The organism is Microcoleus sp. bin48.metabat.b7b8b9.023, from assembly GCF_013299185.1.
Classification (GTDB): domain Bacteria; phylum Cyanobacteriota; class Cyanobacteriia; order Cyanobacteriales; family Microcoleaceae; genus Microcoleus.
In genome coordinates, this window is record NZ_JAAFKG010000003.1 from 173,014 (window position 1) to 230,684 (window position 57,671).

Genomic DNA, 57,671 nt, shown 5'->3' on the forward strand with positions numbered 1-57,671 from the left:
ATCTGGCAAGCAAGCAGTTGACGGATATTGTTGTGGTTTCGCCGGATGTTGGCGGAGTCGCTAGAGCGAGAGCTTTTGCCAAAAAGCTTGGCGATGCTCCCCTGGCAATTATTGACAAGCGCCGCCAAGCTCACAACGTCGCTGAAGTGATGAACGTCATCGGGGATGTCAAGGGCAAAACAGCCGTGTTGGTGGACGACATGATCGATACTGCGGGGACGATTACCGAAGGCGCCAGATTGTTGCGCCGCCAAGGTGCGAGACAGGTATATGCTTGTGCTACTCATGCAGTTTTTTCACCTCCGGCGATCGAGCGTTTGTCTAGCGGAGTTTTGGAAGAGGTAATTGTTACAAATACAATTCCCGTACCTGAAGAGAACCGATTCAAGCAGTTGACGGTGCTTTCGGTAGCGAATTTGCTGGGCGAAACTATTTGGCGGATTCACGAAGATAGTTCTGTTAGCAGTATGTTCCGCTAGCTAGAGAAAGCACGTTTTCAATATTTGTTTTAGGGTGCGTTACACGCTTGTTAACGCACCATTTTTTTTGTAGATTGCGCTCTTTCCCGCAATAAATATCGTTTCCACAGGCATCCGAATCATAATATGTTTCCTGTAGTGCGATCGTCCCCGCTCGCGATCGTAACAGCAGATGCGATCGCATTGCAGTATCATATCAAATCCGGTAGCATCGTCCTGTATTAATCTCTCTATTCTCTCTCTGTGCCCTCTGCGCCCTCTGCGGTTAAATCATTCCGATGCAACCGGAAACGATATCATCCGATCTAACCGGAGTCGATCGCGCTTGAGATCGCTGGAACAACAAATGGTAAAATTCTATCTTGTTGTCTTAAGACCGCGACTTTTTCATCTTCTAGAGATGTCTGACCAAAATAAGGGGTAAATAGGGAAAAACTATGAAACATTCACTGGTACGAGCAGCGGCCGCCTTTGTCGGTTCAGCAATTTTAACACTCGGGGCGATCGCTCCGGCGAAAGCATATAGTTTTGACGAAACCGAAATTAACCAAGATCGAGTAATTGCGATCGCCCAACCGGGCGGTTTGACCGGCTACCAATTACTCATAGTAGAACAAGTCACAGACAGACGGAAGTGCTGGAGCGAAAGCGGTTCTAATCCCGTGACAGTCGATCCGTTATTAGCTACTTTTGACTTCACCGGCATTTGCGGCCGCGCCACAGACAGCAACGGCTTTTCCATTCGCATGGCCGGCACCGATTTAGCATTAAAATACAGCCTAATCTTGCAAAGTGTTGATGGCAATGTGCTATTAATGGGAATTCCCAGCGATCCGAACGGTAAAGCGATAATTATCGGCCGCACCAACGGCAATACTAACGGCTTTATGAAAATCACTCTCGATCCGGCTTGGCGCTTTAGTAAAAGAACTTATCAAGGGAAAGTATTAGGTCACTTTTATTTCACTAGCAGTCAAGCCGCACCGGGAGAAATCGGAAATACTGGCGGAAATACTGGCGGAAATACCGGCGGAAATACCGGCGGAAATACCGGAGGCAATACTGGCTCTTCTACATTCAGAGATATTGCTACTGATATCTACGCTCCCGAAATTAAAGAAGCTGTGGGCCTTGGGTTTGTCGCCGGCTTTGCTCAAGATAATACATTTCGGCCGCAGCTTGCCGTTACGCGAGAGCAATTGGTATCTTTAGTATTGGAATCATTGAAAGGAATCCAAGGTGCTAACATCACATTTCCTAACAATGTTTCTACTCGGCCTTATAGCGACGTTGATAGCACGCGTTGGAGTGCCGGAAAAGTTCAATTTGCGCGGGACAATAAAATAGTTAGCGGCTATCAAGATGGAACTTTTAAACCTATGCAGTCAGTGACTCGCGCTGAATTGATGGCGGTGCTGCGGAGAGCATCAGAATTTGGTTTGTCGGCGCGGGGAATGCAGCCAAATTTAGTTGGAAAAGAGCCGCCTAAAACTTTTTCAGACACTCAAAATCATTGGGCGGCTGCGATTATTACTCAAATGTCTGCTTATTGTTCTGTTGCTTCCGCTGTTAACGAAGTTGGAACTCGTTTTGCTCCCGATGATGCGGCAAAGCGGAATTACGCGGCGGCAGCTACTTTGCGGATGCTGAAGTGCGTTAAAGCTCAGTAAACAGTTGACAGTTGACAGTTGACAGTTGACAGCGAAGTGATAAGAACGGAGATTTAAATTCCGTTCTTATCACAATCTGCCTAAAGGCAGGTGCTTCAAAGTATTTGTAGGGTGCGGATCCATCGACAATCTCTCGCATTCAATTAACAATCTAATGGCGACGCACCATAGTATTTGTAGGGTGCGGATCCATGGACAATCTCTCGCATTCAATTAACAATCTGATGGATCCGCACCTTATACAATAGTCAGTGATTATTGTAGGGTGCGTCAGTTAGAAAACCTAATTTTTGCATAGTAAATCTAAAACTGACGCACCCTACAAGATTGGGAGAGAATATGCGGACTGAAGTCCTCACTACGAACTGGTTTGTAGTGAGGACTTCAGTCCGCATCTTACTTGTTTTCTGACTGGTTTGTAGTGAGGACTTCAGTCCGCATCTTACTTGTTTTCTGACTCTATTTCCTTGCGTTTCTTCTTTGATGTCTGTTTGCGAGTTTTAGGAACCGGGATTGTTTCTGACTCGGGCTGTGCGATTTCTTCTGTTGATTTGCACAATTCATTCAATAACAATTTCTGCTGAGATTCGAGTTCATTTAGCCGATTCGATGCGGTTTCTAATATTTGCTTTCCTTGTCGGAGTTGAATCGTAGTTTTATTTTCGATCGCATCCTGCAACACAAAAACTGATACAATTTGCCAAATCTCCACATCATCGCCGATGACATCGCACTTAGAGACGATTTTGCCGTTTTCGGGGACGTGAATCCCTAAGTCGGAAGCTTGGATCAGCGGCTGGATTTCTGCTATGCTTAAGTCCGCAAGGTCGGTAATTTTATGTTCGAGAGATACGAAGTCTGCTAAATCTGGTAAGTTGATTGATTCTGCGGGTAAAGCGTCGAACTTGAAGGTGAGAGTTTGGTTTAACGGATCGGAAATGGCGTAAATTGATTGAATGTGCGATCGACTAACTGCACTTTTATCAAAAAAATCTTGGCCTAAAGGCGCGATCCTCTCCGAGGGCTTCGCTAACGCAATTTTACCATTTTCCGCCACCTCCAAAATCTCCAAATTAACCAAATTCGTCGCCGCAGTCTTCACAAAAACCCGATCCAACCCCAGCAAATCCGCCAACTCCTGCAAAGTCGGCGCGGGTTCAAACTCAACGCCCGCACGCAAAATAAACTCTTCCAATACATTAAACTCGCGGGGTTCGCTAATCGCCACCTCCAGCGGAGTTTGGCGAATTGCAAAGCGGAATTCACGTGCCGCCAACACCGACAAATCAGGGTTTTGTTGCTCAATTTGTGCAGCTAGCGAACTTAAATTCGCGTCAATTTGTTTAGCTGAGGATGCTAGCAACATCTACAAAACCTCCAAAATAACGCACAATTTTTGAAACTTCCTGATACATTTTTCCGACAGTACCTGTTTGTTGCGTAAATAAATCGTGACAGCCGACAACTACCAGCAATTCTTGAGCGCGAGAAAAAGCCACATTCACCCGTTCCGGTTCCTTAGCAAATCCAATATCCCCTCTAATATTATTGCACACTGTGCTGACCACAATCACAGGTCTTTCCATTCCTTGAAATATGTCAACCGTACCTGTGCGGATACTCAGAGATGGAAATTTTTCTGGTTCTATTTTATCTTGAATTAACCTCAATTGAGCGCCATAAAAAGTTATGATTCCGATTTCTTTCGGCGGTTCACCGTCAACAACCTTGGGATGCCAAGCTGTTTCCATTTGCTGACACAAACGTTCAATTGCATCAACTTCCTTGACATTCAAGCGCGAGGTTCCATTTTTTTCTTCTTCAAACCCTTGTCCGATTGGTGTCTTTACCCACAGGATGTGATTGGTATCTTGAATGATTTTACCTGCGAGATGGTGCGCGCGCCTTGTGTCTGCTTCCAAAATCCCGCAGTTGAGCTTTTGCTGGTAAAACTGATTGATTGCGCCCATGATTTGCGGGTGCATTCGGTACTGAGTTGTCAGCATTTTTTTTATACCGTCGTCAGCCTTTTCAAACAATATTTTAAACAGCGATTCTTTGATAAAGCTAAGTTCATCTCCGGTACAACCGATGTCTTCGGCGATGTCGTCGATTGTACTTTGATTAAACATCGGTGGCAATTGTCTGTGATCGCCCACTAATACTAATTTTCTGCCCTTCAAAGCTGGAATTAATAACTCTGGCGGAGTGCATTTACTTACTTCGTCAATGATAACTGCATCAAAGCTGGGAAAGTTTTTGCTAAAATCAAAGCTGGCAGCTTGCACGCAGGTAATGCCGATGACGTTCGCGTTGTCAATATAAATTTGTTTTAAATCATTGCGGTCTTTTTCAGATGGATTGCGGAGTTTTTCTATCCAATCTGTGACAAAGTTTTTAGAACGATTTAGGGCTGTTTCTTCTCGTTCTAATTCCCGCTGCCAATGTTTGAACAATCGCTTGATTTTGCTTAAAAAATCTACGCTGAACAATCCGGTACTGGGAACTTCTATTTGGTATTTAGTTGGGATATTTTGCCATGCTGATTTCCACCAAGTTCTCTCTACGATTAATTCTGCTGTGGGCTGCTTTTGTTGCAGTTGAGCCGTAATCTCGCTCAATTCTGTTTGAAGTGTCGCGAGTTCCTCCTGGGCAGTTGTAGCGGCAATTTGCAGCGGGGATAATTGTTCGTCAAGAGTAGTTTTGATAACTTCCAAAATCCCGAACGGATCTAAGTCGGTGATTGATTTTTCAAGCTGAATAACGCTGGCTTTCCAAGTCTCAACTTGCTTGAAAAACTGCTGCGGTTGTTCCCAAATATTCGACTTTTGCGCGAGATATTGTTGGGCGAGAATTCGCAACTTGTCTGGAACCTTTGACTGTTCGACAATTGCTTGCAATTGATTCGTAACTTCGCTAATTTTTAAGTTCGCCTCTTGCTGCGCGGCTTCTACTTGAAGTTGGGCGGCGGATATTTGTTGTTGGCTGACACTTTGACCGATTTTATCTAATAACTGTTGCTGTTTAATTAGTTGTTGTTCGGTTTCGGTTTTCAGGGGAACTATGCACTGACGGGCGTTGCCGAGAATAGTATGCAGCAATTCTTTGACTAGCCGATCGAAAGTTTCTTGAATCTGATTGGGCTGCAATGATTGACTGTAAAATTGTTGGATGTTAGCTAAGAAAGTGTCAGCTTTTTCGAGGATGAATTTGCGCTGGCTTTGACTAACTTGGGCGTAGCTGGCGAAGTCTTTGGCTAGTTGTTGCCATTGCGCCCGATCGCCCGCAGCGAGCACGATCGGCATTTGAATCAAATTTAGGTGCAAAAAGTCGCTAAACCGGAACTGCTGTCCTTGAATGTCCTTAAAACCCGCGCTGGCTTCATGGGCGATCGCCTTTTGCAGCCGTTCCAAATCGGGCAAACTGACTTTACACTTCGGCGGGACGATCGGCAATTTGAGCGATCGGGCAATTTTCAAAAGTCCTGCGGGCAATTCTACCATATCATCTGTCAGCATCGCGCCCGTTTCCCAGCAAGATTGCACAACAGTATAAAGTCGCGTATCCGCCGTCTCAATCCACTCTGCAACGGCGACAACAACGGCGGCAATTTCCGCTTTTCGCAGTTCCAAATTACTGATTTTCTGTTCGAGATTGTGGCGGTGTGTCTGATTTTGTTTGTCGCCCAACTCGAGTTGATTCACCACATCCGACATCTGGCGCGACGCCCGCAGCGACTCCACAACCGCTGACATCGCGTGACAAACTTCCTGGGCGCGATCGCCCGCCGTCTTAAATTCGGATAATTGCCCTGCTACAGTTTCCCGCAACCAAACCGCAATCCCAAACGCGCCGCAACTAGGGCGATCCAATCCTATTTGAATAGTATGGCTGACGCAAATCCGCACATTTGCCATAAAGTTTTCGACTAAAACATTGCCTTCAGAATAAGGTTTTAGTTTCGGCATAAACTCGGAAACTTCCGAAGACTCCCAGTTAATCTCCGGCGCAGCCAGTAAATTTGCCAGCCCGTCAACCAAAGATGCAATCTCGCTTTTAGCAGTTAAACTTAATTGATACGCTGCTGATTGCGCGGTCAACTTTTCCTCAACCTCCGCCTTCCCATCGTGCAGGTGTTTTTGTTCCTTAAAAAAAGCTCTCTCGGCGGCCGAGTAGGCGTTAAATCTGTCGAAATCTGCCAGCAACCGCTGTAAAGATGTGACATTAATCTGGCGCTGCGACAGTTGTTGTTCGCAATCAGTCGCCGTATTTTGCAGCCAATTGCCGATCGCATTTTCCTCTAAAAACGGCTGGCCTTCCTCCTGCACCTTATGGGCTTTTCCCTTCCGCAAAGCCCGAATTGCCGGATTGTGCACCAACCGACTCAAAGCATTATCAACGGCTAAATTAGCTTGGGAAGCAATCAAAGTTTTCCCGCCTTGACGCGCAATTTGATAGCAAATTTCCGCAATCACCGTCGTTTTTCCGGTTCCCGGCGGCCCTTGAATTAAAATTAAATCCCGCGCCGACAGCACCATTTCTACAGCGGCGAGTTGGTCGTCGTTAGCATTCCGATTTAATAAGTCTTCCCGATCCAATTTTACCAGCTTGTCGGGAATTCTCGCCTCGGAAGAGTCAAATAAAAACTCGCTTAAATAGGGATTTTGAGCGCGGCCATCCGCCAGCATTTTTAAAGCTTTCTTTTTGCGATCGATCTGACTGATATCGCCCGCCGCCTCGAAATACAAAAATCCTTGTTTGGGAAGTTGATATCTGCCGCCCGCCATGCGATCGCCCAAATCAACATCCAACTTAATCCGTAACTTACCACGTTCAAAGTCAATTTCGGCAATACTACCCAAAGTCTCGCCATCGCGACTGCTTCTGCTTCCAGGCGGCGAATCAAACAAAATAATGTCTTCATTTCTGGCTTGTTTCAGCCTTTCGCGAAAGTCGCCGACTTGTAAGGGATTCTCCTCGTAGCCGTCAAGAGTTGCCGAATTGCGATCGATTTCAAAAGTAACGATTTTGAAGCCGGAACCGTAGTTGTGCGCGCGGAAAGGTACGCAAAATTGACGCGCTTCCGCGATGCGTTTTTCGACATTTAAGAAAGTGTGCCAAACTTTTAATTGTTCGGTTGTTGGTATGTGTCTGTCGTCCCAAAAAGGCATTTGTTGGACGCGGGCGATCGACTTTGCGGGAATTGGCGAGCGACTTTTCGACACAAGTCGCAATTGCAACGGCAAAGAATAGCCATCTTTTCTACCTCTAGGAATCGCTACCAAACCAGCATCCAGGAATTTCAACCCGCCGATTCCATCTTCTGTGCGTACAGTTGCTAGCAGGCGCAAAGTGCGATTCCCTTCGGGATAGCTTCGCTTCACGGCTTTTTGCAGCAATTCGGGTAATTTAAAATCATCTCCATCGGTAGCAAGAATCAATTCCCAGATTTCCTCTTCCGAAAATCTCTCATTTACCTTTTGGCGGCGCACGTAGAAAAGACTGGGGGATTTACCGGCTATTTCCGACATCAGAAGTTCCGCCCTATCTCTGCATTCCCAATCGCAATATTTCGCTAAAGCTGCTTCTCCTTCAACTTGGCCAATAAATTTACTAATCGTGCGATCGCCACTAAATTTATATCCCCAATCTTCTGCTACTAAAGATGGCATATTTTGATTTTAGATTTTGGATTTTAGATTTGAGATTGGATTTAAGATTAGCATATTGGAAGACTGGGCGGTTAGAAACCGCGTCTATACAGGCGAAACCCAAGGTGGTTTTACAGTCATCAGAGAATTAGGTACGTTGTTGGGCTTGAGCCTCCTTTATATATACGCCTAAAGAGGGCTGAAGCCCAACAACGTACCTTTGTTAATTCTGCACAATAAAATCAAAAGGGCGAATGATGGGAATTGAACCCACGAATGGTGGTACCACAAACCACTGCCTTAACCACTTGGCTACACTCGCCATAACGTTTTTAACTATAACATAACATCTCAGCACAAGTCTAGGGGTAAAGCAAAAAAATTTCAAAATATTTTTCAGCCTCCCTAAACCGATCGCATCAATTGTGCCTGAAATTCAGCGCACAGCCAGAGTTTAGCACAATTTTCGATTTGGGCGATCGCGCAATAAAATTGGTTCGTAGTGCGGGCTTGAGCCCGCATAATGCGGACTGAAGTCCGCACTACGAACCGCACTACGAACTTTCATTACCCGACAGCATCTAAGTCCTGGACGCAAGTGTCACAATACTTAAAGATTTTTTGAGGTATGTTGTGGCGCCAAGAGTGAAGACAGCGCAACCGCATACCTTTTGTTAATGTGACAGTTGCGTCTCGGAATGTAAATGAAACGCCCGCGCAGCAAGCTGTCGCGCGCCCGGATCTGTGTCAGCTTGGGGCGCCGTGCACATTGTATAACATCGCGATCGGGCCCAGCGGAATAGAATAGCCTTATATCCATGTGTGCGTCTATTGTCAACTAATTTTCTTCTCTTATCTCTCTTCCTTCGCCCCGCGAAGCAAGGAGACTATGAAAGCGGTGCATTTAAAAAACTTCTTCACAATCCAAAATCTCAAATATAAAATCTCAAATCCCTATGAGCTACTGTATTAACCCAGAATGTCAAAATCCCGAAAATTCACCCACAGAAAAACTTTGCTTGAACTGCGGCTTTAACCTATTGTTGAGACAGCGGTATCGCCCGATTAAACTCTTAGGAAGAGGTGGATTTGGCAAAACTTTCCTCGCCATTGATGAAGACATCCCCTCGCAACCGCGCTGTGCCCTCAAGCAATTTTATTTTCGCGATCGCGATCCAGTAATTTTCAACAAAGCCCTTGAATTATTCCACCAAGAAGCCGTCCGTTTAGACGAACTGGGAAAACACGAGCAAATTCCCACTTTATTAGCTGCATTTGAACAAGAAGGTCATATTTATTTAGTTCAAGAGTTTATAGACGGGCCGACTCTCAAAGAAGAATTAGACCAAAGTGTCTGCGATGAAAATCAAATTTGGCAAGTCCTGCAAGACTTATTGCCCGTGTTGCAATTCATCCACGACAAGCGCGTCATTCACCGCGACATCAAACCTGAAAATATTATCCGCCGCCAGTCGGACAACAAACTCGTATTGATCGATTTCGGCATTGCCAAACTGCTGACTGATTCAGCTATACTCCGTTCAGCAACGCTGATCGGGAGTCAAGATTATATAGCTCCCGAACAAATGCGCGGTAAAGTATTTCCTGCTAGCGACCTTTACAGTTTAGGTGTTACTTGCATTCGCCTGATGACGCAAGTTCCGCCGTTGGATATGTACGACTGTAAAACCGAGCGCTGGTGGTGGCGCGAGTTTCTCCCCAAAGGCACGAGTATTAGCGCCGAGTTAGGTGAGATTTTGGATAAATTGCTGGAAACTCATCTTTGTGGGCGCTACAGTTTTGCGGCGGAAGTTTTGCAAGATATCAATGCAGTTTTAGAGATTCGCCAGCAAAATTTGGTTATGCCGAAAAAGCCGATCGCCCAAACTGTGATTAATACCGATAACTCACCTGATTTCAAAGCCCTGCCAACTCCTGAGCCTACGATTTTACCGACCAAAACCACCGCCAATTCCGCAGAAACTTTGTCCTTATCAAGGATTTCAAATCTCGAACTGACCCTACTTTCTGTCAGGGGAGTTGATTATACCAAACTGCGGAATTTTTTGTCAAGTAAAAAGTGGAAAGAAGCCGATCGCGAAACTTGGGCCGTGATGTGTCAATCTCTGTCGCTGACACCGGGAATTCAGCTAGAAATCAGCCAAATTTACAAGTTACCATGCGAAGATTTGCAAATAGTCGATCGCCTGTGGCTGCACTACAGTCAAGGTCGGTTTGGCTTCAGCGTCCAAAAGGAAATCTACGAAAGCGTTAAGGGAGATTATGTCAGATTTTGCGATCGGGTAAACTGGCCAACCTACAATTCAACTACCAGTCCAGGAAAACTTAAATTTACTCAGCAAGCACCAATTGGACACCTCCCATCTCGCAGTTGGGTAGGCGGCATTCAGTGGCTGCGACATCTCGATGCCCTGTCAGCAAAATTAACCGAGTGCGACAACAATTGATATTTGACAGTTGACAGTTGACAGTTGACAGTTGACAGTTGACTAATAACTAGCAACTAATAACTAGCAACTAATGACTAATGACTAATGACCAATGACCAATGACTTCTACTTAACTCTACCTGAAAGCAGAGAAATTGGTTCCCCTAGATGTATCCAGCGACCGAGGTTCAGTGCGATCGCTTGTCGCACAATGGATGCTGAAGGTAAACACAGATACAGTCGGAAATCTGACGACTGTAACAACCGAACTAAAGAGAGGTATCGATCGATGTTTTTTCACAAAAAGCAACTAATGTCTGCGGTAACAGTAGACGAAGCCAACCCCCGTTTTGCCCAACTGCTGCTAGAACAGTTTGGCGGAGCAACCGGAGAACTGACAGCAGCTTTGCAATACTGGGTGCAGTCCTTTCACTGTGAAAATGCAGAGATTAAGGATATGCTTCAAGATATTGCGATCGAAGAATTCAGCCACTTAGAAATGGTGGGCAAACTGATCGAAGCTCACACCAAAAACGTTGACCAAACAGAAGCTTACAAAAGCACTTTGTTTGCAGTCAGAGGTGTAGGCCCGCACTTGTTAGATAGCCAAGGTCAAGCTTGGACGGGGGCTTACGTCAACGAAGGCGGCGATGTTGTCCGCGATTTGCGCGCTAATATCGGTGCGGAAGCAGGAGCTCGCCAAACCTACGAAGCATTGATTGAACTAGCGCCGGATGCGGGAACGAAAAAGACGCTGCACTTCTTGTTGACTCGGGAAATTTCCCACACTCAAATGTTCATGAATGCCCTACAATCTATGGGCAAACTTACCGATCCGTTCTTCGGAAATATCCAGCCAGATTCAACAGTAGATTTGTTCTTTAACTTGTCCGGCGATGCCAAAGACCAACCAAATGCTTTGAACTCTGAACCTAATTTCAAGTATATCGCCGAGCCGGCTCCCCAAGGTTAATTAGAATATCCGGAAACCTATATCCCAATACGCTTCAGATAAGACCGATCCCCCCTTAGCTTGCCCCCTACTCCCCCTTAAAAAAGGGGGAACAAGAAGTCGCTCAAAGTCCCCCGACTATTCGGGGGATTTAGGGGGATCTCCGGGGAATTAACAGTGTTAACTGAGCCGTATTGACTTATATCCCCGACTTCTCTAAGAAGTCGGGGATATCACTGTTATGTTTTTTAGGAATTTAGGCTCCCAGATGTTAAAATTATTCAACATCATCGAACATTAAGCTCAAATCCATATTGAAATTGCGATCGACTTACCTATTAGTTTCTCACGGCAGCCGCGACCCCAGACCGCAAGTAGCTTTGGAAAACCTGGCTCAACTGCTGTCTGATAATTTGGCCCACTCCTTTCCCGCAGTCGCCACCGCCACCCTAGAACTCGGCCCCGCGCCACTCCACGAACAAATTTGCAGTTTTGGCGATCGTACCATGTCCCTAGGATTTACTCAATTGCAAATCCTGCCCGTATTTTTATTACCGGGAGTGCACGTCGCCGAAGACATCCCCGCAGAGGTGGAAATTGCCCAGAAAACTTTTGGTTCCCGGTTAAAAATTGAAGTGCGCCCGCATTTAGGTTCCCAAGTAGCAGGATTAACAAACTTGCTACAAACTCAGATGCAAGAGCTAGCTTTTGTCCCCAATTTGCTATCCCCAAAATGGATTGTACTATCTCACGGCAGCCGCCGCCCAGGAGGTAACTCGACATTTGAACAAATCGCCAGCCAACTCGGTGCCGAGACTGCTTATTGGTCGGTAAAGCCGAGTTTGGAAGAACGAATTGACAGTTTAGTTCGTGATGGACAGCAGCAAATAGGAATTGTGCCATACTTCTTATTTAATGGAGGAATTACAGATGCGATCGCCAAAAATGTCGAGCAGCTACAGCAGCAATTTCCCACGGCAGAACTTCATCTCGCAAATCCTCTAGGCGCCAGTGTAGAATTAGCAGACTTAATTCGGGATTTAATTCACAAATGAATCGCAAAGACACAGAAGAGGTCAAGGAAGCAAGAAAAATGTCTTTAGGTAAAGTGTATTTAGTAGGTGCAGGCCCCGGAGATCCGGGTTTAATGACTTTGAAGGGAAAAGCGCTGTTAGAGTGCGCGGATGTGGTGATTTACGATGCTTTAGTCAGCCCTCAAATTTTGGCAGTCATCAACCCCCAAGCAGAACGAATTGATGCCGGGAAACGCAAAGGCCGCCACTCGTTAATGCAGGACGAAACTACTCAGTTAATGATAGACAAAGCTCAAGATAATGCGATCGTAGTTCGTCTCAAAGGCGGCGATCCGTTTATTTTTGGGCGCGGCGGCGAAGAAATGGAAGATTTGGTGAAAGCTAGAGTTGCGGTGGAAGTTGTACCCGGTGTCACTTCTGGAATTGCGGCCGCAGCCTATGCGGGAATTCCTCTGACGCATCGATCGTACAGTTCGTCAGTCACTTTTGTCACCGGCCACGAATCAGCCGGAAAATATCGCCCGGAGGTTAACTGGCAGGCGATCGCCCGCGGCTCCGAAACCATTGTAGTATACATGGGAATCCACAATTTGCCTCACATTATCGGCGAGCTCACAGCAGCCGAATTGAGCGCAGAAACGCCCGTAGCCTTGGTGCGCTGGGGAACGCGGCCGGAACAAGAAGAATTGATCGGCACTTTGAGTACAATTGTAGAGCAAGTTGAGGCGACTGGATTTGCAGCCCCGGCGATCGCGGTAATCGGAAATGTCGTCAATTTGCACTCTATATTGTCTGGCTGTCGGCCATCTCAGACGGCGGTTGAAACCGCACCTACACAAACGATTTCTGCCTCCGCAGACTGAAAAAAATAAATTAAATCTAACCATCTTTGTCTTGAACCCGCGGAGGCGGGTTTTGTCTGTGTAGACGCGGTTTCTAACCGCCGTGTTTTCGTATATACCCGGTGAGGACTTAGGATAAGAAGGACTAAAGTCCTCACTACAAACCTATTTTCAACGCGCCACCTGCCGCATATATTCCCCCCACAACTGAGCCGCATTTGCACTACCTCCGCCAGTCGGAGAATTATCGTCATTTCCCAACCAAACTCCTGTCACCAGTTGCTGGCTGGGAATATAACCGACAAACCACAAATCTTTATTGTCATTAGTCGTGCCTGTTTTTCCAGCTTCTCCCAAGCCCAAAGCAGCACTGCTGCCCGTACCTCCTCGGACAACTCCTTGCAGCATATCAGTCATCGTATCCGCGACGCCTTCAGAAACTAATTGTCGGTTGGCAATCCCATCTTTTTGATAGTCATAAATCACCCGACAACTTTTAAAATCATTGCGATTTTTGCAATCGCTGCTATCAATAATTCGCTTGATTACGTGGGGGCGATTACCCAAACCTCGGTTAGCTAAAACCCCGAATGCACCAGTCAATTGTAATACATTGACTTCACTTTCACCTAATACTAAACCAGGGGAAGAACGCAGGGGAGATGTAATTCCCAAACGTCTCGCCATTCCTACTACATTGTCTAAGCCGACATCTTGCGCGACTCTCAAAGCAATGGGATTTTCCGACTGTGCTAAACCCCGATACATATCAGCACTACCGCTGGTTCTGGCGCAGCCGTTATAACTTTGTCCGCCCCAAGAAAGCGGCTCACAAGAATAAGTCTTACTGGGTGGGATTCCGCTTTCTAGGGCGGCTGCATAGGTGAAAATCTTAAATGTAGAACCGGGCTGTCTCAATGCTTGCGTTGCCCGATTAAACTGACTTTGCAAGTAATCTACGCCCCCAACTAATGCTAAGACTTCCCCGGTTGTAGAATTGAGAGTTACTACAGCTCCTTGAGAAAAACCTGCATTCGCTCCGGCATTTTCTACGGCATTTTTGAGGGAAGATTCAGCTACTTTTTGCAGGCCGGGATTTAAGCCTGTTTCTACAATAAAATTGCCTTCTCTGGCTAACTGCTCCCCCAGCAAAAACTCCAATTCGTCAAATACATAATTGTAGAAATAAGGCGCGATCGTACTTTGCAGGTATTGGCGGGCTTTGGGATTGATGTCAATTCGCGATCGCCTCGCGCGATCGGCTTCTTCCTGAGAAACCGTCCCCATGGCGCGCATTCGTTCGATTACTCGATCGCGATACTGCACCGCCAACTGATAATTTTGAATCGGATTAAAACTGTTTGGCCCGGGCAAAATCCCCGCCAAAGTCGCCGCCTCCGATAAAGTCAAATCCTTCGCCGACTTGGCAAAATAAAATCGAGACGCATCCTCAAAACCGTAGAGGTCAATTCCCAAAAACACGCGATTTAAATAAGTCAGCAACAGCTCATCTTTGCTGTAATAACTCTCCAGTTTCAAAGCAACTACTGCTTCCCGGAATTTGCGTCCGCCCGAATCTTGAGTACCTACATAATCTCGAAACAAACTCCGGGCTAACTGCTGCGTCAGAGTGCTGCCGCCTTCGCGAATTCCTCCCCCGCGAACGTTGGTTAAAAGTGCTCGCAAAACACCGATCGGATCTACGCCCAAATGCCAATTGTAGCGGCTGTCTTCCGAAGCAAGTACCGCCTTGGATAAATAAGGCGAAAAATCCTGCAATTGCTTCAATTCTAAGTGAGCGTTATTCTGAGGGGGACGCAGCGGAGTTTGTCCGTCGCGGGCGTAAACAATCACGGGGCCGTTGATACTTCTGGGTAGAGGCCGCACTTGAAACTTGGTCGATTCAACACCAACCAAAATAGCTATCAGAGTTGTGATTCCGCTGACACCGTAAAAGCTGTAACGCAAAAATTCTAAATACCAAGGTGGCGGATCTACATACTGAACTCTGACGGCGGCGGCGAGTTCGGGCGGCCCTAATGTGAACACGTCTCCGTGACGGAGGGACATACTTTTAATTCGTCTTTTCCCTCTGTAAATGCCGTTGGTAGAGTCTTCGTCTTTAATTACAAAAGGTGTTCGCCGTCGAGTATCCCGCGACAGGGATAGGTGTACGTGGCTGACAACGGGATTGCGAACTACAATATCTGAAGCTTTGGACGATCGACCTAGCAAATATCGATCGCCCAATAGCGGATAAACCTCAGCTTTAGCCGCACCTGCATCCTGCACCCACAGTTCGGGTACTTTGGCATTCGGTTTCAGGGCTAGCTGGTTAAAATTAACCTTGGCAATTGTCTGGACTGCTTGGGTAATCGCACCCAAGACGGTTTGAGGTTTGCGGGGCGGCTGCGGTGGGGTCATATTTCGCGATGGACTACGATCGAGCGATCGGCTCTTGCACCATTCTACTCGCAACTTTTGGCTATTTTCAGGATCTGTCCCATACTTTGGGCGATCGACCGTCGATGTTAGATTTTAGATTTTAGATTTTAGATTTTAGATTTATACCGTGTCCTGTCAATTACCTAAAATTAAAAAGGTTCGATCGTTCGGACTTTAGTCCTACTAGCGATTCCCAGCAAAATATTATAAATTTCCTAAACAATGAACTGTTTATCTAACATTTATCCTCGATTTATATCATTTATCAAAACTTTTGCTACAAAACAATTGTTCGGATTGTTTGATCGACCTCGATCGAGGCTAATTCTTAGGTACGTAGTTGCGCTTAAGCGCTCCGATCTTAATATATATAGCCATCCTAAATCATTATCACGGGCGGCGAACATAAATGTGATTTCGCCTAAATCAATCAGGGACACGGCTTGACCTAAGTCCCTACAGGTACTCATGAAAATCCTGCGAGGATTGCGATAAGAGCGCTTAAGCGCAACTACGTACCTTTATTTAGTGTGACAGTTGCGTCTAAGACTGAATTAATTAAAACCCCCCTTTTTCAAGGGAGGTTTTAGGCGTAAAATACGCAATCTTGTCCTTACATCGAAGAACCCAAACCGGCATAAGCACCGTAGAAGAAAAGGCTCACAATGCTCAGAGCACCGAGACCTGCGACTGTAGCTACCAGCCACAAAGGAATTCTGCCACTTTCACTAAACATAGCGATCACCTCACTAATTCACAGCTAAACAAATTGGATTGAATCACAGAGATTCAACTGAACCACCAGTTAGTTAAAGAAATAACTGGAGAACAAAATACCCAGGGTAAAAATCAGCAATAAACCCAAATAAAGAGAAGTCCGGTTTAACTCTACCGGCTGCTCGTTGGGATTAGGGGCGCGTTCAGGCATTATAAACTCCTATCGTTGAATAAATTGCATTGCTGCGATCGCGCCCAAAAAGAAAATCGTTGGGACACCTAAAGTATGAACTGCCAACCAGCGTACCGTAAAAATTGGATACGAAATTGGCTCATTGTTTGGCGTTCTGCTCGTCATTTTTCCAAATCCTTGTAAAATTACTTGCCAATGAACTGATCTACTTGTTTCTTAGCTTCAAAGCGATCCGAGATAATCGGAACTTCTTCGCGCTGCTCTGTGAAATACTGGTTAGGGCGAGGAGTTCCGAAAGCATCGTAAGCCAAACCAGTTTGCACAAACAGCCATCCAGCAATAAACAAAGCTGGAATGGTGAGGCTGTGAATTACCCAATAACGGATGCTTGTAATAATGTCCCCAAACGGACGTTCTCCAGTTGTACCGGCCATTTAGAATCCTCCTTTCAACAACAAATCGACAGACAATCTCTATTACTATTCTACTATCAAGCAGCTTGCGCTGAACCTTGATATTTAAGTAGAGTACCGCTCGCACCAATCACGAATCCGCGATCGGGGCCCATAAAGACAATCCTGTAAAAATTAGCAGGAACGTCCTCAACTTCGCGGTCTTTTTGCCAAGTTTTCCCGCCATCCAAACTGCACAGCAAATTGCCGCCGCCGCCGGCTACCCAAACTTCATTATCAGTCCGGTAAGCCATGTCTAGCAAACCCCAACTCGCTTTGCGATCGGGAAAAAACGGTTTTCCCCAACCTTCAGCCTCGGAGGCATCACTAAACTGAATCTGACCGCCCCGGGCGATCATCCACAAACGCCCGTCTTTGGTAAAGCCCATGTTTTGCAAGCGGCGAGAACTGTTGCGGTTGTGGGGTTCCCAAGCTTGTTGTCCTGGTTTCCACACTGAGTAGAAATTACCTTTCGAGGATACCGCAACATACTGCCCGTCTTCCGAGCGGTTGATATTGCGAACTACCCCAAAAGAGTCCTGCACGATCGCTTTCCAATTTTTGCCACCGTCAGAAGTGCGGTAAATCGCGCCTACATCCGTCGTCATATCAGCCGTATTTGGGCCAATAGCGGCGATCGTACTCGGAGAACCTGGTAACTGAGAGCTTAAAGCAATCCGCGTCCAAGACTTGCCCTCATCCTCTGTGTGGAGCAAAATCGAAGGCTGACCGACAATCCAGCCTTCGGAACCGGAAAAACTCACCGACGCAAAACGCGATCTCGGCTCATCTATATCCAGTGCTACTGGCTTCCAGTTAGTCCCGCCGTCGATCGTTTCAAATAGAGTCGCCTCAGAACCAACAACCCAGCCGTGCTGGGCATTTCCCGTAAAGGCAATATCCTGTAAATTAGCTTCCGTCGGCAAGGAAATCACTTGCCAAGGGTTGTAACTCACAGAACCGATCGTGCTGCAACTCGTACAGATGAGTGCAGCCGCCAATAACATTACAATTCGTTGCCAAAATCTCACAATCGTCTTACTGCAAACCATACATACTAAGTAACAACAAGAAACCAACGACCAAGCCGCCAAAAATCAGCAAACTTTTTTGACCTTCAGTCATGCCGTTGACGCCGACACCGTAACGCTGATTTGCCTTAAATCCCGATACCCCTTCCATCTGGCCGAGATTTTGAAACATCGACTTGCGCGCAGCGCAAACTGGACATACCCAAGTCATAGGCAAATCTTCAAAAGCCGTACCCGGGGCAATGTCAATTTTAGGATTGCCCTTTTTCGGATCGTAGACGTAGCCGCAGGCGCGGCACTCGTGCCGATCGAGGGTTTTAGTCTCAGTGGCCGGATCGCTCATAAATCCAAAATTATGGGTCAGCTAACCGTGAAGTACCTCAGCTAAACTTTGCAGCAGTTGGGGCTTCCAACTAAAACTCAGGTTAGGACGGTCTTATTCGTCTTCGAGGTTTCCCGTCTCAACCGCCGATGCCACCGCACATCACAGGGATGTTCGACACAAAGGGTCGGTGGTGGTCTTAATCAGCGTCCACAGGCAGCCACCCGTCTTCCACAGGCAGTTAGAATATCGTTTACCCAATCCTGAGATTGCGGTTTTATTAAAATATACATTAAAAATTATTGCAGAAGATGGACAATTAATCTCGATCGACTCGTAATTTTAGCTACCCAAAATCTATATAATGTGAAGACAAGTTACAAAACCCTTTCACAGAGGCAGTAATTATTCACCGTGTTTGCACTTAGCGGCTACGAGTATTTTTTAGGCTTCCTGTTAATTTCGAGCCTAGTCCCTATCCTCGCCCTCACGGCGTCTAAGGTACTGCGGCCCAAAAGTCGTCCCTACGACCGACGCACTACCTACGAATCTGGCGTCGAGCCGATCGGCGGAGCCTGGATTCAGTTCAACATCCGATATTATATGTTCGCCCTGGTCTTCGTCATCTTCGACGTAGAGACCGTCTTCCTCTACCCTTGGGCGGTAGCTTTCAACCAGCTAGGACTCTTGGCTTTTATCGAAGCCTTGTTTTTTATCACGATCCTCGTTATTGCTCTTGTCTATGCATGGCGCAAAGGAGCCTTAGAATGGTCTTAAGTTCTGACAAATCACAAAAATCGCTAATTGTCAATCCGGCAGAGCGGCCGCAAGTCACATCCGAATTATCCGAGAACGTCATCCTAACCACGGTTGACGACATCTATAACTGGGCGAGACTTTCGAGCCTGTGGCCGCTGCTGTACGGCACGGCTTGCTGCTTCATCGAATTTGCAGCTTTGATCGGATCGCGCTTCGACTTCGACAGATTTGGTCTAGTACCGCGATCGAGTCCCAGACAAGCTGACCTGTTAATCACCGCAGGTACAATTAGCATGAAGTACGCCCCCATCTTGGTGCGGCTGTACGAACAAATGCCCGAACCCAAATACGTGATTGCGATGGGCGCTTGCACGATCACCGGCGGAATGTTCAGCGTAGACTCCCCGACAGCAGTCAGAGGCGTTGACAAACTGATTCCCGTAGATGTGTACATCCCCGGCTGCCCTCCGCGTCCCGAAGCGATTATTGACGCAATTATCAAACTGCGGAAAAAAATCGCCAATGACTCAATGCAAGAACGGGCTAACTTGCTGCCAACTCACCGCTACTACACCAGACCCCACAAAATGAAAGTAGTAGATGACATTTTGGACGGCAAATATTTGTCAGTTCCCGGCCGGATGGCCCCACCGAAGGAATTGACGGAAGCAATGGGAATGCCGGTACCGCCCGCCCTGCTAGCAGGACAAAAACAGGAGGTACAACGTGGCTGAGACAGAAACTTCAATTGTTGAAGCTGGGAAGGTTTCTCAGTGGTTGACTCAGAATGGCTTCGAGCACGAAGCTTTAGCGGCCGATAATTTGGGTGTGGAGATATTAAAGGTCGATCGCGAATTCCTAATTCCGATGTCAACAGCACTGTACGCCTACGGGTTCAATTATATGCAGTACCAGTGCGCCTACGACCAAGGCCCTGGACAAGATTTAGTCAGCGTCTACCACTTGGCTAAATTGACAGATAATGCTTCCCATCCCGAAGAAGTCCGCGTCAAAGTATTCATTCCCCGCGAAGATCCGAGAGTGCCATCAGTCTACTGGATTTGGAAAGCAGCCGACTTCCAAGAACGGGAATCCTACGATATGTACGGCATCGTCTACGAAGGACATCCGAATCTGAAACGGATTTTGATGAACGAAGATTGGGTAGGCTGGCCGTTGCGGAAAGATTATATTTCCCCTGATTTTTACGAACTGCAAGACGCTTATTAAGTGACTTTTGAGTTTTTAGCTCAAAATACAGTTCGTCGTTTTACAAGCACCTACTTCTTTGAGGAGTGGGTGCGTTGTTTTGTGCGTTGTTTTTCGGAAAGGTCGATTCCCTACGGGATAGCTTCGCTTCACGAAACTTTTTGGGATATGATGAAAGTGCGATCGTCAGCTTGCCGCATTTTTAATGTCTGCTTATGCCAAAAAAGATTAGAGAACTCAAAAGCCTGCTGCTCAAAGCTGGGTTTACTTATCGTTCGGCAAAAGGCAGTCATACAAGATGGGTTCATCCTTTACTACCAAATGAACCAATTACCATTGCTGGAAATGATGGCGATGATGCGAAACTGTATTTAGAGAGAGAAGTTAATCGAAAACTTGGAATATTGAAAGCAATTGAAGAAGAGGAATCAGAATCATGAAATTACCTTATATAATTGTTATTCAATGGTCGGAAGAAGATAACTGCTATCTAGTTCACTTACCTGATTTTCCATCTCAGCAGTTCCACACTCACGGAGATACCTACGAAGAAGCTTTGCATAATGCAGTAGAGGTATTAGAGCTTTTAGTTGAAGAATATCAGGCAGATGGTAAATCTCTCCCAGCACCTAAAACTCTAGTAGGAAACTTGCTGTTTGCTTGAATGTAGATTTTGAAGAGCCGGACGCACTTATGAACCTGTTTACCGACTTTGAAGCTCTACAAACTTCTGAAATAGCGGTACTTGAAAACGATAACCTGCTTCAGTCACTTCCAGCACTTCTTTATCCACAAGTCTCTGCCATGAACGACTTTCTGCTACCGATAAAACAGGTTCATAGAGCAATTTATGCAAAAACTCTCGTTCTGATTCCGCGAACTCTTGATAGCGTTCTCGAAATACAACCCCGCCTCGTTCCAAACTTTTGATAATCACAGCCTGCACGTCCTCTGCTGTTAATTGGCTTTGTTTTTCCAGATCTAACCTGGTATTTTCTCTGTTGATTGCATTCAGGCGATCGACAAGCATACAACACATCAATTGTACATAATAAGGCTGACATCGGGTTAAGTAAATAATTTCATCGATCGCACTTTCTGTATAAATTTCGGGAAAATTAGGAACAGGATTCCGAATTAAATCCCGCGCCTCTGATTCCTGCAAATACGTCATCCGTAAAGATTGCGTGTTGATCAAATAATCGCTCCAATACGGATTTAGTTCGTCCAAAGTATGGGAACCGCTGAACAGCAAAATCCAGTTATCGCGGTGCTGTACAATGTAGCGCAAAAAGTTCAAGGGCGATCGGCTTCCGGTATCTGTGACTACTTCCTGCAACCGCTCAAATTCATCCAGACACAACAAAAATCGCTGTCCCGGTGCATTTTTTTCAATTTGCACAAACCATTTTTGGAGAGTCATAAATGGTTCTTTTTTTAGCGATTCTCGGTCAATGGCAGATAATTTCAAATTGCGGTTGCGTCGCGCCTCTTCGATGATGGCATCAGCGATAAACTCGGCTAAACCACTCAAAGTTGTTGCCATTGCTGCCCCCTGAAAGTCGATTAGCAGCGGCACTAATTCTGAGCCAACTTTCTGAGGTAAAAACTTGAGAGTGGAGGTTTTGCCGGTGCGACGACCTCCATACAGCAACAATACAGGTGGTTGAGAGGAAACAGCCAAAGACTCGATTTCTCGAAATACGTCCAAACGCCCTTTGAAGCGACTGTTAGAATTTTCTGGGTTGAGGGCTGGCCCAGCAACATAAACTTGCCGGATTTCTGCTGAATCTAAAGCTGCTTCCTCTAGAGTTTTTCGGGATATTTCTAAGATATCCAGCCACCGCTGCACAATACTTCCAAAGCTAGTTGCTAAAGCTGGATTTTTGTCGAAAACCAGACTGTTTCGTAAACCATTGAGTTTAGTCACAGGTGTGGCCAGCGTTTCATATTGAAGGTAGGCAGAACTAGCATTTTCAGCGGCGCGGACATCTTGGCTGATTGCCAAAAATTCAGGTAGTACGGAACCGATTTCCGCTGGTGGTGGTGAGGGTATCCAGGCAAGTTGTTCGGTAATGGCAACGATATCTTGAGAGTTTTGACAGCGGTTGAGGGTATCAATGGCAATTCCCACCATTGCCTTTAATGCGACTTTCTGTTGGTTAGTTGAGTTAATTAGATAATCGATGGTTTGTTGGGCTGCAACTGGGCTCTGACGATAAGCTTTGACAATAAAAGAGTCTATCAAAGGTATCGGTAAGTGAATTATTTGGTCGAAGTACGGTGGCAGATGCAGCAGCCATTTTGCCTCGTCTCCCTCTGGCACGAAACGTAACAGGAAAAACATCCACAGTAATTCTGGAATCCAGAAATAAACCCGCAAAGTGCCGAGAATGAACGCCACACCCAACGCCACACCCAACCCCACACCCAACCCCACACCTAACCCCACACCGCTCGCCACACCCAACGCCACACCCAACGCCACACCCAACGCCACACCGCTCGCCACACCAATCGCCACACCAATCGCCACACCAATCGCCACACCAAATGCCACACCAAATGTCACACTGGTCGCCACACCGCTCGCCACACCAATCGCCACACTGCTCGCCACACCGAACGCCACACCAATCGCCACACTACTCGCCACACCGCTCGCCACACCGCTCACCACACTGCTTGCCACACCCAACGCCACAACAGAAAACTGAGATTGAAGTAAAGATTGTAGGGGGATGACTTGTAGAATCGATGGCGTTAGTGCAGGTGCGAATCGCAGACCGACACTCATCAAAAACGTGATACTAACAACAATATATAGAAGTTGGGTCAACCTCTTTTGCAAACTGCTATTATTGCTTCGTGCTAACCAGTTTCCCAGGAACCAGCCCATCAAAAAAAGACTGCTCCTCGACCAATTAAATGGTTCAACTGACAGCGAATAAATGATGCCAACTAGCAGTGCAGCTACTACAGGCACTGCTACTGTCAACCACCAAACTTGTCCCGCATACCGCCGCAGCTTAGGATTACCCCTAAACTCCGCCTGCATAGTAAAAGGATTAGTATTGAAACTCAAATCCGGGTGAATTTCCCGCACCCACTCTGCCAAAGTGAAAGGTTTGAAGTAAATCCAGTAGAGCAGCCGAACACATTCAGCTAGATAATTCAAATTCATATTGCTACTAACCATCACACCACTTGCCTAACACCGGACTCAAACTGCCACACAAAAACTTTTTGAACAACTCAAAAAGATTATTTTCAGGAACAATACGGGCGACACACATAATCGCCACAAAGATCAGACTCAGACCCATTATCCAACTAAATATATCACCCAATTTCAACCCAAAGTTTTTAGTTAAATTACCAATCCAAATTGGCATATCCCAGACTAGCCAACGCAGTGACTCCAACAACTTCTGAGGGCGCTTTGGTCGAGCTTGCAATTGTAGAACTGCCCTAACTTGGGATTGAAAATTCTGCTTAGCCCACTTCACACTTTTACGATCTTGTTGTGCTTCCCAGAGATATTTTGCAGCTAATTGCAAACGTACAGGATGCCGTTCTCCCCACTGCAAAGCTAGTTGCTGATTTGCTTCATTTAAAGCGGGTCTAACCCCTGCCATGCCTCTTTGAGGCAGCTTAACCAATGCCTTCGATTCTACTTCGGAAAATTTTTTCAATAAGCACTCTGAACCCACATTAAAAAAAGAAGAAGTAAGTTTATTTTGAGTCCGGTAAAAATCAAGAGGCTCTATAGAAATCAATACCAACATCATTGAACTATTATTGATTAAGGAATGAAGATTATCAAAAAAACCTTCATCAAATTCTTCGCGATAACTCTCTTGAAACACCGCTTCAAATTTATCTATACATAAAACTGGTAATATTTTTTCTTGGTGGCAAAGCTTAATTGCCCGAGCAAAGCTACCGCGATCCCAATCGGGCGCTTGAAAAGCTGTAACTAAATTTTGCTTTGTTTGAATAGCTGGCACCTGGCTCAACTCTCTAGCAACTGTTTGATATAAACTTTTTTCTGTTTGGCATTCACCATCTTGAAATGATAAATAAATAACAGCGTAAGGGCTAGAATTATTTGTAGGAGGATTCTGAATTTGATAAAAACGCCAAAGTAGGGATGACTTGCCAATTTTATGCGGGCCGACAATATTAACGCTGGTTGGCTGCGGGCCTGTCATTTGAGATTGAATAAATCTTAGTTCCTCTTCGCGCCCGACAAAGCAATCGGGGTTTTTCAGCATCGAGGGTGCAGAAAACGGACAAGGAGATGGCGAACGAGGAGCCATAGAGTTATTTGACTAGAGGAGAAGCGGACTCATATATTTATGATACACTAATTTAGTTTGGTGGCACAAACAATAATGGCATTATCGCAGTTTATTCTGTTGGCGGATGCCAGCCAGCACTAACCCACTGACGCCTAACGGTGACAGCAATATGATTATTTAATTGTAGTGCTGTGACTGTCGCGCGACCGCAGTCTGTAACTCCTTTAATTTCTGTGCCTTCTTCACTCCAAGCAAAATGTTCTGACCATTGCTGAGTGCGCGGGTTAAACAACGTAACGCGCGTTTGTGTGACTGGATCTAATGCGTCTGTTTGGATTCCTTTGTAATTATTGCACAGACTACAGGCCAGCCAAAGATTTTCTTCATCGTCAGTGCCACCAACTGCTTTGGGAATAATATGGTCAATTTCCAATATTCCCAGGACATACATTTGTAAACTACGGCAATAACCGCATCGGTTTTGAGCTTGTGCGCGAATTAAGGCTTTAACTTGTTCGGAAACAGCCATTCTAATTATCCTTGTAATGGTTCGAGCAAGCCGCGTCGCACAGATTCATTCAAGGCTTGAGCTTGTCTCAGCAGCCTATCTTCATAAATATGAATTAATGCCTGCAATTCTTCACGTTCAAAATCAGTAATTGTACCGGATTGTTGGTTTTCTAGTAATTCACTCAATCGTTGTTCTTGGACTGGTTGCAGCCGGAGTTGAGTTAAAGCGATTACTTCCCTATCGGACAATGCTGATACTGGTTTAGCAGTTGGTAAGAGAAAATTTTCCAGAGTTTCTACTAAAATTTCACTGACGCTGCGGTGGCATTGCTGCGCTAGTAATTCTGCTTGATGATAGACTTCATCGGACAAGTTTAGGGTGATTTGGGCAGTCATAGGTGGGATGCTATGAAATGAATATCTATACTATGCCATATTTTACTTGCTGGCAGTCTTTATATATGAGTTAGGTAATATTCCAGTTGATTGATTTTTTTATTTTTTAACCGCTGATGTAGGCGCTTCGCCTTCTTATTTGGTTTTTAATATATAGCCTTTCTCAAAAAAATGAGGTATGACTGACAGCTTACAAAACTTCCCCGGCTAAGAGGGCCCAAGCCCAACAACGTACCTCATCTTTGTTATAACTGCTATAAATTGGGAATTTTTAACCGCAGAGGGCGCAGAGAACGCAGAGTTAGAGAAGAGAGAGGTTCATCATTTAGGCTACTATTTTTGACCGAATACGTAAAAAGTGGTGATATCGTTCCAAATTCCTTGCTGGGTTTGCAATGCTTCGATTTCTGCTTCAAATTCTGCTTTGGCTTGCGCTAATTGCTGGGTTGAAAGTGTTGATAATGGGGGTGGATATTGTCCGGGGGCGGGATGGGAATTGCCAGCCCACATTGCTTTTGCTTTTTCCACAGTTATATAGCTACCGTCTTGCTCAATCTTAATTTCTATTTCTTTAAATCCGGCTTGTGCGAGCAGGTTTCGACATTTTTCAACAGTGCCTGTGGGTTTGCTCATGTTGAAGGAAATGCCGTATTTTTCCGCTACTTTTTGCGTCACAACTCCGCCGACAAATGCGGTGTCGGCGAAGGCATGAATGCCGATGATTCCTCCTGGTTTGAGAAATCTGTGCCAATGCCTGAGGGCGACGTGCAGATCCGACATCCAAATGAAGGCAGAAGAGCAAAAAAGGCGTGAAGCGAAGCTATCCCGTAGGGAATCGCAAGTATTACCCGGAAATTCAAGATTTTCGGCATCCGCCAGCACAAATTCTGTATTGTTGAGATTTAATTTTTGAGCTTTGTTTCTGGCTACATCCAGCATTCCAGGCGAAATATCTACGCCAATAACTCGACCTTCAGATCCTACAATTTGAGCGGCTGCGATCGCCACATGACCTGTTCCCGTTGCAATGTCTAAAACCTGCTGACCATAACTAACTCGCCCGTATTCTACCAGACGGCGAGCAATTTGTAAATGCCAATCGCTATTGTCATAGGTTTGACTTCTGCGGGTGTACAAATCTGCGATTTCTTGCTTGTATTTGTCTAACATTGCGATCGCCTATAGCCTTTCTCAAAAAGATGAGGTATGAATGACAGCTCATATAACTACTAAACTCAGAGGGCCCAAGCCCAACAACATACCTCATTTTTCTGATAACCGCCTACTTAACTTCAATCATTTCGCAAAGCTGCGATCGGATCTAAGCGCGCCGCATTCCGAGCAGGCAACACTCCAGCCAATAAGCCCACAGTAAAGGATAGTCCAAAACCGGCTGCGATCGACCATACTGAAATTACAAAGGGAAAACTAAATGCTGTCGCAGCCCCAAAGGCGATCGCAATTCCCAAGCCAATACCCGCCGTACCGCCCACCGTCGAAACTAAAACTGATTCAGCCATGAATTGAATCAAAATAGCTGCATTAGTAGCACCTACCGCTTTCCGAATCCCGATTTCCTTAGTGCGCTCCACAACTGACACCAACATAATATTAGCAATACCAATGCCGCCAACTACCAGCGAAATTCCGGCGATCGCTACTACCATCACCGTAAACAAACCTACCACATTGCTGAAAGTATTCACAATATCAACTTGATTGATTACTCGAAAATCATCCGGTTGTGGCGGATAAAGATTGTGGCGCAAACGCATGATATTTTCAACTTGAAATTGAGCATCAGCCAAATCCGATTCCCCCGTAGTTTGCAACCAAAAACCAGAGATCGCAATTCCAGCCAAAGAATTTCTACCCACAATCCGAGCCGACATATTTTTGAGGGGAATATACACGCGATCGTCCTGATCTGTACCCCCTACCGACCCCTTGGGTTCCATCACTCCAATGACTTTGTAACGCCCTCCCTGAATGCGAATATCAGCCGATAGTGCATTAGCACCGACTCCAAAAAGGTCGTCTCGCACCTTAGAACCGAGAACAACAACTGGTTCAGCAGCATTCAATTCATCCTCATTAAAAAACCGTCCTGCTTGAGGTTGAATGTTTTTGACATCGGGATAATTTAAATCAGTTCCTAATATAGAAGTAAATGAATTTTGCCCGCCATAAACAACTTGCACTTGGCGCTGCAAAAACGCCGAAATTGCCTTAACAGCGGGAGCTTGTTTGCCGATCGCCCTAGCGTCATCCCATGTCACAGTAGAAGCAGAACCACCACCCTGACTAACACCGCCCGATCGCGAAGCACCGGATAAAACCAGTAAAACATTAGTCCCCAAAGCCTTCAACTGTTCCTCAGTAGACTTCTGTACCCCCTGCCCCACCGAAGTAATCGCAATTACCGAAGATATGCCAATAATCACACCCAGCATCGTTAAACTGGTACGCAATTTATTATTCCATAGCGCCTCAGTCGCCATGAATACAATTTGAACGTTCGAGATTTTGTTAATAACTGGGGGAGTCTTTAATTTCATTTGGTAATGGGTAATAGCTAATTGGTGAGGATTAAGATTTTTTTTAACCGCAGAGAGCGCAGAGAGCGCAGAGGGAGAGAAGAGAGATAGGTAATAGCTAATTGGTGAGGATTAAGATTTTTTTAACCGCAGAGAGCGCAGAGAGCGCAGAGGGAGAGAAGAAAGAGCTCGATCTTAATTTTTCTCATTAACGCAAGCGACTGCCACCACCTGGCTGCAAACCTGGAATTCCACCCGACGATGGATTTTGAGATTTCGGCCGCAAGCCAGGGGGGAAACTAATAAACACTTTTTCATTTCCTTTCAAGCCCGATCGCACTTCCGTCTTATCATCAACCGTCATCCCCGTCTTAATCGGCACAAACAAAGGCTTTCCATCCTCACCACCAGTCACAAACACTCCCGTTTCCTTTTTTTGACGAACAATGGCCGCAGTCGGCACAACTAAAACATCCTTCAACTCACCCGCCTTAAACTCGACATTCACATTCATGCCCGATCGCAATAGTTTTTTAGCATCATCAAGAATTGAAGCTTTTACCTCAAAACTGGTAACATTTTGCTGGACAATTGACTGAGGTGAAATTTGATTAACTTTCCCAGTAAAAGTCTTTCCCGTATAAGCATCAGCTTGAATAGACGCATTTTGCCCGAGGCGGATTTGGGAAATATTACTTTCTGCCACATTTGCCACTACTTGATTTTTGGAAGCGAGAGACAAAATCGAAGAAGAAGTCGCCGAAGAAACCGAACTACCAGCCGTTGTCGGAGTCACAAAAGCCCCCGGATCGGCATATTTGCGAGTAACAATACCGCTAAAAGGAGCGCGAATTCTCGTATCGTTAATTAAGGCTTGGACTGTTTGGAGACTACCTTTGGCGGAGAGAACTTGAGCACGGGCGATCGCAATTTCTTCTGGGCGAGCACCAGCTTCAATTAATGCCAAAGCTTGCTGTTTTTGCTCCACTGCGGCCTCAGAAGCGGCGATATCTTCCGATCGCGCCCCCGATCGCACTCCGGCCAAAGCTTGCCGTTTTTGCTCAACAGCCGCCCGCCCCGCAGCGATATCTTCGGGCCGAGCACCAGCCTGAATTAGCGCCAAAGCTTGCTGTTTTTGGTCAACGGCGGCCCGCGCAGCAGCAATCTCTTCCGGGCGCGAACCCTGGCGCAACAAAGCCAAAGCTTGTTGGGCTTGTCTGACTTGAGTTTGAGCGCGATCGCGCGCTGTGCGAGAATTATTTAATATTTGAAGTGCGATCGCCCCATCTGTGTAGAGTTCCTGATTGCGTTGAAAGTCTTCTTCTGCTTGCTGTTTGGCATATTCCGCATCCCTGAGTTTAGCTTCAGCTTGGGCAATATCTTCGGGGCGATTGCCCTTAAGCAATTTTTGGAGAGTGGCTTGTTGTTCCGCTAATTGTGCCTTTGCTGCTGCAATATCCTGACTGCGATTCCCGTTGAGCAATTTTTGGAGAGTTGCTTGTTGTTCGATTACTTGGGCTTGGGCGACAGCAATATCCTGAGTTCGATTACCGTTGAGCAATTTTTCGAGACTGGCTTGTTGTTCAGCTAATTGCGCCTTGGCTGCGGCAATATCTTCAGCCCGATTACCGTTGAGTAATTTTTGCAAATTGGCTTCGGCGGAGGCGAGTTGTCCGCGATTTTGGGTCAATTGCCCTTGAAGGTTGGAGTCATCCATTTGGGCGAGAATTTGCCCTGTTTTAACGGTGTCTCCTTCCTTGACGAGTAAACTTTTGAGCACTCCTGAAGTTTTGGGGCTGACGTTAACGCTCCTTTCGGGTACTATTGTGCCATTTGCTGAAATTGCGATCGGCAAATTCACCCTTTCTACAGCAACGGTTTTTTCCTTGCGTCTGCTTTCACGTTTCGATTTGACTGCGAGTTGGCTGTAAGCTGTATAGCCGACTCCGGCGATTAGGGAGGCAGCGAGGAGTCCGCTTAACCAGGGAGTCAGCCCTTTTTTAATCTGAAACTGCTTTAGGAAGTACATATAAGTTAGACCGATCGGGCGTCTGCTTCATTTTGACCGATCGGGAACCGAAAAGGTTCAATTTAAGTGGGATTTGAGTGCGATCGGATTTTTGCGGTTTTTTGAATGCTGGCGGGCGATCGACTTTAGCTGACAAAATCGATCTCCAGCACGGCAGAAAACCAGTTCAGCAAAATGCGCGATAATCAAGGAAGATAGTTTAATCTCGCATATCCTAATCCTTGGTTTGGAATCGGTTTTCTCGGTTCTGGAATAGCGGTGGTAGTCTGGACAGAACGTCAAAACAATGTAATCCGAATCATTTCAGCGCAAACAGCTAACCGTCATGAGCAGAAACGATTTGAACAGTACCTCTGGTACTAACTGGGAAGCCTTAGAATCAAGATCGGAAGAGAATATCGACTACTCAGATATTCCACCGCTGACAGATGAATTTTTTGAACGATCGACTTTACGTATTCCAGCAGATAAAGCTGACAATTTAGTTCATATCGATCCAGGCGTGAAGCAGTGGTTTCAGTTTCAATACTCACAGTATAAAGCTCTAATTAATAGGGTTTTACGCCAATATATAGATAACAATAAAACCCAACACTCAGGCAAACGTAAATAATAGAACTTTAGATGAGGTGTTTATGAGTGAAGACAATAATCAAGAGCAAATAAAACAGCAGTCCACGATCGGCGGTTCCATTAAGAAAGACAAAAATTTCCGAAATTGGTGGATCGAAATTATTTCATTGATAGGAATGGGTTATCTGATATTTAGCCTAATTAGCCCAATATACTTTGAAGAAAAACGACAACCTCGAAAGATAGAAGCTCCTGATATTATACTTATTGCTCTTGTCTTTTTCTTCAACTCTGGATTACTTGACAGATTAGAGGATTTTGGTGTTTCTAAGGATGGCGGCGTTACAGCTAAATTTCAGCAACTAAAGCAAGAAGTCAATCAGCAGAAAAAACAAATTGATGAGCTTCAAGCGCAACAATTAGAACAACTAGAAAAACAACAAAAAAGTTTAGAAGAAACGCAAGCTTTTATGTATAATTTCTTGCTTGGGGATAAGGATTATGAAAAAATTGACCAGCTTGACAGGCATTCTGAAACAAAGACTAATTATGACTTTTATGTTTCAGAGCGAGTTGGTGATGAGTTAAGGCGTTTACGAGATTTGAAATTGATCGCGATGAAATCTGGTTATATCAGTGATATAGTTCGAGCGAGTGATTATGGAAAACGATCGATCAATTTGACCAAATATCTTGATGTTACAGATTTAGGCAAAAAATTTTTGGTGACACGTGAAACGTTACAATCTAAAAATCAACAAGAAATGAAAAAGCCTGAGAAAAATCCAAAAGTTGAATAAGACACTTCTTTCGATTGTTGTGTCAGGATAAAAACCCAGTTGGAGCGAACTCGCATATTTGGTTGGTAGGGAGGAATATGAATTAATTTGAAATTTATGAGTTTCCGAAATCAAGAGTTGCCACATTTGATGTGAGAAAACTTAGCCGAAAAAAGCATCATATAATTGCACTCTTGTAAATTGATGTAACAGCAGCCAAAGCAAAAATGAAAGACCAGCTTAAATCAGGCAGAGATATAGGTTTAACTGCTTGGCTACTTAAATTTATTGGCACGACAGCAGTTGATAGTTGACAGTTTGAGATCTGCTTTGTAGTGAGGACTTTAGTCCTTGACCGCTTCGGACTAAAGTCCTCACTACAAACTTTTTTCTAACAAACAGCAGCCACACCCAATTCCTGAATCGCCGCCTCCGGGCCCACCAAAGAAATATACGGTTCGATGAAGTATTTATGAGCAGCTTCCCTAGCTTCCGCAGTTGTAACTGCCGCAATTTCTGCTTGAAACTGCTCGTCAAATTTAATTCCCAATTCCAGGATTTCGTACCAACCTAAAACTTGGGCAATTTGCGAATTAGTTTGTTTTCCTAAAGCATATTGACCGAGCATTTTATTCTTACAAGCTTGCAATTCTTCTTCGCTTAGTTGGGTGTTGGCGAGTCGATCGACTTCTGTACGCAATCCTTCAAAAGCAGTCACCGTATTTTCGGGTGCTGTACCCATGTACGCTACAAACTGAGCCGTGTCCAGGCGCGTCGCGTAGAGTGCGGAAACATCGTAAGCTAAGCCCCGCTTTTCCCGCAATTCCACAAACAACCGACTCGACAAACCGTTACCCAAATAGGTATTCAGTAACTTAATCGCTGCATAGTCGGGATTTTTGACCGAGGGCGCGAGGTAGCCCAGCATAATCACTGATTGCTGGGTATCTTGCGCCTTAGCCACGGATTTCGGGGAGGCTGTGAGGGGGGGGATGGTTAAAGTTGGGAGGGGTGTTAAAGGCGCTTTCCAGTCACCAAATGTACGATCGACCAGGGCGATCGCATCTTCGGTAGATATTCTGCCGGCTACCGAAATAACCACGTTGTCGGGACGGAAATAGGTTTTGTGGAACTGTTCGAGCTCGTTTCTGGTGAGCTTTGACATCGTAGCTTCTGTGCCCAAGGTGGAGAAAGCATAGGGATGTTCCTGATACATGGCGTGTCGCAATTGCTCGAAGGCGATCGCAAATGGTTGTTCTTGTTGCGATCGAATTGCCGATATCGCAATGCGGCGTTCGAGTTCGACTTCAGATTCGGGGAAAGTGGGCGATCGCAGCAATTCCCCCGCCAACTCCAAAATGTCCTGAAAATCGGCTGTTACCGTCTTCAAACTCACTAAAAAGTAATCGGTAGTCGAGTCCGTACTCAACCTCGCTCCTACCGATTCTACACGTTCGGCAATTTCTAGCGAAGACAGGCGATCGGTTCCCTTAGTCATTACCGCCGACAGCAAGTGACACAATCCTGCTTGTTCCGGCTGTACGCAGCGGCTGCCGGCGCGCAGGAATATCCTAGCTGCAATAATATCTGCTGCTGGATTTTCTGATGCTAAGACAACCATACCGTTGTCTAAAACCGTGCGCTGAATTTCATTTTTCATCATTAATTTAGTTGGTAATGGGAATCGGGAATGCGTAATATCATGTCCGGTAGATTGACCGCAATAACTAAGGTTTGTAGTGCGGACTTTAGTCCGCTCTTATGCGGACTAAAGTCCGCACTACGAACCGTTTTTGTTATAGTAATTTACCGGACACGATCTAATTAGGAAAAAGGTAATTGATAATTACTCGATCGCCATTTTGCTATTTTCCATTTGCATTTTGTATGCTGTCAGACCAAACAGAGCTGAAGGCACGATTATACTAAATGTAACAAAATCTATCCCGTAGGGTGCGGGCCAAACAGAGAAAACACCGGACAAACCAAGATTTATCCGGTACCAAAGATATTGATATTAACTCCCTTAGCCATCAGACTGGTTTGATCGCTACAGCCGCGTAGCGTCGGGGTGAGAGATATTGTTGAGCTAGGCGCTGGAGATCTGATGGCTTAAATGACTGAATCCTGGTAGGATAGCTGAGCGCTAATTCGGCAGTCGCGATCGTACTGTAATATCCGTAAAGACCCGCTAACTGTCCCGGCGTTTCGAGGGAAAAAGCAAAGTCGTTGCACAGCAAACGCTTGCAGCGCATCAGTTCTGCCTCCGAAACCGGCTCGGATTGCAATTCCCAAAGCCGATCGCAAATTCGAGATTCCACCTCTTCTAGATGCTTGGCTTCCAAGACAGCACTAATCGTAAACAAACTCGATTCCTGCTGTAGCGAAAAAGAGCTTTCGATCGCCTGTACCAATTGTAATTCTTCCCGCAGTTCCCGGACTAAACGCGAACTCCGCCCATCTGCGAGCAACACAGAGATCAAATCCAAGCCGCAAGCACTTTGCAAGTGTTCAACTCCCGGCCCAGTCCACGCCATCATCAGTCGCGCTTGTTCCAATCGGGGAAGACAGAGTTCCTGACGGCGAATTTCTACTAACGGCGGTTCGGCTTCGGCGACATATTTAGGACAATCCCACCTGTCAGAAAACCGATCGAATGCTTTGGCTGTGATATCTCTGGCTTCTTCTTCCTCAATTCCCCCGACTATCACCACAGTCATATTTTCCGGCTGATAGTGCGATCGATGAAAACACCGCATTTCGTCGGGAGTTCGCGACATCAGCAACTCTTCCGTACCGAGTACCGATCGCCTGTAGGGATGTCGCTGGTAGACTGTTTCCATCATCGCTTGGAAACCCAGCCAATCTGGATCGTCTTGAGCTTGGCGGATTTCTTCAAGCACCACATCTCGTTCGCGATCGAATTCCGCATCCGGGATAGAAGCACGCAGCAGCAATTCTGCCAGCGGCTGCGCCGTTTCTGCTAGATAATCTGCCCCTGCGTTGACGTAAAAATGGGCGTAGTCGTGACTTGTAGCTGCATTAGCGACACCGCCGCGATTTTCAATTACTTGGTCAAATTCTCCAGGGGCGATCGCATCCGTCCCTTTAAATATCATGTGTTCTAGAAAATGAGCCATTCCCGACCAAGAATCCGGCTCCTTCGTAGCGCCAGCCTTCACCCACACGTCTAGCGCAACCACAGGTGTGGCCGAAATCCGCTGGTGAATGACTGTTAACCCATTGTGCAGCTTCCAGACCTTGGCTGGGAACTCTAAAGCAGTGAGCAGTTGAGACAAGCTAGTTATTCTTAAACTTCAGTTAACTTCGGCTTCAACTATAGTAGCGCTTTACTGATGTGCGATCGGAATTAATTGATACAAAAGTCAGTTGTCAGTTGTCTGTGGGCTGTTGTCTGTGGGTTGTGGTCATTCAGCAAGTAATTTTTGCTTTTTTTTAAACAACCTTGAGCCTTAATTTATTACCATTTTTTCGTTCAAAAGTCAATAGGTTGCGCGGGATATTAATGAATCAGTCGGGAGAAAGAGGGAGTTATCAGAATATTTCCATAAATTAAAAGATGTAAGAACACAAAAGACATCGAGAGGAGAAACGACAGATGGTAGCTACCCTTGAAGATACCAAGCGCCAAGCGATCGGCATGAAATTAGCAGACATGAAAGCACTGCAAAACCTGCTGATTGCAAACGAGCAATTGTTCATCAATTCCTGCAACGACTCCGAACTGTGCGATCGCTTCCGGGATATGCTGGAGGACGATCGCAAAAACCTAGGCGTTTTAGAAACCGTAATCATTCAATACGGCGTTCAATCCGAACCTAAAGAAACCTTCACAAAAATGATCGAAGAAGTTCAGAAACTAATGGAAGGTTCTGAACTCACCCTGTTTGAAAAAGTATCCCAGCACGAACTGCTCAAACACAAACAAACAATGGCCGGCTTGTTAGTTCACAAAGCCGCTCAAGTAGTGGGTGCAGACATCGAAGCTGCCATTGTTCCCCTCAACACAGTTAACTTTGAAAACCGCGCCCACCAAGAGCAACTCAAAGGAGTTATGGAAATCTTGGGAGTGCGCGAACTTACCGGAAAAGACCCCGATCAAGGCGTTTGGGCCCGCGTCCAAGATGCGATGGCGGCCATGAGTGGTATTATCGGCGGTGCAGTTACTCGCACCAAAGAAGAGATGAACATTACCGAAATCATCTCCATGGATCACCGCAAAGTCGATACCATATTCATGGAAATCGAAAAAACCGACGATCCTCAAAAACTGCAAGAATTCTTCGGTCAACTTTACAAAGACTTAAGCGTTCATGCAGAAGCCGAAGAACAAATTGTGTATCCCGCAGTTCGCAGCTACTACAGCGATACCCAAGAACTGTACGACGAGCAAGCAGCAATGAAGCAGATGCTCGCCCAAATCAAGGCTCTCAACCCCAGTTCTTCTGATTTCAAAGCTCAAATCCAACAGCTCAAAAAAGCGGTTCAGGATCACGTTAAGGAAGAAGAAAACGATATGTTCCCTCAAATTCGCCGCAACCTCAGCGAAGCACAAATGGAACAAATGGCTACTCAATTCAAAGAAGCCAAGAGCACTATCCAGCAAGAAATGGCTGGCATTAGCTAATTGAGCAGCGAGCTAATTTCAATTCTAGCTAAAGCTAGAAAACAGCTAAACTGCAACCTATCAATCCTGCCACCAAGATGGCGGGATTACTATTTTAAAAAGCAGGAAAAAAGAAATATGAGGACTAAAGTCCTCAGTACAAACTTAAAAACAAGGTTTGTAGTGAGGACTTTAGTCCTTCTTAAAAACAAGGTTTGTAGTAAGGAATTTAGTCCTTCCTAAGCATTAACTACAGATCCGCCGTTGGGATGCAAAATTTTACCTGTGATATAAATAAAGGTTTTGTGGCGGCGGGGAATCCTTCTTTTTGCCGATCGCAGTCTACTATAGCAATCCTAAATCATTTGTGTAATTCTTGTAGGGGCAATCCGACCCCTACTCCCCGTGGTTGCCCAATCTCAGAGGGCGGGCACTCTTGGCACCGCCCCTACATATCTGTATTAATCATTTAGGATTGCTATACTAAAGACAGTTTGTGCGATCGGCACAAAAGTAAACTGCACCCCAAAACAATGTTTGACGTGCAGTTTAAACTAGCTAATTACTAATAGTTGAGTTTCAAACTAGAAACCCAACTTCAGATTAGAACACTTGGATTGGAGCAGGAGCAGCCAACAGCCAATCCTCAGACTTATCTTGTGTAGTTGCAAAAGTCAGCGAACTTGCTGTTTTCAAGGCTTCAAGATCGTCAAAGTTGGTAACAACTCCACTCGATGCGACGAATTCAGCGATACTGCTGGCTGTCACTGTAGCATCGGCACTGCCACCGTTAGTCAAAGGATCGTTGCTAACTGTAGCATCCATATCCGTACCGCCGGTCACTAGATCCAAGCTAGAAGCAGTTCTTGCTGGAGTCGCTACTGGCGCCGAAGGCGTAGTATTTGGGCCCGGCACGTTAAAGGTAACAGGATTAGGCCCTGTCCGGATCGGGAACGGGTTGGGAACGTTCGGATCGTCGAAAACTTCCAAAACCGAGTAAGTGGCCGGGATCAAATTCGGGAATAGAGCAATCCCTTGTGCGTTCGTTCTCACCAAAGGCTCAGTAGCGGCATCGTAACGATTGTTCCGGTTCAAATCCAAAGTAAATGGAACATTAGCCAGACGAGGTTCGGTTCCGTCTTGTACGCCGTTGCGGTTGTCGTCTCGGAATTTGGGAACTAACAAATCATAGCGGCGAGAGTTACCAATCAAAGCGCAAGTAAAGGTTTGATTGGGGCCCAAAACGATATTGAGCGGTTGAGTCGTCTGGAAGAAACCAGGAGGAGGTACTTCTCGCAGGTTGTAAGTACCGGGACGCAAATTTCTGAAAGCAAAAGTACCAAACTGATCGCTAGTGGTAGTTGCTTCCCCTGCATCCAGGGCACCGTTGTTATTGGTATCGAGAAAAACAGTAACGCCGCTAATCGCCGGTTCGTTTCCGTCTCGGTAGCCATTCAAGTTAAAGTCCTCGAATTTGCAACCAGTGATGTTGCTATTGGGCGTGTTTGCAAAAGTAACGTTAGCGTCCTGAAGGTTGAGAGTTACCGGAACACCAGCAGTTGTCGAAGGCGAAAAACCAGCCGGTACGACTTCCCGCACCGTGTAATTGCCCGGTTGCAAGTTGGTAAATGCTCCTCTTCCTTGAGCATTCGTCTGTATTTGTTGTTCTCCGGCGTCAGGAGTGCCATTATTGTTGGTGTCTAGGAAGACAGTGACACCGCTAATTGGTGCTTCACCCTGAATAGGCTCGAAGCGACCGTTTCCGTTCAGGTCATTGTATTTGAATACAGTGATGTTAGGTAGAGTGTTTCCCACACCAGAATTACTTCCATTCCCAGTATTAGCTCCCACAGGAGTAAAGATAACTGCTGGTGAGGGGTTAGTCGCTGGGAAAGGTAAAGGGGTGTTGGCAAAAATCGGCCGCTCGCCTGTGGCGGCGATCGATCTTTCCCCAGCCTGTTGAACGCCGTCGCGGTTGGTATCTACGAATTTAGGGTCGTTTGGTTTCAGTGTATAGGTTGAATCTGTTACTAAGATCGGTTGCTCTCTGCTGATCGTACCCTGGAACCGTGCTTGCGGGCCTGGTGCCGAAACCAGAGCGGGGTTAGGAGTAGTTGCCACTGGAGCATTGAGGTTGCCTGGGACACCGCCACCGGGGAGTGTCGCTGGAAAAATTTCCAAGACAGAGTAATTGGCAGCTCTCAAATCCCTGAAGGTAGCAACTCCGTTTACATCGGTGATAGCGATGGGTTCTGAGGCTTGATCCCAGCGACCGTTCCCGTTCAAATCTAAAATGAAGGGTACGTTAGCAATGGGGGGTTCAAAAACTCCATTGACCACATTTCGCGTGCCACTGCGGTCATTGTCCCGAAATTTGTTAATTTCAATTTGATAAAGAGGAGTGTCGCCAACTTGAGCGCAGGCAAAGGTTTGACCGGGGGCTACCGTTACGTCCAGTACAGGGATGTTGTTGGGTGGGGTGCTTTGGGGGAAATCTCTTTCTAGGGGTTCTCCGTTGATACCGTTGACTCGTTCTTCCCGAACTCTGTATGTTCCAGGTGTTACATTAAACGACCACCCACCATTTTTGTCTGTTAATGTGTTAAGTTCCCCTGCATCTAATCGGCCGTTGGGGACGCTGCCGTTGCTGCCATCAAGATATATCCTGACATTTTTAATCCCCGGTTCATTCCCGTCTCGAAAGCCGTCGGCATCTATGTCTAAGTATTTGCATCCAACAATCCGGCTACCCACAAGCTGGGTGTTGCCAAAGAAAACGTTGGTGTTTGTGTTTCCAACAGTGACAGCGAGGGGATTCGGAGTCGTGGTACGGAAACCAGCCGGTACTGTTGTTTCTGTGACTACGTAGTTGCCGGGAACCAGATTTATGAACGAGAACCCTCCGTTAGCGTCTGTAAGGACGGAGACATCGCCTGTATCTAATCGGCCGTTGCTGCCGATCGCAGGTTCGAGGAGAATGGGGATATTTGCCAGACCTGGTTCATTTGCCTGTCTGATCCCATCCGCGTTCAAGTCATTGAACTTGATACCTAAAATTGCCGGGCCTGTATTCCCAACCTGTAATTGCTGGGCAATCCGCTCTTCGCTAGTTAAATTTGCCATGATTTCTCTCCTTCACACCTAAATCCACGTAAATTACAGACTACTGTATGGGTTTGTCAATAGCTGAGTAGTTTTTGCTAGTCGCTGACAATTGCCACTCGATTTTACATACGTCTGTGCTTGAGGTAATGTTCCCCATCTCACATAACAATGCCTCAAGCTTTGTCGCTGGCCAGTATATCAGGTTTTGAAGAGCCCTGGCAATTTGAGGGCAACATCTTTAAGATTTGCACGCCTTCTCTCTCCGTACATACTTGCTGGTTTGAGCTCTAAAAAGGACTTGATTGAGTGCTTGCCCCGATCGCAAGTCGGGCGGCATTGTTCGGGTTTGTCAGGGTTTGCTGTCAAGATGCGATCGCAGGCTCTGGGATTGCCTCTTCACAACAAGCTCTTCACAACAAGCTTTAGACCGATCGAGCTACCGCACTGGATATGATTTGCTTTGCCTGAAAATATGCCGATCGGGGTTAGGGGAACTGTCTGATAGTTTCTGACTTACGCTCAATTCTACAGCCTCTGAAATATTCCACCCAATATACAACAAGCCAGCTTCGGGGTTCCCGGAACTTATGCTTGAGTCTTGGACGCTGCCAAGAATAGGGTATCACGCGATCGCCCTTTAACCTCTTCTTGATTTTTATTTGCAGTTTGGCATTCCGGGCGATTAATCACCCGATAGCTGCGCCCCGCGTCCTCGATCGAAACCTCCATCACCCACCCGAACGAGTTTCGAGATTCCAATTAATTAATTCATTTCTATTGACAAACCCGCCGATTTGTGTACTAGGTTCCCAAAGTGGATTCTGTTGCCCAAAGTTAGGAAGATTGCCTAAATTCGCGACAGGTCGATCGAGCAAAAGATCGCTAATTTGATAATTATCGCGACTCGCGATCGCCAGCGAGGTATCCGCCCCCATATTGCCGGCAGGTTCGCCCCCATAGCCAGCATCCGTCAGCGGGTCGCCTTTCAAGGATGTAGCCAATCGACTTTCAGCCTCTCCAGTCAACAAATCGATACTGCTAGCCCGAACATCTGCGGAGACAACTACCAGGGCAGGCGGAGTTGTTTGAATGAAACCGGGTGGCGGAACTTCCCGAATGATGTAACCACCTACCGGAACATTGCGGAAACTGTAATTGCCCTGACTGTCGCTAAAAGCACTGGCTTCGCCCGGATCTAAACGGCTGTTGTTATTGAGGTCAATGTAAATTTGGGTATTGGCGATCGGCGGTTCCCCGGGGTCTAGGCGACCGTTGGCGTTAAAATCGTTAAATTTGACACCGCTAATCGTACCAGTTACCAACACGTTACCAAAGCTGAGATTGGTGGCATTTGTGCCGTTACCCACAGTAATCGGAGTCGGATTTGGCGTAGTTTGTCGGAAACCGGGCTGCGGGACTTCTCTCACCGAATAAATGCCTTGGGGCAAGTTGATAAAAGAGAAATTACCTTGGGGATTTGTTAAAGTCGAAGGTTCGTTGGGATCTCGGGCGTTGTTGTTGTTGGTGTCGAGGTAAATCGGCCAGTTGGCAACTCTCGGTTCCGTTGGTTCGTTGACACCGTTAGCGTTGAGGTCGTTGAACTTAAAGCCGCTGATGCTGCCGGTGGGGAAATTGTTGCCAAAATTGACCCCGACAGCGTTAGTATTGCCCGTAATGTCGATCGACCCTGGATTTGGCGTAGTCTGAATCCATCCCGGTTGCTGAACTTCCCTCACCAAATAGCGGCCCGGCGAAACATTGCCAAAAGTGTAATTTCCTTCCGGGTTGGTGATGGTATTGGGCTCTCCCGGATCAAACCTGTTGTTGGCGTTTAGATCGAGGTAAATTTGCCAGTTAACCAGAGGCGGATCTGTCGCGTCTCGGACACTGTTGGCATTGAGGTCATTGTATTTGAGACCGCTGATGCTGCCGACAAAAAACACATTACCAAAATTGACGTTGCCGATCGCGGCGTTGGAAGTAACGTTAATCGGGCCCGGGTCAGGCGTGGTTTGGCGAAAACCCGGTTGCTGGACTTCTCTGACCAAATATGTATTTGCCGGAATATTGACAAAAGCGTAATTCCCTTGAAGGTTTGTAATAGTAGAAGGTTCGCCACCGTCTAGCCGATTGTTGCGGTTGAGGTCGAGGTAAATCTGCCAGTTAGCTAGGGGCGGTTCCCCCGGATCGAGGCGGCCGTTGCTGTTGATGTCGTTGAATTTTGTACCTGCGATCGTCCCAGCGTTGAAATTATTGCCAAAATTAATATTGCTAGCATTTGTCCCGCTGGTTATTGTTATGGGTGCGGGATTCGGGGTAGTTTGGCGAAAGTTCGGCTGCTGGACTTCTCTAACTTGATAAGTCCCCGGTGGCAGGTTGGCAAAAATGTAGTTGCCTTGGGCGTTGGTGAGGGTAGAAGGTTCACCGCCATCGATCCGGTTGTTGTTGTTGAGATCGAGGTAGATTTGCCAGTTGGGAATTGGCACATCACCGCCGTCGGGCCGTCCGTTGGCGTTGAAGTCGTTGTATTTGTTGCCGCTGATGCTGCCGACTTGGAAGTTGCCGATGTTGACATTGCCGATGTCTATTTGGCTAGCGGTTCTGGTAGGGTTACTGGATTCGGTCATGGTGTTGGTGTGGCCCAATGAACGCGGTTTAATCTTTGCTCTACGGCAATCTAGCAGTTTTTTTTGCCAATTGCAGCTATTTTAGGGGATTAATTTTTTTTATCAAAGGGAAGGACTGGGAATCAAAAATGCCCGATGCCCGATGCCCTCTTTGCCCGATGCCCAATTTTTTCCAGATTTGATGTACGATCGCTACCAAGTTTTGCAGAGGTCAAATTTTCCATGTCCCGAAACCTGATAGGAAACTGGAATAAAGCCCGCGAAGTTCCGAGTTTACTCCTCGGCTTGAGTTTGTGCGGTTTTTCGGCACTGGGTGCGATCGCCTCTACTCCTGCTAATGCACAGCTACCCGCCTCCGAACCAGGTAATAATAACAGCCCGATCGCCCAAACAGGTGCGATCGTCCGCCCCGCGATCAAAATCGGCAGTCGAGGCTCAGATGTTACCGAACTCCAAGCTGCTCTTAAATTATTGGGATTTTATAACGGCGAGGTAGACGGGATTTTCTCGCAAAGCACCGCTAAAGCTGTGTCTCAGTTTCAGGAAGCAGCAGGCATCGCCCCAGACGGCATAGTCGGTCAAAATACTTGGAACCGGCTGTTTCCAGCGACTCCGAACGCTAGTGTTGAAAACCCGATCGCCAACGCTCCTGCAACCCCCGAAAACACAGAGATTAACCCCCAACCGCAGCCGACAAATTTTCCTGTTTTGAGAAGACGAATGCGGGGGCCGGCAGTCAGAGAGTTGCAAGAGCGACTGAGGGCTAAGGGATTTTTGCGTGTCAGTGCTGACGGCGTGTTCGGGCGCGAAACTGAAGTTGCTGTCAAGGCTGCTCAACGAAAATATCAACTACCAGCAGACGGCATTGTCGGCCGCGCTACTTGGGAAGCCCTGCTGCGTTGAGAGCAAATAAGTCTTGCCGGATATGCACATTGCGCTATCGGGCGATCGTACAAATTGTTAATAATTGCCTTGGGAATTATTTCGGCGCATCAAAAACTGTTAACTTTGGTAAACAAAGTATTCTTAGGCGGGGAGTTGATGTTAGTTTAAATACATGAGGGGCAGAAACCAAGCAGCACAAAAAACTTGGATAAAAAATTTGAATTAGAGTGTTTGTCCCGCTCGGCTCTGGTTCGCAGGCAACGCCTGAATCGTGTAGTTTATTAGCAGATAAAAGTAAGGTTGATATTGCGCTCGGAATTTGTGAAATAGCTTGAGGCGATTTGAGAAATCGAAAGTTATCAAGTTAGAATTGCGATCGCACAATCAAACACAGAAGTCTGAATAGGCTCCGCTAATAGCTAGCTCGCTCGCAGAGCAGTTGCCAAAAAGTTCACCTTAGTAGTAGTTGTTTGCTGAATTTCAGCAGAGCTAAAAACCCACTTGAATCAATTGAAATTACAAATGTTTTAGGGTCTGGCATCCGATATGCTAGGCCCTAAAATTTTTGATGTCGTGGTTTTTGAAGGTTAATATTCAACAGAGCAGACGGCGGTTGAAACCGCGCCTACACAGACAAAACCCGGATGGTGCGCGGGTTGAAGATCGGGCAGTTGAAACCGCGTTACTTTCTTGATTCCGCGGAGGCGGAATTCGTTTGTGTAGACGCGGTTTCAACCGCCGTCCGATCTTGATTCCGCGGAGGCGGAATTCGTTTGTGTAGACGCGGTTTCAACCGCCGTCCGATCTTGATTCATTTAATATCTTCAATCCGAGCATTCAAACCATTATCTGTGAGAATTTGTAGCAATTCTTCAGCTTTTTCGCGTTCTTGAAAAACACCGGCTTGAATCACCGATCGCCCGTTAGTAAAAGTCCGAAAAGCATCGGGTACCAAGGATAGCATTTTTTGTCGATCGCCCGAACTCTCGGCATCCACCACAACTCGATACCGGAAACCCAAAGCAGAAGCTCGATCGAGCCTCGGCGAATTTTCGGAATCGGGCACAGAATTCCCCCCTAAACCAGCAGGTACAAAGCCACCCCTTCCTAGAGGAATGTTGCGGCCCGGAACCGGCAATTTACCCTCGGAAGTAACCGCACTCGAACTATCAAAATTGGGCGGAATCATTGGTTGCTGTACCGAACTTTCTCGAACGGATCTAGCATCTGGATCGGGTACAGGAATTGCGATCGCGCCTGTTCCTTCAGCAGAATCGGCGTTTCTCGGAGGAAGCAGAGGCCGCAACTGGGTGCTGGCGGGTGCCGGTCGCCTCGAAACTGGCGCGGGTGGGGCAATTGGCGCTCTTTCAACCCTGGGAGTTAATCGCCCGGGAGTGTAAGCAGGGAGAGAAGTTTCTGGGCCGCCGATACTCGAAGGTCGATCGACCCTTAGCTGCAAAGCAGTTGCCGCAATGGGTGGAGGCGGGCTAAAAGTTCCCGCCACATCAACCGATCCCGTTGTCCGATTGCTCAACAATTGATTGCCATAAGCTGGGATGACTTGACCTTTTGCCGCATTGTTGATGTCGTACTGGCCGTTATTGCGAATCACATTCCCCCCCGGTTCCGCCGAAGTTCCCAAATCCGGCAGAGCTCTGGATATCGCCACAATTCCATCTCGGCGGTTGCTTTCGATATAATTGTTGCGAAGTATCGGTCTGGCATCAGCTTGCACCACCACACCGTCTTTATTCCGAGTAATTTTGTTGCCGATTAACAAAGGCGAAGCGTTCTGGGCGACATTCACCCCAAATCCAGTGTCTTCAAACACATTATCTCGAACTTCCGGGCGAGACTCCCCAAAAATCGTAATCCCGTTAGCTCCATTTTTTGAGAAAAAATTCCCGCCAATCGTCGGCCTTCCAGTACCAACTACCGAAATGCCATCGTGAGTGCTACCTGAAAAAGTATTGTTAACAACCGTCGGAGAACTCGATTCGATCCACAAAGCGTAACCGCGATAGTTGGTATTTGTTACCGTCACCCCGCTGAGTCCGGCCCCGTCTGCGCCTAAAATCGCGATATTTTGACCAGCCGAAGTCGGACTGATAAACTCTCCTCCGCCTTTGATGACAATATTTTGGCCGCGAGTGTTGGGATTTCCTTGAACAGTCACGCTGGGCTTGAGCATTAATGGAAATTTTTCGCCGCTTTGAGCGCTGTAAGTACCGGGCGCTAGTAAAATCGCGGTTTTCGGCGGGGCGACGCTGAGGGCGTAGGTGAGGGTTTTGAACGGCGCTCCATCGCTGCCATTACCTGCCGTGTCGCTGCCACCGCTGGAACTGACGTAGAGTATGTTAATGTCGCTCTCTGGCGCTTGGGAAAGTAGCTGCACGGAGCCGGTCTCGGTGGCGATCGCCGAGGATTGAGGGTGGCAAAAAGCTGTGCTGGCAAAGACGAGCAGCAGGCAAGAACTTAAACTCTTGCTTGCTCCTCGACTTTTTTGGCACTTGCTCTGTTGGGAATTTAGGATCATCAGCAAATTGGGTAGAAACCCCGTCGTTGACGACGGCTTTACAGGAGCGGGCGCAAGCCCGCCAGTATCCGCTGTGGATAGTTCTAATAGTCTCACAACATCCTCGTTGCTCTTTTAGTGGTTTCGCTATATAATGAAAGAATAGCGAAACCAAAGACTATGTACTTAACTCAGAAAAACCAAATCCGCGATCTTAGCAAGACCGAATTCTTGGCGATCAGAGAGTTGTGTAGATTGAGTAAGAACCTCTACAATGTTGGTCTTTACACTGTTCGACAATACTACTTTCAAGAACATAAGCACTTGCGCTATGAGTCTGCCTACCATCTGTGCAAAGACAATGAGAACTATCAAATTCTCAATACTGACATTGCACAGCAAACATTGAAGGTAGTAGACAGGACGTTTCGCAGCTTCTATGGATTGATTAAGGCGGTTCGATATGGAACATTTCAACAAAAGGTGAGACTTCCTCACTACTTGCCCAAAGAAGGCTATTTTGTGTTGATAATCCCGCGAATCAAAGTTAAAGATGGTTCGTTCAAAGTGCCGATGTCTCCAGCCTTTAAGAAGGAATTTGGTGAGATTGTAATTAACTTTCCCGAACGTCTTGACCCAGCCAAAATTAAGGAAGTGAGAATTCACCCAAAATATGATGCTCGATTCTTTGAGGTCGAGTATATCTGCTCGATAGGTGAAATCGAAGCTGTAGAAACAGTCAAGGGTAGTGCTTTGGCGATTGATTTCGGGCTTAGTAATTTGGCTACTTGTGTTGACACCAATGGGGCATCCTTTATCGTGGATGGTCGCAAACTTAAATCTATTAACCAGTGGTTCAACAAAGAGAATGCCAGACTGCAATCTATTAAAGACTTGCAGGGAATTAAGAAACTTACTGAACGTCAATCGAGATTGTACATCAACCGCAGTAGTCAAGTTAGAGACTATTTGAATAAGGCGGCAAGACTTATTGTTGACCATTGCATCAATACCAAAATTGAACGCATGATAGTAGGCTTTAATATTGGAATGAAAGATGGCATCAATATTGGTAGTCGGAATAATCAAAACTTTGTCCAAATCCCTTTGTATTCTTTGAGAAATAAACTTAAATTTCTCTGTGAGCGATACGGGTTGATCTACCAAGAGCAAGAGGAATCCTACACCAGTAAGGCGAGTGCTTTGGATGGTGATTATATGCCTATTTACAATGCCGACAAACCAGCTACCTACCAGTTCTCTGGTAAGCGGGTGAAGCGTGGATTGTATAGAAGCAAGGAAGGACATTTGATTAATTCAGATACTAATGGTGCTGCAAATATTGGACGTAAAAGTAAGCAGAATGGTTTTACCGGACTGTGTAGAGGCTGTTTGGCACAGCCCTTAAGAATCAAGGTCTACTGAGGCTTTGCCGTCTTGAGAATCCTCTTGCCTTCAGGCAGAGAAGTGTCAAAAAAAAACACAATTTATCTTGGAGCCAAATTTCCCATCCCGTGTTTAGTGTCGGGTTTGGGCGATCGCAATTTAATTTCACCCACCTGCTGGGGTTTTCTGCTGTTAAAGTTTTGTTTTGTCCTGCTAACCTCACGGCTCTCCTCCCAAGTGTGGTAGGCAGCTTAACGATTCCACTTCGATCGAGTTTGATCTATTATGCTTTGTTTTCTTGAAATTCTATAAAACTTAAAAATTTGTCAAATTTAGAGCGGTTGATGCCAGAATTAGGTCGATCGCCTTCACCACAATCTTGAGGGCATGGGAGAATGTAGCAGTTTGACTGCTAGCACTTAGTTTAATCAAGGTGGTTCTGAATGACCGAGAAACAAAACAGAACTTTACCGGCACAGCCAGCCCTCTGCCGGATTTTAGATGCAAATCTAGATCGATCGCGCGAAGGGTTGAGAATTATTGAAGAATGGTGCAGGTTTGGTCTCAACAGCGCCGATTTAGCTGGCGAGTGCAAGCAACTGCGCCAGGAATTGGCTTTTTGGCACACCCCAGAATTACGCAGCGCTAGGGATACGCCGGCAGATCCGGGTACGGAGTTGACTCACCCGCAGGAAGAACAGCGTGGCAGCATTCAGCAGCTACTGGCAGCGAATTTTTGTCGGGTGGAGGAAGCTTTGCGGGTACTGGAAGAGTACGGCAAAGTTTACGATCGGAATATGGGCGCGGCTTTTAAGCAGATGCGCTATCGGGTTTATACTCTTGAAAGCAATTTGCTGGCTTATCGGCGCTACCAACAGTTACTTCGATCGCAGTTATACCTTGTAACCTCCCCCAAATACAACTTTTTAACAATCGTGGAAGCTGCTTTGCAAGGCGGAGTGACGTTGGTGCAGTACCGCGACAAAGCCTCAGACGACGGAGTAAAGCTGGCGAATGTGCGGCAGCTTTGCGAACTTTGTCACCGCTACGATGCTTTGTTGATTGTGAACGATCGCGTGGATTTGGCGATCGCTGCGGATGCCGACGGCGTACACTTAGGACAGCAAGATTTGCCTGTAGCCGAAGCGCGCAAGTTGCTCGGCCCGGGACGCATCATCGGTAGTTCCACGACGAATGGCGAAGAAATGCAGCGAGCTATTGATGCGGGAGCAGATTATATTGGAGTCGGGCCAGTTTACGAAACTCCGACGAAGGCAAACAAGCCGGCGACGGGTTTGGACTACGTGCGGTATGCTGCTAGTAAGTCGCCTGTTCCTTGGTTTGCGATCGGCGGAATTGACATCAACAACCTCGATGAAGTGTTGAATGCCGGAGCTCAAAGAGTTGCCACAGTGCGATCGATTATGGATGCAGAACAGCCTACTTTAGTCACGCAATTTTTCATCTCACAGTTGATTCGGATGCAGAATTTGAAAGCCCAGAAAGCTTTGCAGGCGAAAACCTAGGTTGATGGGCGATTTAGCGGGCGGGTTGAGTATACCGATATTCAACCCGCGGAGGCGGGTTTTGTCTGTGTAGAAGCGGTTTCAACCGCCGATTGTTCTTATCTCAAGCGTATTGAAATATAATTTTTGTACAAAACCCGCCCTGAAACTGATAATATTTGAGTAATGACAAATCAAATTGCGCTGCAAGTTAACGGAGAAAATCGCAATTGTGCGATCGACACACCATTACCAAAATTACTAGAACAATTAGGATTAAACCCGCGCTTAGTAGCTGTGGAGTACAACGGCGAAATCCTGCACAAACAATTTTGGGAAACCACAAAGATACAACAGGGCGACATCCTAGAAGTTGTGACAATTGTCGGAGGAGGCTAACCGGTACGTAGTTGGGCTTCAGCCCTCTTCGAGGTACGTAGTTGGGCTTCAGCCCTCTTCGAGGTACGTAGTTGGGCTTCAGCCCTCTTCGAGGTACGTAGTTGGGCTTCAGCCCTCTTCGAGGTACGTAGTTGGGCTTCAGCCCTCTTTCGACTTGTAAAAAAAAGCAAATTACTAGCCTAACAACCCCATTTCTGGCTACGTACCTGAATTTGGAGGGCTGAAGCCCAACAACGTACCTGAATTTGGAGGGCTGAAGCCCAACAACGTACCTAATTTGGAGGGCTGAAGCCCAACAACGTACCTAATTTTGGAGGGCTCTATATGAATTCCCAGGCAAAACCCAGGAAGGCATAAAATTAAACCGCGACAGCTTCAGGTGCAACCACAGGATAAATGCTCACTTTCTTGCGAGTCTTACCCTTTCTTTCAAAAGTCACCACACCATCAACCAAAGCAAACAAAGTATCATCTCTGCCGATACCAACATTGTTACCGGGGTGAACTTTCGTGCCGCGTTGACGGATCAAAATGTTGCCAGCTTTGACAACTTGACCGCCGTACTTTTTGACACCCAGACGCTGAGAATTAGAATCGCGTCCGTTACGTGTACTGCCTGTACCCTTCTTATGGGCCATAATGTCCTCAACTTTATTTACTATTGTTTATTCTGATTCAATTTCGCCGGTTTGGGGAGTTTCAACAACTGCTTGAGTTAAATCTCTCGCTGCCAAAACAACACCGTTGACGCTGATAGAGTCAATCATAAAGCGAGTTGTTTCTTGACGGTGCCCTTTTTTCTTCCGAGTTTTCTTTTTCGGCTTCATCTTGTAGACGAGGACTTTGCGGCCCCGGAAATGCCGCAGCACAGTTCCTTCTACAGTGGCATTTTCTACTAGAGGCTGGCCGATATGAACGTCGTCTTCGTGCTGGATCAGAAATACTTTGTCTATGGTGACTTTGGATTCAGCTTCGACGTGAAGCAGTTCGATGTCGTAGAAGCGGCCTGGTTCTACCCGAAATTGTTTGCCGCCGGTTTCAATGATTGCGTAAGTCATGGGATGGTTGTTGAGATTGCCGTACAGGTAGCTGAGTTGACAGTTGACAGTTGACAGTTGACAGTTGTCAATTGTTAATAACTTTTGGCTGTGGACTGTTTTGCAGCTTTTGGAATGTCTTAACCTGATCCGAGCCGGATTTAGACAGACAATCTACTATTATTGTCGATTTGGGTATTTTTGTCAAGTTAAAACGCACTTGATATTTTCTGATTTAGGACTTACCCATCAAAACCAGAGAAACCGGGTTTTTTCCGAGATCCTTGGTTACAGCCTACATCCAGGGCAAAAACCCGGTTTCTCACCGCCCGTGCGTAAGTCCTATTTTATTTATTTGCGGAATGTTTAGAGAGTTGAATGTAGAATTTCTCAGACTCTCTATTCTAAAGCGCGGCGGGTAAAATGGCAAATCGCATATTCAAACTCTTAACTACTGATATTAAAGAACTATATTCTACTGATGCAGCAGAGGCGATCGGAGAAGCGGGGAAAGCAGCCGCTGAATTGGCAAAAATGTTCAAAGAACAAGGCCTCGACAATAGCAACTTGCTGCTAGAAGTTTTGAACTCTCCCTTAGCTCAAGTTGTGGGAACTGGATTGCCATTTGTCGGGATGGCGGCGAAACTACTGGCATTTTTTATCGAAAAAACTCAAGAGCAACCGACTTTAGCTGAGTGCATTTTTCTGGTCAGTCAGGCGGCTTATCTGGAAAGTTTTAAGGGATTTCTTGAACAAGACGAGAACTTGTTAAATCGGATCGGGCAAACTCCGGTTTCTGATAAAGTCAAGCAGTTGCTTAAGAAACTGGCGGATTTGGAATTTAGCGATAGAGCAGCTAAAGAAACTATGATTTGCTTCCGCGATTCGGTATTGGCGAAAGAATTCAATCTAGTGCTGTCAGAGCGACTGGAACAAGCCGGACTAGAAGGCAGTCAAGCTAAGATTTTGACAGAGAGAGTTGCTGCTAATACTCACCGCTATTTAATCGAAGCTTGGGCAATTTCTGGGGATGCTATGAAACACCTCGGACAGTCTTCTTTCAGCGAATGGCGGGAGGAACAGCGGCAATATCAAAGCCTTGACGAATACCTGGAAAAACAGATTACCGACAAGCCAAAAGAAAAAGTATTTGCGGAAGAGTTTACATTTAAAGATATCTACATACCGCTGAAGGCAAAGCCTCTTAATAAAAATGGCAATCCTATTGAAGATGCAGAAGATTTCGATTTAGAAACTTGGGCAAAGAAATTGCTTGAGGATGAGAAGAAACAAAATTTGGTGATGTTCGTAGAAGCTGGGCCCGGACGCGGTAAGAGCGTTTTTTGTCGGATGTTTGCTGATTGGGTGCGGCAACATTTGCATCCTGTTTGGACACCAGTGTTAATTAGATTGCGAGATATTCCCAAATTGCAAAATAGTTTTCTGCAAACGCTTAAAGATGCGGTTAATACGGGTTTTACTAGCGATAATGGCTGGTTGACTGATAAAAATACGAGATATTTGTTTTTCTTAGATGGCTTTGACGAGTTGCTGATGGAAGGGAGAAACAGTGGCGGTTTAGAGGATTTCCTCAAGCAAGTAGCAAAATTTCAGGAAGCCTGTCAGCAGAGTTCGGAAATGGGACACCGGGTTTTGATTACTGGCAGACCTTTAGCTTTGCAAGGAATTGAAAGGCAAATGCCAGACAACTTGGAGCGAGTCCAAATTCAGGTAATGAATGACGAACTTCAGCAACAGTGGTTGAGAAAGTGGGAAGCCCAATTTGGGGCGGAAAAAACCTCAGCTTTTCAGCAGTTTTTACAAGATAAATGCTGTCCTGAACAGGTGAAATCAGACTTGGCGCGAGAACCACTATTGCTTTATTTGTTAGCAGCAATGCACCGGGATGGAATCTTGAAAGTTGAAGATTTTCAAGGAACTAACAGCACTCAAGCAAAAATTTTGATTTACAACCAAGCTGTGAATTGGGTACTGACAGAACAGCGGTCTAAATTGCTCAATCGCAATTTGACAGAATTGGAAACAGAGGATTTGCGGCGCATCTTGACAGAAGCAGGGTTATGCGTGGTGCAGTCGGGAGGAGAATGCGCTCCTGTAGGGATGATTGAGGAACGGTTGAAATCAGATAACTCGGTTAAAGCATTACTTGAGGAAGCACAAAAACGGATTGGCGATAATCCCCTGAGAAATGCTTTGGCGGTTTTTTATCTTCAGCAAGGCAGTAAAGAAGGTTCTGTGGAATTTGTACACAAGAGTTTTGGTGAATTTCTGTGTGCGGAACGATTGAAAGAAAGTCTGGAAGAGTGGACGGAACCGGGAAAGAAAGGTAGAGGATTTAATACGAAAGACTCGGATATGGACTGGGAAATTTATGATTTGTTGGGTTATGGGGCGCTGACGGCAGAAATTGTGGAATATTTGATGGGGTTGTTAACAACTCCGGCTGTTGCGGGGGAGGAAAATCTGTTTCGTCCTGTGGAGTTATTCCAGCGTCTGGAAGATTTTTATCTCCGGTGGTGCGAGGGAGAATTTATCGATATGCTGCCGGAAAGTTTGCCTCAGAAGAAGATGCGCCTGTTGCGAGAGCAATTGAAAACCCAAGATTTTGGACAGCGACAAATAGATATTTATGCTGGTTTGAATGTGATGATTTTGCTTTTGGAGTTGCACCGTTACGGTCAGGAGAGAGATGAATTAAAAGGCACAATGGTGTTTTATCCTTGCGGGAAACCTAATGCTGAAGGTAAACTTGACGATGCAAGTCGGTTATTGCGTATCATTGGTTATGGCTCTTGTGTTGGGGATTCTGTCTTTGTCGAAACAGTTGGGCAATGCCTCAGCGGCGCACACCTCATCAGCGCAAACCTCAGCAACGCATACCTCGTGATCACAAACCTCAGTGGCGCAAACCTCAGTGGCGCATACCTCATCGGCGCAAACCTCGGCGACGCATACCTCATCGGCGCAAACCTCAGTGGCGCAAACCTCATTTTCGCAAACCTTAGCGACGCAAACTTCAGTGGCGCAAACCTCAGCCGCGGAGACCTCAGCGACGCAAACCTCAGCGACGCAAACCTCAGTTTCGCAAACCTCAGTTTCGCAAACCTCAGCGGCGCAAACCTCAGTGGCGCAAACCTCAGTGGCACAGACCTCAGTGGCGCAGACCTCAGCGACGCAGACCTCAGCGACGCATACCTCAGCGGCGCAAACCTCAGCGGCGCAGACTTCAGCGACGCAAACCTCAGCGGCGCAGACTTCAGCGATGTCAAATGGAACGAGGATACAAATTGGGAAAATATTCGAGGTTTAGATATAACCGTTAATGTTTCAGAAGCGTTAAGGCAACAGCTAGAAATGCAGTAGAAACATTTTTCAAGGCTTTGCGGCTCATTTTTATGAACAGGCAAGATGCCTGTTCCACAAAGAGTGGATTTTCTTGTGGGCCGTTGCTCCTAGCCCGATCGCAAATAGCTTATCAACATACGAAGACCGATCGCCCTTAATTCTATCCAAAAGCGCGATCGATCCAAAAGCGCGATCGATCCAAAAGTGCGATCGACCTTTATTCAAGCAACAGCAGCAGAACAGTTGTGCGATCGTAATAATTCCAAAGCCTGCTGTCTTACCCTACCTTCCATCACCTCTGTTTGCAAGGTAATAAAAGCATCAAAATCTTCTAAACCGTACTTAGTCATCTGCAACTGCTGGCGCAACAGTTCCTCGGCCTCAACCGTTAAATAACCCGTTTCCAAAGCTTTTCGGACAATTGTGCTGATTAAACTCATAGTAAGTAATTTCACCCTGAAGACACGCACGTTATAAACAATGGAGTTTTATCACTTGACCAACTCTACATTGAGTTTGTTTCAATATTACCTTGAAATACGGTTAAATCTACCTTAAGGCGTACTTGAGGCTAGTAGCTTTTGATACACACGACTCTAGGGATTTTAACTTGAGACCGGATAAAATAAGTATATTTACTTGGTATCTAACAACAGCCGCCATTCTCTGACACCAAAAGGAGGAACCAGCAACTCAATTTCTTTTTCACCTTTCACAGGCAAACTCAACTTTAAAGGTTGATTGCTTTCGAGTTGTGTAATTATTGATTTAAAATCATATTCTCCGACGTTAACCGGCAAATCCGACTCGCTCCAAATATCCTGAGCTTTACCAATTTCGCGATCGCCCGCAGCAACTGTTAGCGCTACAGGATGCTGCAATTCTGTGCCGGGAAATCCTACCAATCGCAGGTTAAAGGAGTTTACCAATCCCGACTGTACTCGCTTATACAAAACTACTTGCCATGCTCTATCATCAGTATCGCGCAGGCTTTGTACGGAGCGGAACATTACTCTGTCGCCTCTTTCTGGATATTTGTGAATTGAGGCGAAGGCGGGCGGGCTAATCGCTAGGATTAGATACAAGCACAAGCTAATAATAGTTAAGGTTTTGCGCCAACAATTATGGTTTTTCAATTTGCCATACCTCCGATTTATTTCCAATCAGTTTCGGCTTGGGATAGCACGTAGGCGGAAACATCGATTATTTGTTGTTCGGACAAACGATCTTTGTAAGCGGGCATAATACCTTTACCGTTGGTTACTAAATTTGAAATATTGGCAATTGAATCCATGCCGTATTTTTTTAAGGCTTTTTGTTTCAAGTTTTTGCCGCGCCTGATAATGTTGCTACCGTTGATGTGACAGCCTGCACAGTTGGTGTTGAAGACTTCGGCGGCGGTTGCGGTTGCGGGAGTTGTCGCTGTATCTGCGATCGCAATTTGGGAATTAGTGGCAATTTCTGCAAATGCCAGTGTCACGATTAATAGGATGACGGTGAGGATTTTTTTTAAGTTGTTTGGCGATATCATTTATTTCCAGGTTGAAAAGTAGTCCTGTGTTTGATGATAGCACTAAATACATATTTGGGATTAATATCGTTTGCCGTTGGAGCATATTTTTTTAACCACAGAGGACACAGAGAGCACAGAGGGAGATGAGGGAGAGAGCAATAATTCTGATGAAGTGCGGATTTGAAATAACTTATAAAAACATAACTCTTTAGTCGGTTTTAACCGACTTAAGCTATGAGGCAGGGGTTTAAACCCCTGCCGGAATGCGGTACTACAGCAGATTAAGCTGAACTGTTAACCAATAGTATTCGTGATTCATTCTTCCCAGTCGAAGGTGCGGGTAACTGCTTTTTTCCAAAACCGATATTTTTGCTCCCGAAGGGCGATCGACATTTGGGGTTCCCAAATACAATCCACCGCCCAATTATCCCGCAATTCGGCTAGTTGGCTCCAAAAACCCACCGCCAAACCAGCCGCATAAGCGGCACCTAGTGCAGTAGTTTCCGCTACCACAGGCCGCACCACAGGCACTCCCAAAACATCGCTCTGAAACTGCATTAGCGTGTGATTTCCCACCATCCCACCGTCTACTTTTAAAGACAAAAGCTGCACGGCAGAATCCTGATTCATCGCATCCAATACTTCCCGCGTTTGCCAAGCTGTCGCTTCCAATACTGCACGAGCAATATGTGCCTTAGTCGCGTAGCGAGTTAAACCTGCAATTACTCCCCGCGCGCTGTCTTGCCAATAGGGCGCGTAGAGTCCAGAAAATGCTGGTACAATGTAAACTCCGCCACTATCTTCGACGGTATTTGCTAATGTTTCTACTTCCGCAGATGTGTTGATGATGCCCAAGTTGTCCCGCAGCCACTGGACTAATGCTCCGGCGATCGCAATACTGCCTTCGAGAGCATACACAGCGGGCGATTCTCCCATCTTGTAGGCGACTGTTGTCAGCAATCCGTGGCTTGAAGGGACGATCGCCTCACCAGTATTCAGCAGCATAAAACAGCCTGTACCGTAAGTATTTTTAGCCTCGCCAACACTAAAACAAGTTTGCCCAACCAAAGCTGCCTGCTGATCTCCCAAAGCAGCAGCAATTGGAACACCATCTAACAATCCTTTCGCAGTGCCAAAAACGTGACTCGAAGGGCAAATTTCCGGCAACATCCGGCGGGGAATTCCCATGATTTCCAAAGTTTCCGCATCCCAATTGAGGGTTTGCAAATCCATCAGCATTGTGCGGCTGGCGTTGGTAACATCGGTAATGTGCGCGCCTCCTGTCAGATGCCAAATTAGAAAAGAATCGACATTGCCAAAAATCGCATCGCCTTTAATTGCCGCTTCCCGCAATCCAGCGATATTGTCCAGCATCCACTTAATTTTTGGGCCGCTGAAATAAGTTGCTAGCGGTAAACCGCAGCGCGATCTAAATCGATCTTTGCCGTCAACTTCTGCTAAGCTAGTACAAATTTGGTGAGTCCGGGTATCTTGCCAAACAATCGCATTCCCGTAGGATTTTCCCGTATTTTTATCCCAAACAATTGCAGTCTCGCGCTGGTTGGTAATGCCGAGAGCTGCAATATCTTTCGCATCGATATTGCCGATTTCCAGGGTATTTTTAATTACGCTTTGGGTGCGCCGCCAAATTTCCTCGGGATTGTGTTCCACCCATCCCGGTTGTGGATAAATCTGTTGGTGTTCTTGTTGGTTGCTGCAAATTATCTGTCCCAGGCGATCGAATATAATAAATCTGGTGCTGGTGGTTCCTTGATCTATTGCTGCTACGTATTTTTGAGACAAGAGTTTAAAACCTTTTTAAGTAGAAGTCATTAGTCATTAGCGCGAGCGTCCCCGCTCGCGAACGTTATTAGCGCGAGCGTCCCCGAAGAGCGAACGTTATCAGTCAGAATAAGGAAGCCCTGCGGCTTCGCGAGCGGGTAAAAAGAAGAAAGAAGAAAACATACACAGCAAGCTTGATTATGAGCTGTATTTTAGGTTGAATTAAGGAATTTTACCAGAAAGAATTGGTTGAAAGCCCGCCCGCCGGTTCGGGAGAAATTAAAATCAGACTATTCATTACTCCAATACTCGGACTTCTGGGTAGAGGTCGGTCTTAAACTGTCAACTGTCAACTGTCAACTGTCAACTGTCAACTGTTGAATTAGCGTTCGAGTCTTTAACGTCTATGATAATATGTAAAAGTCAAATTAATGTCAAAAATTTTAGCTTAGGGAAGTCCCTACTTTGAAACTAGCAGAATTGCTCAGACTCGATCGCACAATTAAGGTTATTGGCTTTGACGACGCTCCGTTTTCTCGTACCAGCGGCAGTTTGGTGTCGATCGCCGGAGTAGTCTGCGGGGGGGCTAGATTTGAAGGAATGGTCTGGGGACAAGTCCTCCCAGACGGATTAGATGCCACTGATGCGATTTGTCAGCTACTGCTAGGAGGAAAATTTTTACCACAATTGCATCTCGTTTTGCTTGACGGAATTGCTTTCGGCGGCTTCAATATTATTGACCTTCCCAAGTTAGCATCGCGGCTGCAAATTCCTTGCGTTGCTGTCATGCGCCGCCAACCAGATTTAGCTGGTGTTGAAAAAGCCCTCGGTCATTTCTCAGATTCGGAGTACCGTTTAGAATTGTTGCGCCGCGCTGGCAAAATTTACGCTTTTGAACCTTTCTTTTTTCAAGTATGCGGCGAACAACCGGAAGTAATTGCACTGGTACTCCAGCGTTTGACTGATACTGGTAAGGTTCCTGAAGCATTGCGTTTGGCTCATTTGATTGGTGCGGCTGTGATTACTGGTGTTAGCGGTAGTTCTGCTTGAATTTATTATCTGCAATTTAATTTACCGCCATCAAAAAGGTTCGTAGTGAGGACTTTAGTCCGCATCAAAAAGGTTCGTAGTGAGGACTTTAGTCCGCATCAAAAAGGTTCGTAGTGAGGACTTTAGTCCGCATCAAAAAGGTTCGTAGTGAGGACTTTAGTCCGCATCCTTTCTTAGAGGACTAAAGTCCTCACTACGAACCTATTAGAATAGGGATTTAAGATTATTTAGCTTCCGACAATCTCGCCCTCGATTTCACCAAATTCGATTTTAGTGCCCAACGCCAAAGTCAGGGTACTTTCAGGTTCAATCATTTTCATATCGCCTTGACTGTCTGTGGCCCACCAAGAGCGATCGCTCAAATTGATCAATCCTAAGGATACCTCGTTTCGCGATCGAGAATTCACCAGCGCTACCACCCCACTAGACGCAGTAGCCGTTAAACTAGGAATGTCAGAGGTGAATAGCTGAGTCCCCGCAGTCAGAGGGATAACTCGACTTCCCAATTTCAGCAAAAATTGACCGTTGGCAAAAGCATTG

The 57,671-nt window shown here is 46.2% G+C and carries 50 protein-coding genes and 1 tRNA gene (2 of these 51 only partly in view); 20 read left to right on the forward strand and 31 right to left on the reverse strand.

Annotated elements, in window-relative coordinates:
• Nucleotides 1–479, forward strand: partial view of a ribose-phosphate pyrophosphokinase gene (locus QZW82_RS03095; protein WP_293144410.1) — the 3' portion only. The gene continues 514 nt to the left of window position 1, outside the view; 479 of the gene's 993 nt are visible here — the last part of the coding sequence; its start codon lies beyond the left edge, outside the window; the stop codon is at nucleotides 477–479.
• A 39-nt stretch (nucleotides 480–518) separates the two neighbouring features.
• On the opposite strand, the gene QZW82_RS03100 is transcribed toward QZW82_RS03095, so the two are convergent.
• Nucleotides 519–674, reverse strand: a complete 156-nt coding sequence (locus QZW82_RS03100) for a hypothetical protein (RefSeq protein WP_293144413.1) — start codon at nucleotides 672–674, stop codon at nucleotides 519–521.
• Between the two features lie 242 nt (nucleotides 675–916).
• Between QZW82_RS03100 and QZW82_RS03105 the strand changes: the two genes are divergently transcribed.
• On the forward strand, nucleotides 917–2,149 hold the full coding sequence (locus QZW82_RS03105; RefSeq protein WP_293144416.1) for a DUF3747 domain-containing protein: 1,233 nt from the start codon (nucleotides 917–919) through the stop codon (nucleotides 2,147–2,149).
• Nucleotides 2,150–2,591: 442 nt separating this feature from the next.
• Here QZW82_RS03105 and QZW82_RS03110 read toward each other — a convergent pair whose 3' ends face one another.
• The 4 genes from QZW82_RS03110 to QZW82_RS03125 form a co-directional block, all read right to left on the reverse strand.
• On the reverse strand, nucleotides 2,592–3,515 hold the full coding sequence (locus QZW82_RS03110; RefSeq protein ID WP_293144419.1) for a hypothetical protein: 924 nt from the start codon (nucleotides 3,513–3,515) through the stop codon (nucleotides 2,592–2,594).
• On the reverse strand, nucleotides 3,493–7,821 hold the full coding sequence (locus QZW82_RS03115; RefSeq protein WP_293144422.1) for an AAA domain-containing protein: 4,329 nt from the start codon (nucleotides 7,819–7,821) through the stop codon (nucleotides 3,493–3,495). Before QZW82_RS03115 ends, QZW82_RS03110 begins: the two co-directional genes overlap by 23 nt.
• A gap of 228 nt (nucleotides 7,822–8,049) precedes the next feature.
• Nucleotides 8,050–8,122 (reverse strand) — tRNA-His (locus QZW82_RS03120).
• 83 nt (nucleotides 8,123–8,205) lie between these two features.
• Nucleotides 8,206–8,355, reverse strand: a complete 150-nt coding sequence (locus tag QZW82_RS03125; protein ID WP_293144425.1) for a hypothetical protein — start codon at nucleotides 8,353–8,355, stop codon at nucleotides 8,206–8,208.
• Nucleotides 8,356–8,756: 401 nt separating this feature from the next.
• Between QZW82_RS03125 and QZW82_RS03130 the strand changes: the two genes are divergently transcribed.
• The 4 genes from QZW82_RS03130 (at nucleotide 8,757) to cobA (ending at nucleotide 13,099) form a co-directional block, all read left to right on the forward strand.
• Entirely contained in the window at nucleotides 8,757–10,268 is a 1,512-nt protein-coding gene (locus QZW82_RS03130) for a serine/threonine-protein kinase (RefSeq protein WP_293144428.1), read from the forward strand.
• A gap of 94 nt (nucleotides 10,269–10,362) precedes the next feature.
• A complete protein-coding gene (locus QZW82_RS03135) occupies nucleotides 10,363–11,223 on the forward strand; it encodes a manganese catalase family protein (RefSeq protein ID WP_366664966.1) in 861 nt (286 codons plus the stop codon).
• A gap of 299 nt (nucleotides 11,224–11,522) precedes the next feature.
• A complete protein-coding gene (locus QZW82_RS03140) occupies nucleotides 11,523–12,257 on the forward strand; it encodes a sirohydrochlorin chelatase (RefSeq protein ID WP_293144431.1) in 735 nt (244 codons plus the stop codon).
• On the forward strand, nucleotides 12,254–13,099 hold the full coding sequence (cobA, locus tag QZW82_RS03145; protein WP_293144434.1) for a uroporphyrinogen-III C-methyltransferase: 846 nt from the start codon (nucleotides 12,254–12,256) through the stop codon (nucleotides 13,097–13,099). The genes QZW82_RS03140 and cobA overlap by 4 nt, the downstream gene beginning before the upstream one ends.
• A 150-nt stretch (nucleotides 13,100–13,249) precedes the next feature.
• Here cobA and QZW82_RS03150 read toward each other — a convergent pair whose 3' ends face one another.
• From QZW82_RS03150 to QZW82_RS03180, 7 genes are all read right to left on the reverse strand, one after another.
• Nucleotides 13,250–15,502: a transglycosylase domain-containing protein gene (locus QZW82_RS03150; protein WP_293144437.1), complete on the reverse strand. Its 2,253-nt coding sequence runs from the start codon at nucleotides 15,500–15,502 to the stop codon at nucleotides 13,250–13,252.
• A 634-nt stretch (nucleotides 15,503–16,136) separates the two neighbouring features.
• Nucleotides 16,137–16,259: a photosystem II reaction center protein J gene (locus tag QZW82_RS03155; protein WP_293144440.1), complete on the reverse strand. Its 123-nt coding sequence runs from the start codon at nucleotides 16,257–16,259 to the stop codon at nucleotides 16,137–16,139.
• Nucleotides 16,260–16,328: 69 nt separating this feature from the next.
• Nucleotides 16,329–16,451, reverse strand: coding sequence for a photosystem II reaction center protein L (locus QZW82_RS03160; RefSeq protein WP_293144443.1), 123 nt, complete (start codon nucleotides 16,449–16,451; stop codon nucleotides 16,329–16,331).
• 9 nt (nucleotides 16,452–16,460) lie between these two features.
• Nucleotides 16,461–16,598, reverse strand: a complete 138-nt coding sequence (psbF, locus tag QZW82_RS03165; RefSeq protein ID WP_006635504.1) for a cytochrome b559 subunit beta — start codon at nucleotides 16,596–16,598, stop codon at nucleotides 16,461–16,463.
• Between the two features lie 20 nt (nucleotides 16,599–16,618).
• A complete protein-coding gene (gene psbE, locus QZW82_RS03170; protein ID WP_293144446.1) occupies nucleotides 16,619–16,867 on the reverse strand; it encodes a cytochrome b559 subunit alpha in 249 nt (82 codons plus the stop codon).
• 56 nt (nucleotides 16,868–16,923) lie between these two features.
• On the reverse strand, nucleotides 16,924–17,937 hold the full coding sequence (locus tag QZW82_RS03175) for a photosynthesis system II assembly factor Ycf48 (RefSeq protein ID WP_293144449.1): 1,014 nt from the start codon (nucleotides 17,935–17,937) through the stop codon (nucleotides 16,924–16,926).
• Nucleotides 17,924–18,259, reverse strand: coding sequence for a rubredoxin (locus QZW82_RS03180; RefSeq protein ID WP_293144452.1), 336 nt, complete (start codon nucleotides 18,257–18,259; stop codon nucleotides 17,924–17,926). The genes QZW82_RS03175 and QZW82_RS03180 overlap by 14 nt, the downstream gene beginning before the upstream one ends.
• Before the next feature lie 393 nt (nucleotides 18,260–18,652).
• Between QZW82_RS03180 and ndhC the strand changes: the two genes are divergently transcribed.
• From ndhC to QZW82_RS03205, 5 genes are all read left to right on the forward strand, one after another.
• Nucleotides 18,653–19,015, forward strand: coding sequence for a photosynthetic/respiratory NAD(P)H-quinone oxidoreductase subunit C (ndhC, locus tag QZW82_RS03185; protein WP_006635500.1), 363 nt, complete (start codon nucleotides 18,653–18,655; stop codon nucleotides 19,013–19,015).
• Nucleotides 19,006–19,731 carry a photosynthetic/respiratory NAD(P)H-quinone oxidoreductase subunit K gene (ndhK, locus tag QZW82_RS03190; RefSeq protein WP_293144455.1) on the forward strand — a complete coding sequence of 242 codons (726 nt, stop codon included), beginning with the start codon at nucleotides 19,006–19,008 and terminating at the stop codon, nucleotides 19,729–19,731. Before ndhC ends, ndhK begins: the two co-directional genes overlap by 10 nt.
• Nucleotides 19,724–20,227: an NAD(P)H-quinone oxidoreductase subunit J gene (locus tag QZW82_RS03195; protein WP_293144458.1), complete on the forward strand. Its 504-nt coding sequence runs from the start codon at nucleotides 19,724–19,726 to the stop codon at nucleotides 20,225–20,227. Before ndhK ends, QZW82_RS03195 begins: the two co-directional genes overlap by 8 nt.
• A gap of 194 nt (nucleotides 20,228–20,421) precedes the next feature.
• Nucleotides 20,422–20,646 carry a type II toxin-antitoxin system HicA family toxin gene (locus QZW82_RS03200; RefSeq protein ID WP_015176846.1) on the forward strand — a complete coding sequence of 75 codons (225 nt, stop codon included), beginning with the start codon at nucleotides 20,422–20,424 and terminating at the stop codon, nucleotides 20,644–20,646.
• Nucleotides 20,643–20,870 (forward strand): type II toxin-antitoxin system HicB family antitoxin, encoded by a 228-nt coding sequence (locus QZW82_RS03205; RefSeq protein ID WP_293144463.1) that lies wholly within the window; start codon nucleotides 20,643–20,645, stop codon nucleotides 20,868–20,870. Before QZW82_RS03200 ends, QZW82_RS03205 begins: the two co-directional genes overlap by 4 nt.
• A gap of 39 nt (nucleotides 20,871–20,909) precedes the next feature.
• Here QZW82_RS03205 and QZW82_RS03210 read toward each other — a convergent pair whose 3' ends face one another.
• The 7 genes from QZW82_RS03210 to QZW82_RS03240 all read right to left on the reverse strand — a co-directional run bounded on the left by QZW82_RS03210 (nucleotide 20,910) and on the right by QZW82_RS03240 (nucleotide 29,982).
• The gene (locus QZW82_RS03210) at nucleotides 20,910–23,405 is read right to left on the reverse strand and encodes a sulfite exporter TauE/SafE family protein (protein ID WP_293144466.1); all 2,496 of its coding nucleotides are present in this window, start codon (nucleotides 23,403–23,405) and stop codon (nucleotides 20,910–20,912) included.
• The gene (locus tag QZW82_RS03215; RefSeq protein ID WP_293144469.1) at nucleotides 23,398–24,528 is read right to left on the reverse strand and encodes an ATP-binding protein; all 1,131 of its coding nucleotides are present in this window, start codon (nucleotides 24,526–24,528) and stop codon (nucleotides 23,398–23,400) included. The genes QZW82_RS03210 and QZW82_RS03215 overlap by 8 nt, the downstream gene beginning before the upstream one ends.
• Nucleotides 24,529–24,619: 91 nt before the next feature.
• The gene (locus QZW82_RS03220; protein ID WP_293144472.1) at nucleotides 24,620–25,039 is read right to left on the reverse strand and encodes an HNH endonuclease signature motif containing protein; all 420 of its coding nucleotides are present in this window, start codon (nucleotides 25,037–25,039) and stop codon (nucleotides 24,620–24,622) included.
• A 5-nt stretch (nucleotides 25,040–25,044) separates the two neighbouring features.
• Nucleotides 25,045–25,416: a hypothetical protein gene (locus QZW82_RS03225; protein ID WP_293144475.1), complete on the reverse strand. Its 372-nt coding sequence runs from the start codon at nucleotides 25,414–25,416 to the stop codon at nucleotides 25,045–25,047.
• A 333-nt stretch (nucleotides 25,417–25,749) separates the two neighbouring features.
• Nucleotides 25,750–26,586 carry a methyltransferase domain-containing protein gene (locus tag QZW82_RS03230; protein ID WP_293144478.1) on the reverse strand — a complete coding sequence of 279 codons (837 nt, stop codon included), beginning with the start codon at nucleotides 26,584–26,586 and terminating at the stop codon, nucleotides 25,750–25,752.
• 122 nt (nucleotides 26,587–26,708) lie between these two features.
• Nucleotides 26,709–27,974, reverse strand: coding sequence for an ABC transporter permease (locus QZW82_RS03235; RefSeq protein WP_293144481.1), 1,266 nt, complete (start codon nucleotides 27,972–27,974; stop codon nucleotides 26,709–26,711).
• Between the two features lie 187 nt (nucleotides 27,975–28,161).
• Nucleotides 28,162–29,982, reverse strand: a complete 1,821-nt coding sequence (locus tag QZW82_RS03240; RefSeq protein ID WP_293144484.1) for an efflux RND transporter periplasmic adaptor subunit — start codon at nucleotides 29,980–29,982, stop codon at nucleotides 28,162–28,164.
• Nucleotides 29,983–30,307: 325 nt separating this feature from the next.
• Here QZW82_RS03240 and QZW82_RS03245 point away from each other — a divergent pair, with 325 nt between their 5' ends.
• Both QZW82_RS03245 and QZW82_RS03250 read left to right on the forward strand, forming a co-directional pair.
• Nucleotides 30,308–30,595, forward strand: a complete 288-nt coding sequence (locus tag QZW82_RS03245; RefSeq protein WP_293144487.1) for a hypothetical protein — start codon at nucleotides 30,308–30,310, stop codon at nucleotides 30,593–30,595.
• Between the two features lie 22 nt (nucleotides 30,596–30,617).
• A complete protein-coding gene (locus QZW82_RS03250) occupies nucleotides 30,618–31,355 on the forward strand; it encodes a hypothetical protein (protein WP_293144490.1) in 738 nt (245 codons plus the stop codon).
• A gap of 370 nt (nucleotides 31,356–31,725) precedes the next feature.
• Here the strand turns inward: QZW82_RS03250 and QZW82_RS03255 are convergent, their stop codons facing one another.
• Together QZW82_RS03255 and QZW82_RS03260 are read right to left on the reverse strand one after the other, a co-directional pair.
• Nucleotides 31,726–32,994 carry a pitrilysin family protein gene (locus tag QZW82_RS03255; protein WP_293144602.1) on the reverse strand — a complete coding sequence of 423 codons (1,269 nt, stop codon included), beginning with the start codon at nucleotides 32,992–32,994 and terminating at the stop codon, nucleotides 31,726–31,728.
• A gap of 373 nt (nucleotides 32,995–33,367) precedes the next feature.
• On the reverse strand, nucleotides 33,368–34,633 hold the full coding sequence (locus tag QZW82_RS03260) for a pitrilysin family protein (protein WP_293144493.1): 1,266 nt from the start codon (nucleotides 34,631–34,633) through the stop codon (nucleotides 33,368–33,370).
• 320 nt (nucleotides 34,634–34,953) lie between these two features.
• Between QZW82_RS03260 and QZW82_RS03265 the strand changes: the two genes are divergently transcribed.
• Nucleotides 34,954–35,982, forward strand: a complete 1,029-nt coding sequence (locus QZW82_RS03265) for a hemerythrin domain-containing protein (protein WP_293144496.1) — start codon at nucleotides 34,954–34,956, stop codon at nucleotides 35,980–35,982.
• A gap of 582 nt (nucleotides 35,983–36,564) precedes the next feature.
• Here QZW82_RS03265 and QZW82_RS03270 read toward each other — a convergent pair.
• Together QZW82_RS03270 and QZW82_RS03275 are read right to left on the reverse strand one after the other, a co-directional pair.
• Nucleotides 36,565–39,084: an SdrD B-like domain-containing protein gene (locus tag QZW82_RS03270; protein WP_293144499.1), complete on the reverse strand. Its 2,520-nt coding sequence runs from the start codon at nucleotides 39,082–39,084 to the stop codon at nucleotides 36,565–36,567.
• Between the two features lie 710 nt (nucleotides 39,085–39,794).
• Nucleotides 39,795–41,693, reverse strand: coding sequence for an SdrD B-like domain-containing protein (locus tag QZW82_RS03275; protein ID WP_293144502.1), 1,899 nt, complete (start codon nucleotides 41,691–41,693; stop codon nucleotides 39,795–39,797).
• A 135-nt stretch (nucleotides 41,694–41,828) separates the two neighbouring features.
• Between QZW82_RS03275 and QZW82_RS03280 the strand changes: the two genes are divergently transcribed.
• Complete coding sequence (locus tag QZW82_RS03280) at nucleotides 41,829–42,596, forward strand: peptidoglycan-binding protein (protein WP_293144505.1); 768 nt, start codon at nucleotides 41,829–41,831, stop codon at nucleotides 42,594–42,596.
• A gap of 793 nt (nucleotides 42,597–43,389) precedes the next feature.
• Here the strand turns inward: QZW82_RS03280 and QZW82_RS03285 are convergent.
• Nucleotides 43,390–45,210: a DUF1565 domain-containing protein gene (locus tag QZW82_RS03285; protein ID WP_293144508.1), complete on the reverse strand. Its 1,821-nt coding sequence runs from the start codon at nucleotides 45,208–45,210 to the stop codon at nucleotides 43,390–43,392.
• A 63-nt stretch (nucleotides 45,211–45,273) separates the two neighbouring features.
• Between QZW82_RS03285 and QZW82_RS03290 the strand changes: the two genes are divergently transcribed.
• From QZW82_RS03290 to thiS, 3 genes are all read left to right on the forward strand, one after another.
• Complete coding sequence (locus tag QZW82_RS03290; RefSeq protein WP_293144511.1) at nucleotides 45,274–46,518, forward strand: transposase; 1,245 nt, start codon at nucleotides 45,274–45,276, stop codon at nucleotides 46,516–46,518.
• 404 nt (nucleotides 46,519–46,922) lie between these two features.
• Nucleotides 46,923–48,005 carry a thiamine phosphate synthase gene (locus QZW82_RS03295; protein WP_293144514.1) on the forward strand — a complete coding sequence of 361 codons (1,083 nt, stop codon included), beginning with the start codon at nucleotides 46,923–46,925 and terminating at the stop codon, nucleotides 48,003–48,005.
• A gap of 165 nt (nucleotides 48,006–48,170) precedes the next feature.
• Nucleotides 48,171–48,383: a sulfur carrier protein ThiS gene (gene thiS / locus QZW82_RS03300; protein WP_293144517.1), complete on the forward strand. Its 213-nt coding sequence runs from the start codon at nucleotides 48,171–48,173 to the stop codon at nucleotides 48,381–48,383.
• 359 nt (nucleotides 48,384–48,742) lie between these two features.
• Here the strand turns inward: thiS and rpmA are convergent, their stop codons facing one another.
• Complete coding sequence (gene rpmA, locus QZW82_RS03305; RefSeq protein ID WP_293144521.1) at nucleotides 48,743–49,021, reverse strand: 50S ribosomal protein L27; 279 nt, start codon at nucleotides 49,019–49,021, stop codon at nucleotides 48,743–48,745.
• A gap of 27 nt (nucleotides 49,022–49,048) precedes the next feature.
• Nucleotides 49,049–49,441 (reverse strand): 50S ribosomal protein L21, encoded by a 393-nt coding sequence (gene rplU / locus QZW82_RS03310; protein WP_293144524.1) that lies wholly within the window; start codon nucleotides 49,439–49,441, stop codon nucleotides 49,049–49,051.
• Between the two features lie 402 nt (nucleotides 49,442–49,843).
• Here rplU and QZW82_RS03315 point away from each other — a divergent pair, with 402 nt between their 5' ends.
• A complete protein-coding gene (locus tag QZW82_RS03315) occupies nucleotides 49,844–52,804 on the forward strand; it encodes a pentapeptide repeat-containing protein (protein ID WP_293144527.1) in 2,961 nt (986 codons plus the stop codon).
• A gap of 203 nt (nucleotides 52,805–53,007) precedes the next feature.
• Here the strand turns inward: QZW82_RS03315 and QZW82_RS03320 are convergent, their stop codons facing one another.
• From QZW82_RS03320 to glpK, 4 genes are all read right to left on the reverse strand, one after another.
• Nucleotides 53,008–53,226, reverse strand: a complete 219-nt coding sequence (locus QZW82_RS03320) for a hypothetical protein (protein ID WP_293144530.1) — start codon at nucleotides 53,224–53,226, stop codon at nucleotides 53,008–53,010.
• A 195-nt stretch (nucleotides 53,227–53,421) separates the two neighbouring features.
• The gene (locus QZW82_RS03325; RefSeq protein ID WP_293144533.1) at nucleotides 53,422–53,922 is read right to left on the reverse strand and encodes a DUF3122 domain-containing protein; all 501 of its coding nucleotides are present in this window, start codon (nucleotides 53,920–53,922) and stop codon (nucleotides 53,422–53,424) included.
• Nucleotides 53,923–53,939: 17 nt separating this feature from the next.
• Nucleotides 53,940–54,317 carry a c-type cytochrome gene (locus QZW82_RS03330; protein WP_293144536.1) on the reverse strand — a complete coding sequence of 126 codons (378 nt, stop codon included), beginning with the start codon at nucleotides 54,315–54,317 and terminating at the stop codon, nucleotides 53,940–53,942.
• Between the two features lie 297 nt (nucleotides 54,318–54,614).
• Nucleotides 54,615–56,102 carry a glycerol kinase GlpK gene (gene glpK / locus QZW82_RS03335; protein WP_293144539.1) on the reverse strand — a complete coding sequence of 496 codons (1,488 nt, stop codon included), beginning with the start codon at nucleotides 56,100–56,102 and terminating at the stop codon, nucleotides 54,615–54,617.
• A gap of 444 nt (nucleotides 56,103–56,546) precedes the next feature.
• Here glpK and QZW82_RS03340 point away from each other — a divergent pair, with 444 nt between their 5' ends.
• Nucleotides 56,547–57,131, forward strand: a complete 585-nt coding sequence (locus QZW82_RS03340) for a DUF99 family protein (RefSeq protein WP_293144542.1) — start codon at nucleotides 56,547–56,549, stop codon at nucleotides 57,129–57,131.
• Between the two features lie 227 nt (nucleotides 57,132–57,358).
• Here QZW82_RS03340 and QZW82_RS03345 read toward each other — a convergent pair whose 3' ends face one another.
• Nucleotides 57,359–57,671 carry the 3' portion of a hypothetical protein gene (locus QZW82_RS03345; RefSeq protein ID WP_293144545.1) on the reverse strand. The gene runs 896 nt beyond the window's last position, so only the last 313 of its 1,209 coding nucleotides appear in the window; its start codon lies off the right edge, out of view; it ends in the stop codon at nucleotides 57,359–57,361.

Bases quoted from the DNA above. Each gene is read 5' to 3' on its own strand.
- QZW82_RS03160 (WP_293144443.1), bottom strand. From the start codon at position 16,451: ATGCCTGAACGCGCCCCTAATCCCAACGAGCAGCCGGTAGAGTTAAAC.
- QZW82_RS03150 (WP_293144437.1), bottom strand. From the start codon at position 15,502: ATGACCCCACCGCAGCCGCCCCGCAAACCTCAAACCGTCTTGGGTGCG.
- QZW82_RS03200 (WP_015176846.1), top strand. From the start codon at position 20,422: ATGCCAAAAAAGATTAGAGAACTCAAAAGCCTGCTGCTCAAAGCTGGG.
- cobA (WP_293144434.1), top strand. From the start codon at position 12,254: ATGAATCGCAAAGACACAGAAGAGGTCAAGGAAGCAAGAAAAATGTCT.
- QZW82_RS03280 (WP_293144505.1), top strand. From the start codon at position 41,829: ATGCCCGATGCCCTCTTTGCCCGATGCCCAATTTTTTCCAGATTTGAT.
- QZW82_RS03240 (WP_293144484.1), bottom strand. From the start codon at position 29,982: ATGTACTTCCTAAAGCAGTTTCAGATTAAAAAAGGGCTGACTCCCTGG.
- QZW82_RS03180 (WP_293144452.1), bottom strand. From the start codon at position 18,259: ATGAGCGATCCGGCCACTGAGACTAAAACCCTCGATCGGCACGAGTGC.
- QZW82_RS03135 (WP_366664966.1), top strand. From the start codon at position 10,363: ATGACCAATGACTTCTACTTAACTCTACCTGAAAGCAGAGAAATTGGT.
- QZW82_RS03210 (WP_293144466.1), bottom strand. From the start codon at position 23,405: ATGGTTAGTAGCAATATGAATTTGAATTATCTAGCTGAATGTGTTCGG.
- QZW82_RS03295 (WP_293144514.1), top strand. From the start codon at position 46,923: ATGACCGAGAAACAAAACAGAACTTTACCGGCACAGCCAGCCCTCTGC.
- QZW82_RS03205 (WP_293144463.1), top strand. From the start codon at position 20,643: ATGAAATTACCTTATATAATTGTTATTCAATGGTCGGAAGAAGATAAC.
- QZW82_RS03130 (WP_293144428.1), top strand. From the start codon at position 8,757: ATGAGCTACTGTATTAACCCAGAATGTCAAAATCCCGAAAATTCACCC.
- QZW82_RS03105 (WP_293144416.1), top strand. From the start codon at position 917: ATGAAACATTCACTGGTACGAGCAGCGGCCGCCTTTGTCGGTTCAGCA.
- QZW82_RS03320 (WP_293144530.1), bottom strand. From the start codon at position 53,226: ATGAGTTTAATCAGCACAATTGTCCGAAAAGCTTTGGAAACGGGTTAT.
- psbE (WP_293144446.1), bottom strand. From the start codon at position 16,867: ATGGCCGGTACAACTGGAGAACGTCCGTTTGGGGACATTATTACAAGC.
- QZW82_RS03175 (WP_293144449.1), bottom strand. From the start codon at position 17,937: ATGGTTTGCAGTAAGACGATTGTGAGATTTTGGCAACGAATTGTAATG.
- QZW82_RS03270 (WP_293144499.1), bottom strand. From the start codon at position 39,084: ATGGCAAATTTAACTAGCGAAGAGCGGATTGCCCAGCAATTACAGGTT.
- QZW82_RS03115 (WP_293144422.1), bottom strand. From the start codon at position 7,821: ATGCCATCTTTAGTAGCAGAAGATTGGGGATATAAATTTAGTGGCGAT.
- rpmA (WP_293144521.1), bottom strand. From the start codon at position 49,021: ATGGCCCATAAGAAGGGTACAGGCAGTACACGTAACGGACGCGATTCT.
- QZW82_RS03110 (WP_293144419.1), bottom strand. From the start codon at position 3,515: ATGTTGCTAGCATCCTCAGCTAAACAAATTGACGCGAATTTAAGTTCG.
- thiS (WP_293144517.1), top strand. From the start codon at position 48,171: ATGACAAATCAAATTGCGCTGCAAGTTAACGGAGAAAATCGCAATTGT.
- QZW82_RS03290 (WP_293144511.1), top strand. From the start codon at position 45,274: ATGTACTTAACTCAGAAAAACCAAATCCGCGATCTTAGCAAGACCGAA.
- QZW82_RS03265 (WP_293144496.1), top strand. From the start codon at position 34,954: ATGGTAGCTACCCTTGAAGATACCAAGCGCCAAGCGATCGGCATGAAA.
- QZW82_RS03220 (WP_293144472.1), bottom strand. From the start codon at position 25,039: ATGGCTGTTTCCGAACAAGTTAAAGCCTTAATTCGCGCACAAGCTCAA.
- QZW82_RS03315 (WP_293144527.1), top strand. From the start codon at position 49,844: ATGGCAAATCGCATATTCAAACTCTTAACTACTGATATTAAAGAACTA.
- ndhK (WP_293144455.1), top strand. From the start codon at position 19,006: ATGGTCTTAAGTTCTGACAAATCACAAAAATCGCTAATTGTCAATCCG.
- QZW82_RS03275 (WP_293144502.1), bottom strand. From the start codon at position 41,693: ATGACCGAATCCAGTAACCCTACCAGAACCGCTAGCCAAATAGACATC.
- QZW82_RS03100 (WP_293144413.1), bottom strand. From the start codon at position 674: ATGATACTGCAATGCGATCGCATCTGCTGTTACGATCGCGAGCGGGGA.
- rplU (WP_293144524.1), bottom strand. From the start codon at position 49,441: ATGACTTACGCAATCATTGAAACCGGCGGCAAACAATTTCGGGTAGAA.
- psbF (WP_006635504.1), bottom strand. From the start codon at position 16,598: ATGACGAGCAGAACGCCAAACAATGAGCCAATTTCGTATCCAATTTTT.
- QZW82_RS03235 (WP_293144481.1), bottom strand. From the start codon at position 27,974: ATGAAATTAAAGACTCCCCCAGTTATTAACAAAATCTCGAACGTTCAA.
- QZW82_RS03225 (WP_293144475.1), bottom strand. From the start codon at position 25,416: ATGACTGCCCAAATCACCCTAAACTTGTCCGATGAAGTCTATCATCAA.
- QZW82_RS03330 (WP_293144536.1), bottom strand. From the start codon at position 54,317: ATGATATCGCCAAACAACTTAAAAAAAATCCTCACCGTCATCCTATTA.
- QZW82_RS03155 (WP_293144440.1), bottom strand. From the start codon at position 16,259: ATGTTTAGTGAAAGTGGCAGAATTCCTTTGTGGCTGGTAGCTACAGTC.
- QZW82_RS03215 (WP_293144469.1), bottom strand. From the start codon at position 24,528: ATGGCTCCTCGTTCGCCATCTCCTTGTCCGTTTTCTGCACCCTCGATG.
- QZW82_RS03245 (WP_293144487.1), top strand. From the start codon at position 30,308: ATGAGCAGAAACGATTTGAACAGTACCTCTGGTACTAACTGGGAAGCC.
- QZW82_RS03230 (WP_293144478.1), bottom strand. From the start codon at position 26,586: ATGTTAGACAAATACAAGCAAGAAATCGCAGATTTGTACACCCGCAGA.
- QZW82_RS03255 (WP_293144602.1), bottom strand. From the start codon at position 32,994: ATGAAAAATGAAATTCAGCGCACGGTTTTAGACAACGGTATGGTTGTC.
- QZW82_RS03250 (WP_293144490.1), top strand. From the start codon at position 30,618: ATGAGTGAAGACAATAATCAAGAGCAAATAAAACAGCAGTCCACGATC.